This window comes from Modestobacter sp. KNN46-3 (assembly GCF_011039295.1).
This window is the reverse complement of the sequence record NZ_JAAKGN010000011.1, coordinates 1-57,213: the sequence shown is the minus strand read 5'-3', so window position 1 is coordinate 57,213 and position 57,213 is coordinate 1. Positions and strand designations below refer to the sequence as shown.

Annotated in this window: 48 protein-coding genes; 32 read left to right on the top strand and 16 right to left on the bottom strand. The window is 73.2% G+C overall.

Features of this window, described 5'->3' with window-relative positions:
• The coding region (locus tag G5C62_RS27925; RefSeq protein ID WP_241175705.1) for a hypothetical protein at window positions 1-414 on the bottom strand (414 nt) is incomplete at its 3' end.
• A gap of 124 nt (window positions 415-538) precedes the next feature.
• On the opposite strand from G5C62_RS27925, the gene lpdA reads away from it, so the two are divergent.
• The 3 genes from lpdA to G5C62_RS05135 all read left to right on the top strand — a co-directional run bounded on the left by lpdA (window position 539) and on the right by G5C62_RS05135 (window position 4,861).
• Window positions 539-1,921, top strand: a complete 1,383-nt coding sequence (gene lpdA / locus G5C62_RS05145) for a dihydrolipoyl dehydrogenase (RefSeq protein WP_036334837.1) — start codon at window positions 539-541, stop codon at window positions 1,919-1,921.
• A 78-nt stretch (window positions 1,922-1,999) separates the two neighbouring features.
• Entirely contained in the window at window positions 2,000-3,868 is a 1,869-nt protein-coding gene (gene sucB, locus G5C62_RS05140; RefSeq protein ID WP_164700150.1) for a 2-oxoglutarate dehydrogenase, E2 component, dihydrolipoamide succinyltransferase, read from the top strand.
• Window positions 3,869-3,955: 87 nt separating this feature from the next.
• Window positions 3,956-4,861, top strand: a complete 906-nt coding sequence (locus G5C62_RS05135; protein ID WP_164700149.1) for a TIGR01777 family oxidoreductase — start codon at window positions 3,956-3,958, stop codon at window positions 4,859-4,861.
• Window positions 4,862-4,865: 4 nt separating this feature from the next.
• Here the strand turns inward: G5C62_RS05135 and G5C62_RS05130 are convergent, their stop codons facing one another.
• On the bottom strand, window positions 4,866-6,545 hold the full coding sequence (locus G5C62_RS05130; RefSeq protein ID WP_164700148.1) for a serine/threonine-protein kinase: 1,680 nt from the start codon (window positions 6,543-6,545) through the stop codon (window positions 4,866-4,868).
• 118 nt (window positions 6,546-6,663) lie between these two features.
• Between G5C62_RS05130 and G5C62_RS05125 the strand changes: the two genes are divergently transcribed.
• From G5C62_RS05125 to G5C62_RS05115, 3 genes are read left to right on the top strand one after another with little or no spacing between them, the layout of a single operon-like run.
• Window positions 6,664-7,899, top strand: coding sequence for an FAD-dependent oxidoreductase (locus tag G5C62_RS05125; protein ID WP_164700147.1), 1,236 nt, complete (start codon window positions 6,664-6,666; stop codon window positions 7,897-7,899).
• A gap of 48 nt (window positions 7,900-7,947) precedes the next feature.
• Window positions 7,948-8,589 carry a lipoyl(octanoyl) transferase LipB gene (gene lipB / locus G5C62_RS05120; protein WP_036334830.1) on the top strand — a complete coding sequence of 214 codons (642 nt, stop codon included), beginning with the start codon at window positions 7,948-7,950 and terminating at the stop codon, window positions 8,587-8,589.
• Window positions 8,586-9,029, top strand: coding sequence for a PPOX class F420-dependent oxidoreductase (locus G5C62_RS05115; protein WP_164700146.1), 444 nt, complete (start codon window positions 8,586-8,588; stop codon window positions 9,027-9,029). The genes lipB and G5C62_RS05115 overlap by 4 nt, the downstream gene beginning before the upstream one ends.
• A 101-nt stretch (window positions 9,030-9,130) precedes the next feature.
• Here G5C62_RS05115 and leuS read toward each other — a convergent pair whose 3' ends face one another.
• A complete protein-coding gene (gene leuS, locus G5C62_RS05110; RefSeq protein WP_164700145.1) occupies window positions 9,131-12,040 on the bottom strand; it encodes a leucine--tRNA ligase in 2,910 nt (969 codons plus the stop codon).
• A gap of 523 nt (window positions 12,041-12,563) precedes the next feature.
• Between leuS and G5C62_RS05105 the strand changes: the two genes are divergently transcribed.
• The 4 genes from G5C62_RS05105 to G5C62_RS05090 are packed head-to-tail and all read left to right on the top strand — an operon-like array spanning window position 12,564 to window position 16,943.
• A complete protein-coding gene (locus G5C62_RS05105) occupies window positions 12,564-14,144 on the top strand; it encodes a mannitol dehydrogenase family protein (protein WP_164700144.1) in 1,581 nt (526 codons plus the stop codon).
• Window positions 14,141-14,971: an HAD family phosphatase gene (locus G5C62_RS05100; RefSeq protein ID WP_081975261.1), complete on the top strand. Its 831-nt coding sequence runs from the start codon at window positions 14,141-14,143 to the stop codon at window positions 14,969-14,971. The genes G5C62_RS05105 and G5C62_RS05100 overlap by 4 nt, the downstream gene beginning before the upstream one ends.
• Window positions 14,968-16,089: a CDP-glycerol--glycerophosphate glycerophosphotransferase gene (locus G5C62_RS05095; protein ID WP_036334821.1), complete on the top strand. Its 1,122-nt coding sequence runs from the start codon at window positions 14,968-14,970 to the stop codon at window positions 16,087-16,089. Before G5C62_RS05100 ends, G5C62_RS05095 begins: the two co-directional genes overlap by 4 nt.
• A gap of 2 nt (window positions 16,090-16,091) precedes the next feature.
• Window positions 16,092-16,943, top strand: a complete 852-nt coding sequence (locus G5C62_RS05090) for an NTP transferase domain-containing protein (RefSeq protein ID WP_206330465.1) — start codon at window positions 16,092-16,094, stop codon at window positions 16,941-16,943.
• A 74-nt stretch (window positions 16,944-17,017) separates the two neighbouring features.
• Here the strand turns inward: G5C62_RS05090 and G5C62_RS05085 are convergent, their stop codons facing one another.
• Entirely contained in the window at window positions 17,018-17,947 is a 930-nt protein-coding gene (locus tag G5C62_RS05085; protein ID WP_164700143.1) for an LLM class F420-dependent oxidoreductase, read from the bottom strand.
• A 130-nt stretch (window positions 17,948-18,077) separates the two neighbouring features.
• On the opposite strand from G5C62_RS05085, the gene G5C62_RS28630 reads away from it, so the two are divergent.
• The 5 genes from G5C62_RS28630 to G5C62_RS05060 all read left to right on the top strand — a co-directional run bounded on the left by G5C62_RS28630 (window position 18,078) and on the right by G5C62_RS05060 (window position 22,948).
• Window positions 18,078-19,415, top strand: coding sequence for an apolipoprotein A1/A4/E family protein (locus G5C62_RS28630; RefSeq protein ID WP_164700142.1), 1,338 nt, complete (start codon window positions 18,078-18,080; stop codon window positions 19,413-19,415).
• A 104-nt stretch (window positions 19,416-19,519) separates the two neighbouring features.
• Window positions 19,520-20,518 carry a lipoyl synthase gene (lipA, locus tag G5C62_RS05075; RefSeq protein ID WP_241175704.1) on the top strand — a complete coding sequence of 333 codons (999 nt, stop codon included), beginning with the start codon at window positions 19,520-19,522 and terminating at the stop codon, window positions 20,516-20,518.
• An 87-nt stretch (window positions 20,519-20,605) separates the two neighbouring features.
• Window positions 20,606-21,478, top strand: coding sequence for a DUF4191 domain-containing protein (locus G5C62_RS05070; RefSeq protein WP_164700141.1), 873 nt, complete (start codon window positions 20,606-20,608; stop codon window positions 21,476-21,478).
• 203 nt (window positions 21,479-21,681) lie between these two features.
• Window positions 21,682-22,068, top strand: coding sequence for a hypothetical protein (locus tag G5C62_RS05065; protein ID WP_164700140.1), 387 nt, complete (start codon window positions 21,682-21,684; stop codon window positions 22,066-22,068).
• Window positions 22,069-22,150: 82 nt separating this feature from the next.
• The gene (locus G5C62_RS05060) at window positions 22,151-22,948 is read left to right on the top strand and encodes a helix-turn-helix domain-containing protein (RefSeq protein WP_164700139.1); all 798 of its coding nucleotides are present in this window, start codon (window positions 22,151-22,153) and stop codon (window positions 22,946-22,948) included.
• A gap of 5 nt (window positions 22,949-22,953) precedes the next feature.
• Here G5C62_RS05060 and G5C62_RS05055 read toward each other — a convergent pair whose 3' ends face one another.
• Complete coding sequence (locus G5C62_RS05055) at window positions 22,954-23,376, bottom strand: RDD family protein (RefSeq protein WP_036334813.1); 423 nt, start codon at window positions 23,374-23,376, stop codon at window positions 22,954-22,956.
• 188 nt (window positions 23,377-23,564) lie between these two features.
• Here G5C62_RS05055 and glnA point away from each other — a divergent pair, with 188 nt between their 5' ends.
• Window positions 23,565-24,998, top strand: a complete 1,434-nt coding sequence (glnA, locus tag G5C62_RS05050) for a type I glutamate--ammonia ligase (protein ID WP_036334811.1) — start codon at window positions 23,565-23,567, stop codon at window positions 24,996-24,998.
• Between the two features lie 103 nt (window positions 24,999-25,101).
• On the opposite strand, the gene G5C62_RS05045 is transcribed toward glnA, so the two are convergent.
• Window positions 25,102-26,340: an EAL domain-containing protein gene (locus G5C62_RS05045; RefSeq protein ID WP_164700138.1), complete on the bottom strand. Its 1,239-nt coding sequence runs from the start codon at window positions 26,338-26,340 to the stop codon at window positions 25,102-25,104.
• A 118-nt stretch (window positions 26,341-26,458) separates the two neighbouring features.
• Here G5C62_RS05045 and G5C62_RS05040 point away from each other — a divergent pair, with 118 nt between their 5' ends.
• Window positions 26,459-27,292 (top strand): alpha/beta fold hydrolase, encoded by an 834-nt coding sequence (locus G5C62_RS05040; protein WP_164700137.1) that lies wholly within the window; start codon window positions 26,459-26,461, stop codon window positions 27,290-27,292.
• Between the two features lie 75 nt (window positions 27,293-27,367).
• Here G5C62_RS05040 and G5C62_RS05035 read toward each other — a convergent pair whose 3' ends face one another.
• Window positions 27,368-28,912, bottom strand: coding sequence for a hypothetical protein (locus G5C62_RS05035; protein WP_164700136.1), 1,545 nt, complete (start codon window positions 28,910-28,912; stop codon window positions 27,368-27,370).
• 272 nt (window positions 28,913-29,184) lie between these two features.
• On the opposite strand from G5C62_RS05035, the gene G5C62_RS05030 reads away from it, so the two are divergent.
• A complete protein-coding gene (locus G5C62_RS05030; RefSeq protein ID WP_164700135.1) occupies window positions 29,185-30,744 on the top strand; it encodes a methyl-accepting chemotaxis protein in 1,560 nt (519 codons plus the stop codon).
• A gap of 117 nt (window positions 30,745-30,861) precedes the next feature.
• Window positions 30,862-31,875, top strand: coding sequence for an iron-containing redox enzyme family protein (locus tag G5C62_RS05025; RefSeq protein ID WP_052091005.1), 1,014 nt, complete (start codon window positions 30,862-30,864; stop codon window positions 31,873-31,875).
• A 19-nt stretch (window positions 31,876-31,894) separates the two neighbouring features.
• On the opposite strand, the gene G5C62_RS05020 is transcribed toward G5C62_RS05025, so the two are convergent.
• The 9 genes from G5C62_RS05020 to uraD (G5C62_RS04980) all read right to left on the bottom strand — a co-directional run bounded on the left by G5C62_RS05020 (window position 31,895) and on the right by uraD (G5C62_RS04980) (window position 45,664).
• Complete coding sequence (locus tag G5C62_RS05020) at window positions 31,895-33,076, bottom strand: hypothetical protein (protein ID WP_164700134.1); 1,182 nt, start codon at window positions 33,074-33,076, stop codon at window positions 31,895-31,897.
• Window positions 33,077-33,183: 107 nt separating this feature from the next.
• Complete coding sequence (locus G5C62_RS05015; protein WP_241175703.1) at window positions 33,184-33,546, bottom strand: CDGSH iron-sulfur domain-containing protein; 363 nt, start codon at window positions 33,544-33,546, stop codon at window positions 33,184-33,186.
• Window positions 33,547-33,621: 75 nt separating this feature from the next.
• Window positions 33,622-36,723, bottom strand: coding sequence for a bifunctional [glutamine synthetase] adenylyltransferase/[glutamine synthetase]-adenylyl-L-tyrosine phosphorylase (locus G5C62_RS05010; protein ID WP_241175702.1), 3,102 nt, complete (start codon window positions 36,721-36,723; stop codon window positions 33,622-33,624).
• Window positions 36,724-36,725: 2 nt separating this feature from the next.
• On the bottom strand, window positions 36,726-37,457 hold the full coding sequence (locus G5C62_RS05005) for a type 1 glutamine amidotransferase (RefSeq protein ID WP_164700133.1): 732 nt from the start codon (window positions 37,455-37,457) through the stop codon (window positions 36,726-36,728).
• A gap of 13 nt (window positions 37,458-37,470) precedes the next feature.
• On the bottom strand, window positions 37,471-38,829 hold the full coding sequence (locus tag G5C62_RS05000) for a guanine deaminase (RefSeq protein ID WP_164700132.1): 1,359 nt from the start codon (window positions 38,827-38,829) through the stop codon (window positions 37,471-37,473).
• Window positions 38,826-39,662 carry a xanthine dehydrogenase accessory protein XdhC gene (gene xdhC, locus G5C62_RS04995; RefSeq protein ID WP_164700131.1) on the bottom strand — a complete coding sequence of 279 codons (837 nt, stop codon included), beginning with the start codon at window positions 39,660-39,662 and terminating at the stop codon, window positions 38,826-38,828. Before xdhC ends, G5C62_RS05000 begins: the two co-directional genes overlap by 4 nt.
• A 10-nt stretch (window positions 39,663-39,672) precedes the next feature.
• Window positions 39,673-42,117, bottom strand: coding sequence for a xanthine dehydrogenase molybdopterin binding subunit (gene xdhB, locus G5C62_RS04990; RefSeq protein ID WP_164700130.1), 2,445 nt, complete (start codon window positions 42,115-42,117; stop codon window positions 39,673-39,675).
• A complete protein-coding gene (locus G5C62_RS04985) occupies window positions 42,114-43,586 on the bottom strand; it encodes a xanthine dehydrogenase small subunit (protein WP_164700129.1) in 1,473 nt (490 codons plus the stop codon). Before G5C62_RS04985 ends, xdhB begins: the two co-directional genes overlap by 4 nt.
• Before the next feature lie 140 nt (window positions 43,587-43,726).
• Window positions 43,727-45,664 (bottom strand): 2-oxo-4-hydroxy-4-carboxy-5-ureidoimidazoline decarboxylase, encoded by a 1,938-nt coding sequence (gene uraD / locus G5C62_RS04980; RefSeq protein ID WP_164700128.1) that lies wholly within the window; start codon window positions 45,662-45,664, stop codon window positions 43,727-43,729.
• A gap of 228 nt (window positions 45,665-45,892) precedes the next feature.
• Here uraD (G5C62_RS04980) and G5C62_RS04975 point away from each other — a divergent pair, with 228 nt between their 5' ends.
• The 13 genes from G5C62_RS04975 to G5C62_RS27915 form a co-directional block, all read left to right on the top strand.
• Entirely contained in the window at window positions 45,893-46,135 is a 243-nt protein-coding gene (locus tag G5C62_RS04975; protein WP_164700127.1) for a thiamine-binding protein, read from the top strand.
• Window positions 46,125-46,541 carry a helix-turn-helix domain-containing protein gene (locus G5C62_RS04970; protein ID WP_241175701.1) on the top strand — a complete coding sequence of 139 codons (417 nt, stop codon included), beginning with the start codon at window positions 46,125-46,127 and terminating at the stop codon, window positions 46,539-46,541. Before G5C62_RS04975 ends, G5C62_RS04970 begins: the two co-directional genes overlap by 11 nt.
• 134 nt (window positions 46,542-46,675) lie before the next feature.
• Window positions 46,676-47,200, top strand: a complete 525-nt coding sequence (uraD, locus tag G5C62_RS04965; RefSeq protein WP_206330466.1) for a 2-oxo-4-hydroxy-4-carboxy-5-ureidoimidazoline decarboxylase — start codon at window positions 46,676-46,678, stop codon at window positions 47,198-47,200.
• The gene (uraH, locus tag G5C62_RS04960; protein WP_164700125.1) at window positions 47,197-47,532 is read left to right on the top strand and encodes a hydroxyisourate hydrolase; all 336 of its coding nucleotides are present in this window, start codon (window positions 47,197-47,199) and stop codon (window positions 47,530-47,532) included. The genes uraD (G5C62_RS04965) and uraH overlap by 4 nt, the downstream gene beginning before the upstream one ends.
• Before the next feature lie 6 nt (window positions 47,533-47,538).
• Window positions 47,539-48,444, top strand: a complete 906-nt coding sequence (gene pucL / locus G5C62_RS04955) for a factor-independent urate hydroxylase (protein WP_164700124.1) — start codon at window positions 47,539-47,541, stop codon at window positions 48,442-48,444.
• Between the two features lie 117 nt (window positions 48,445-48,561).
• Window positions 48,562-49,386: a hydroxypyruvate isomerase family protein gene (locus tag G5C62_RS04950; protein ID WP_164700123.1), complete on the top strand. Its 825-nt coding sequence runs from the start codon at window positions 48,562-48,564 to the stop codon at window positions 49,384-49,386.
• Window positions 49,387-49,416: 30 nt separating this feature from the next.
• A complete protein-coding gene (locus tag G5C62_RS04945; protein WP_164700122.1) occupies window positions 49,417-50,304 on the top strand; it encodes a 2-hydroxy-3-oxopropionate reductase in 888 nt (295 codons plus the stop codon).
• Between the two features lie 30 nt (window positions 50,305-50,334).
• Window positions 50,335-52,134, top strand: a complete 1,800-nt coding sequence (gene gcl / locus G5C62_RS04940) for a glyoxylate carboligase (RefSeq protein ID WP_164700121.1) — start codon at window positions 50,335-50,337, stop codon at window positions 52,132-52,134.
• Window positions 52,134-53,288 carry a glycerate kinase gene (locus G5C62_RS04935; protein ID WP_164700120.1) on the top strand — a complete coding sequence of 385 codons (1,155 nt, stop codon included), beginning with the start codon at window positions 52,134-52,136 and terminating at the stop codon, window positions 53,286-53,288. Before gcl ends, G5C62_RS04935 begins: the two co-directional genes overlap by 1 nt.
• A complete protein-coding gene (locus tag G5C62_RS04930; protein ID WP_164700119.1) occupies window positions 53,285-53,677 on the top strand; it encodes a gamma-glutamylcyclotransferase in 393 nt (130 codons plus the stop codon). Before G5C62_RS04935 ends, G5C62_RS04930 begins: the two co-directional genes overlap by 4 nt.
• Window positions 53,674-55,026: an allantoinase AllB gene (allB, locus tag G5C62_RS04925; RefSeq protein ID WP_206330464.1), complete on the top strand. Its 1,353-nt coding sequence runs from the start codon at window positions 53,674-53,676 to the stop codon at window positions 55,024-55,026. Before G5C62_RS04930 ends, allB begins: the two co-directional genes overlap by 4 nt.
• 61 nt (window positions 55,027-55,087) lie before the next feature.
• Window positions 55,088-55,921: a bifunctional allantoicase/(S)-ureidoglycine aminohydrolase gene (locus G5C62_RS04920; protein WP_164700118.1), complete on the top strand. Its 834-nt coding sequence runs from the start codon at window positions 55,088-55,090 to the stop codon at window positions 55,919-55,921.
• Window positions 55,922-55,998: 77 nt separating this feature from the next.
• Window positions 55,999-57,213: IclR family transcriptional regulator (locus tag G5C62_RS27915; RefSeq protein ID WP_241175700.1), on the top strand; the 1,215-nt coding region annotated here is incomplete at its 3' end.

Below are 57,213 nucleotides of genomic sequence, written 5' to 3'. Positions count from 1 at the left end.
CGCGCGGCTGGCGGCACCGGCGGCCCGGCGGACCGCCTCCGCCGAGTACGAGCCGTCGGCCTGCGGGGCGCCCAGCCCGGCCACGGCGACGACCGGGAACGGGCCCTGGCCGAAGGTGGGCAGCTTGCGGGCGGTGTCCGGGCCGTCGATCCGTCGCCGCGTCCACTCCCCGTCGGCGGCGACCAGCAGGATCGTCGTCTCGGTCACCGCGGTACGGGGCTCGACGTACCCCTCCACGCCGCGCCGGGTGGCGACGAACTGCTCCAGGTGGCTGAGGTCCGCCGACCCCGACGGGCGGTCGAGCGTGCCGCGCCGGCCCCGACCGTCCCCTGCGGCGCCCCTCGCCCTGCGGCTCCGCAGCCGGTCGATCAGCCCCATCGCACTGGCCCCGTCCTCGCCTGCCGCGGACTGCACCGCGACGCTCTTGCAAAGAGCAACGGAGCATCCGAACGCGCCGTTCCCGGGAGTGGCAGGATGGGCACGCGCAGGATCGCCGTGCCCGGAGCAGCTCCGGGCCACCCAGCACTGAGGAGCAGCCGTGAGCGCACCGACCACCCCCGCTGACCTGGTCATCCTCGGTGGTGGCTCGGGTGGCTACGCCGCCGCACTGCGGGCCGCCGAACTCGGCATGTCCGTCGTCCTGATCGAGCGGGACAAGGTGGGCGGCACCTGCCTGCACCGCGGCTGCATCCCCACCAAGGCCCTGCTGCACACCGCCGAGGTCGCCGACAACGCCCGCGAGGGTGAGCAGTTCGGCGTCAAGTCGACCCTTTCGGGCATCGACATGGACGGGGTGAACGCCTACAAGGACGGCGTCATCTCCAAGAACCACAAGGGCCTGCAGGGCCTGATCAAGAGCCGCGGCATCAAGTACGTGAGCGGCGAGGGCCGACTGGTCTCCCCCACCGCCGTCCAGGTCGGCGACGAGACCTTCGAGGGCAAGCACGTGCTGCTGGCCACCGGGTCCTACGCCCGCTCCCTGCCCGGCATCGAGATCGACGGCACCAAGGTCATCACCAGCGACCACGCGCTGAAGCTCGACCGGGTGCCGACGTCGGCGATCATCCTCGGCGGCGGCGTCATCGGCTGCGAGTTCGCCAGCGCCTGGAAGTCCTTCGGCGTCGACGTGACCATCGTCGAGGGCCTGCCCCACCTCGTGCCGCTGGAGGACGAGTCGTCCTCCAAGCTGCTGGAGCGCGCCTTCCGCCGCCGCAAGATCGACTTCTCCCTGGGCAGCCGGGTGGCCAAGGTGCAGACCACCGCCGACGGCGTGAAGGTCTCCCTGGAGAACGGCAAGGACTACGAGGCCGAGCTCGTGCTCGTCGCGGTGGGCCGTGGCCCGGTCAGCGAGGGCCTGGGTTACGAGGAGGCCGGCGTCGCCATGGACCGTGGCTACGTCCTGGTCGACGAGTACTGCCAGACCAACGTGCCGACCATCTCCGCCGTCGGTGACCTGATCCCGACCCTGCAGCTGGCGCACGTGGGCTTCGGCGAGGGGATCCTGGTGGCCGAGCGCCTCGCCGGCCTGCCGGTCGTGCCGATCGACTACGCGGGTGTCCCGCGGGTCACCTACTCCGAGCCCGAGGTCGCCTCCGTCGGCCTGACCGAGGCCCAGGCCAAGGAGAAGCACGGCGAGGTCGAGGTCGCCACCTACGACCTGGCCGGCAACGGCCGGGCCGCGATCCTGAAGACGGCGGGCGCGGTCAAGCTGATCCGCGTCGCCGGCAACGGGCCGGTCGTCGGCGTGCACATGGTCGGCAGCCGGGTCGGCGACATGATCGCCGAGGCCCAGCTGGTCTACAACTGGGAGGCCCTGCCGGAGGAGGTCGCCCAGCTGATCCACCCGCACCCGACGCTGAGCGAGGCCCTCGGCGAGGCGGCGCTGGTCCTGGCCGGCAAGCCGCTGCACGCGCACAACTGACACCACCTGCTCAGCACGACCGCTCCATCCGCACCACCCGCTCAGCACCACCCCACGACCTGAGGAGACCTGCCTTCGATGCCGACGTCCGTCACCATGCCCGCCCTGGGCGAGAGCGTCACCGAGGGCACGGTCACCCGCTGGCTGAAGCAGGAGGGTGACCAGGTCGAGGTCGACGAGCCCCTCCTGGAGGTGTCCACCGACAAGGTGGACACCGAGATCCCCTCCCCCGCGGCGGGCGTGCTCACCAAGATCGTCGTGTCCGAGGACGAGACCGTGGAGGTCGGCGCCGAGCTGGCCGTCATCGGTGGCGAGGACGGCGGCGATGCCGGCGCCCCGGCGGAGGACGCCCCGGCCCAGGAGTCCTCGGCCGACGAGGAGCCCGCCCAGGAGGAGCCCGCCCAGGAGGAGCCGGCTCAGGAGGAGCCGGCCGAGGAGCCGGCCCCCGCAGCGGCCGAGCAGGGCGGCGACTCCGGCGGTTCCGGTGGCGGCGAGGGCACCTCGGTGACCATGCCGGCGCTGGGCGAGAGCGTCACCGAGGGCACGGTCACCCGCTGGCTGAAGCAGGAGGGTGACCAGGTCGAGGTCGACGAGCCCCTCCTGGAGGTCTCCACCGACAAGGTCGACACCGAGATCCCCTCCCCTGTCGCCGGTGTGCTCACCAAGATCGTCGTGTCCGAGGACGAGACCGTGGAGGTCGGCGCCGAGCTGGCGGTCATCGGTGGCTCCGGTGGCGGTTCGGCGACGGCCGAGTCCGCGCCGAAGGCCGAGCCGAAGGCGGAGCCCGCCGCCGAGGAGAAGCCGGCTCCGAAGGAGGAGCCGAAGCAGAAGGCGGCCCCGAAGGCTGACCAGCCGACCCCGGCGGAGGCCAACACCGACAGCGGCCAGCCGGGTGCCGACTACGGGTCGGGCGGCAGCATGCCGACCCAGTCGCCCACCGACCAGCCGTCTCCCGCCGAGGCGGTCGCACCGGCCTCGAAGCCCGCGCCCGCCCCGGCACCCGACGGCGGCGGCGCCTACGTCACCCCGCTGGTGCGCCGGCTGGCTGCCGAGCAGGGCGTCGACCTGTCCTCGGTCACCGGCACCGGCGTCGGCGGCCGGATCCGCAAGCAGGACGTCCTCGCCGCCGCCGAGGAGTCCAAGAAGCCGGCCGCCGCGCCCGCTGCCGCCTCCTCCGGCGGCGCCCGCACCCCCTCGCCGGCCGCGACCCCGGACTCCTCGCTGCGCGGCAACACGGAGAAGCTCTCCCGGCTGCGCACCGTCATCGCCAAGCGGATGCTCGAGTCGCTGCAGATCAGTGCGCAGCTCACCACCGTGGTCGAGGCGGACGTCACCCGGATCGCGAACCTGCGCAACCAGGTGAAGAACGACTTCGCCGCCCGGGAGGGCGTCAAGCTGTCGTTCCTGCCGTTCTTCGCCAAGGCCGCGGTCGAGGCCCTCAAGGCCCACCCGGTGGTCAACTCCTCGGTCGACCTCGAGGCCGGGACGGTCACCTACCACGACGCCGAGAACCTGGGCATCGCCGTGGACACCGAGCGCGGCCTGCTGGTGCCGGTGATCCGCGGTGCCGGCGACCTGAACGTGCCCGGCATCGCCCGGAAGATCGCCGACCTGGCCGAGCGGACCCGCACCAACAAGGTCACGCCGGACGAGCTGGGCGGCGGGACGTTCACGCTGACCAACACCGGCAGCCGGGGCGCGCTGTTCGACACCCCGATCATCAACCAGCCCCAGGTCGCCATCCTGGGCGTCGGCTCGGTGGTCAAGCGCCCCGTGGTGGTGCAGGACCCGGAGCTCGGCGAGGTGATCGCCGTCCGGTCGATGGTCTACCTGGCGCTGAGCTACGACCACCGGATCGTCGACGGCGCGGACGCCGCCCGGTTCCTCACCACGGTGCGGGAGCGGCTCGAGGGCGGGCAGTTCCAGGGCGACCTGGGCATCTCCTGATCCACCGATGAAGGGCCCCGGCTTCGGCCGGGGCCCTTCGTCGTCTCCGCTGGTGCACGTCCCCGTACCGACCCGAAGGAGCACTCGATGAAGGTGGCCGTCACGGGGTCCTCCGGGTTGATCGGATCTGCGCTCGTCCGGTCGCTGGTGGCCGACGGGCACGAGGTGCTGCGCCTGGTGCGCCGCACCCCGCGCACCGCGGACGAGCACCGCTGGGAGCCGGCACACCACCGCTTCCCCGACGGCCTCCTCCACGACGTGGACGCCGTGGTCAACCTCGCCGGCGTCGGGGTCGGGGACCGGCGCTGGACGGAGAAGCACAAGCAGCAGGTGCTGGCCAGCCGGGTCGACAGCACGACCACGGTGAGCCAGGCCCTCATCGAGGCGGCCGGAGCCGAGCCCGGTCGTGACCGGGTGCTGCTCTCGGCGTCCGCCGTCGGCTGGTACGGCGACACCGGCGAACGGGTGGTCGACGAGACCGTGCCGGCCGGCGACGACTTCCTGGCCCGGGTCTGCGTCGCCTGGGAGGCGGCGACCGCACCCGCCGCCGCCGCCGGGGTTCGGGTGGCGACCCTGCGCACCGGGCTGGTGCTCGGCCACGGCGGGTTGCTGGGTCGGCTGCTCCCCCTGTTCCGCCTCGGCCTGGGCGGCAAGCTCGCCTCGGGCCAGCAGTACATGCCCTGGATCAGCCTGCAGGACGAGGTCGACGCGATCAGGTTCCTGCTCACCGCGCCGGTGTCCGGCCCGGTCAACCTCACAGCCCCCAGTCCGGCCACCAACGCGGAGTTCACCGCCGCGCTCGCCGAGGTCGTGCACCGGCCCGCCCTGTTCACCGTGCCCGGGTTCGCCCTGGGACTGGCCCTCGGCGAGTTCGCCGACGTCGGCGTGCTGGCCGGGCAGCGCGCCGTCCCCGACGTCCTGCGGTCGGCCGGGTTCCGGTTCACGCACGAGGACCTCCGGGCGGCGCTGCGGGCCGCCGTCGCCGCCCGCTGACCCCTCACCCGCCCAGCCGGGCATCGGCGATCCGCCAACCCGACGCCGTGCGCTCCACGACCATCTGCACGGGCGCCGCACCCCGGGCAGGCACCTCGGCGACCACCGCGCCGTCGGGCACGCCGGCGCGCACCACCCGGTAGGCCGGCAGCTCGTCGACCAGCTCCACGTCGAACCGGGTCGGCCCGGAGGCCGTCACCTCGACGAGGCGGACCAGCCGGGGCGCGAAGCCGTCGAGCCGCTGGCCGGCCGCGACCAGCTGCTGCACCTGATCGGTGTCGCGGGACAGCGACGCGCTGCCGGGCGCGTGCACCTCCGCCAGCGCCGCCGGGTCCGCGTCGGTGAAGGCAGCGCTCCGCCGTCCGTAGAGGTCGCTGAGCACCGCAGCCCACTCGTCGTCCGCCACCGGCGTCGCCGACCGGTCGGCCGGCGATGCCTCCCTGGCCTTCCCGGCCTCCACCGGATCGTCCGGGGCCGTCGGTGTCGCCGCCGGCGGGGGGACGCTGCTCGCCGCAGTTCGGCCCGCAGCGGGCACCGGGTCACCCCCCGACCCACCCCAGCTCGCCCCGAGCCAGGTCGCACCGGCCAGTGCCGCAGCGAGGGCGGTGAGCACGAGGGCAGCCGTCGCCGTCCGCCGGAGCGCGCCGCGGACCAGGGGACGCACGCCCACCTCACTGCCTCCTCGGGCGACGGCGACCCGGTCACCGAACCGCACCCGGAGCTGCGCCCATCGCCCCTCGGGAGCCGGCACGGCATGGGCGGCGCGGGGTCGCCGGCCCGGCACCTGGTGGGTCAGCTCGGTCCGTGGGCCCCGCCCGGTGGCCCCGAGCTCGCCGTCGGGCACGCCGGCCACCGGGAGCCGGACCGGCTCCGGCCGGCAGGAGTGCCGGAGGTCGAGGGCGAACGCCGCGGCGGACCCTCGCAGGTGCGGTTCGGCCGACAGCCCGCGGAGGACCACGCGCACCAGCTCGTCGGGCGCATCGGGGGCCAGGAGGGCGAGATCGGGCAGGTGACCGCCAGCTGCGACCGCGAACGTGCCCGCGGGGTCGGCGGCGTTCCAGGGAGCGACCCCCGTCAGCGCGTGGAAGGCCGCGGCAGCGACACCGAAGACGTCCGACGCCGGCCCCGGCGCACCGCCGCGGGCCACCACCGGGTCGACGTACGCCGGGGTCACCTCGGCCCGCGCGACGTCGCCGACCAACCGGGCGGTGCCCAGGTCGGTGAGCACCGGGCGGCCCTCCTCCGTGAACACGACATTGCCCGGCGACAGGTCGCCGTGCACGACGCCCCGTTCGTGGGCGTGGGCCAGTGCAGCCGCCACCGGGGCCACCGTGGTGACCACCTCTCCGGGGCGCAGCCGCCCCCGCCGGGCCAGCAGGGCCGCCAGGCTGCCGCCGGCGAGCAGGTCGAGCACCAGCGCCACCTGGGCCGGGCCGTCGCGCACCTCGCGACGGACGACGTGGTGCAGCCGCACCAGGTGCGGGTGGTCGAGCTCACCGAGCAGCCCTGCCTCGCGCTCCTGCCGTTCCGGATCGCCCCGCACCAGCACCTTGACCGCCACCGGCGGCCCGCCCGACCGTGGCCGCGCCCGCCACACCTGGCCGGAGCCACCCCGGCCCAGGAGCTCCTCGAGCACGTAGCCGGGCACGACCGGGGCCGCCGACGGGGAGGGCTGCGCACGCATGCCGGGACGGTAGGGCCGATGGCCGGTCCCCCGCTGGGGCCGTCCACAGGCCACGGGTCCGTCCACAGCTGCGGCGGTGGGCAGGACGGGTCACCCCGGACCGCTTAGGTTCGGACCCATGCCACCGCCGCCACGTGCCGAGGTCGTCGTGGTCGGTGCAGGGCTGGCGGGGCTCAGCGCCGCCACCCGGCTGGCGGCGGCCGGCCGCGACGTCCACCTGCTCGACGCCGCCCAGCACCCGGGCGGCCGGCTGTCGACCGCCCGGATCGACGGCTTCCTGGTCGACCGCGGCTTCCAGGTGTTCAACACCGGCTACCCCCGGGCCGCCGACCTCGACCTGCCGGCGCTCGACCTGGGCTGGTTCTGGACCGGCGCGGTGGTCCGCGTGGACGGGCGCGCCCACCGGGTCGTCGACCCCCGCCAGCACCCGGGCACCGTCGTGGACACGCTGCGGGCACCGCTGGGTGGGCCGGTTCGGCAGGCCGCGCTCGCCGCCTTCTCCGCGCGGGCCGGCTACGCACCGGTGTCCCGGCTGCTGGAGGCGCGCGAACGCACCGCCGCCGAGGCCCTCCGCGCCGCAGGGCTCGGCGAGCAGGCGCTCGAGGTGTTCCTGCGGCCGTTCCTGGCCGGCGTCCTGCTGGAGGACCGCCTGGAGACCTCCAGCCGTTACCTGGACCTGGTCTGGCGCAGCTTCGTTCGGGGCCGGGTCGGTCTGCCCGCCGGCGGGATGCAGGCGATCGGCGAGCAGCTCGCCGGCCGGCTGCCCGCCGACCGCGTGCACCTCGGCGTCCGTGCGACGGGGGTCGAGGGCGGGGCCGTGCACACCGACGCCGGGACCACGGCCGCCGACGCGGAAGTGGTGGCGACCGACCCCGACACCGCGGCGGTCCTGCTCCCCGGGATCGGGGCGTCGGCACCCCGGCAGGTGACCACGCACCTGCACGTGCTGCCGGAGTCGCCCTGGTCGGCACCGCTGATCGTGCTGGGGCAGCCCGGTGGGCGGCTGGTGAACAGCGCGGTGGTCTCGGACGCACAACCGGCCTACAGCCCCGACGGCCGGGCGCTGGTCGCCAGCTCGACCCTGGCGCCGACCCGGGAGCCCGACGTCCGGGAGGAGGTGGCGCGCCTGCACGGTGTCCCCACCACCGAGCTGACCCACCTCACCACCGTCACCGTCACCGGAGCACAGCCGGCGGCCACTCCCCCGCTGCAACACCGTCGCCCGGTCGACCTGGGCGGTGGGCTCTTCGTCTGCGGAGACCACCGGGACACCCCGTCCATCCAGGGTGCGATGGCCAGCGGGTCCCGGACCGCGCGCGCCGTGCTCCGGTGGCTCGGGGCGCCGCCGTCCTGATCGGCGGTCAGCAGCGGCTCCGCACGTCGGCGGCATAGGCTCGGCGGCATGAGCGAGCTGGTGGTCGTCCGGGCGGGTCTGGTCCCCTACGAGCAGGCCTGGGCGCAGCAGCGCGACCTGCACGAGCAGCGCGTCGCCGGCACCGGTCCGGACACGATGCTGCTGCTCGAGCACCCGCCGGTCTACACCGCCGGCAAGCGCACCGAGCCGCACGAGCGACCGTTCGACGGCACCCCGGTCATCGACGTCGACCGCGGCGGCAAGATCACCTGGCACGGGCCCGGTCAGCTGGTCGGGTACCCGATCATCGCGCTCCCCGACCCGGTCGACGTGGTGGCCCACGTGCGCCGGCTGGAGCGCGCCCTGATGGAGGTCTGCGGCAGCTTCGGCCTGGCCACCGAACAGGTCGAGGGGCGCAGCGGCGTGTGGGTCCGGGCCGACGAGCGCGGCCCCGACCGGAAGATCGCCGCGATCGGCGTCCGGGTCGCCCGGGGCGTGACGATGCACGGGTTCGCGCTCAACTGCGACCCGGACATGGCCGCCTTCACGAACATGGTCCCGTGCGGGATCCCCGACGCCGGGGCCACCTCCCTGAGCGTCGAGCTCGACCGGGACGTGACCGTCGCCGAGGTCATCGACCCGGTCGAGGCCGCGATGCGCCGCGCGCTGACCCGCACCGCGGTGGCATGACCAGTCTCCCCACCAGCCGGTACGTCAGCCTGACCACCTTCCGGCGCACCGGCGAGGCCGTGCCCACCCCGGTCTGGGCGGCGCCGGTCGGGCCTCGTCCAGAGGCTCGCTCCGAGCGGGCGAGGGGGGAGGGGGACGAGGTCCTTTCTCTGGTGGTCTGGACCCGGGCGGACTCCGGCAAGGTGAAGCGGCTGCGGCACACCAGCCGGGTCACCGTCGCCCCCTGCGACATGCGGGGCCGGCTCGAGGGTCCGGCGGTCGACGGTCTCGCCGAGTTCCTCGAGCCGTCCGAGTGGCCCGGTGCGCGGGCTGCCCTCGCCCGGCGCTACGGCTGGCAGTGGCGGATCACCTACGGCACCTCCCGCATCGCGGCGCGGTTCACGCACCGCGGGCGGGAACGCCAGACGATGATCCGCATCACCCCCGCCGCCCGACAGTGATCAGGTCACCTGATCACTGACCGTCCTCCCCCACCAGCGTTGATGCGGTAGGACGGTCCCTGATCAGGTCACCTGATCAGCGCTGACACCCCGCGCGGCGGTCAGCCCAGGACGAAGTTGACCAGCCGGCCCGGCACCGCGACCACCCTGCGCACGGTCGCGCCGTCCAGGTAGCCGGCGATCCGCTCGTCCGCCCGGGCCGCCGCCTCCAGCGCCGCGGCGTCCGCGTCGGCCGGTACGGCCACCTGGGCCCGCACCTTGCCGTTGACCTGGACGGCGACCTGCACCGTCTCGTCGACCAGCCACTGCGGGTCGGCCACCGGGAAGGACGCCCAGGCCACGGAGTCGGAGTGCCCCAGCCGGGCCCACAGCTCCTCGGCCAGGTGCGGGGCCAGCGGCGCGACCAGCAGCACCAGCGACTCGGCGACCGAGCGCGGCACCGGCGTCCCCGGCGGGCAGGCCGAGGTCAGGTGGTTGGTCAGCTCGGTGATCCGGGCGATGGCGATGTTGAACCGCAGGGTCGTCATGCCGTCGCGCACGGCCTCGATCGCCCGGTGGAGGGCGCGCGAGGTCTCGTCGTCCGGCTCGACGTCGCCGGCGCGCACCGCGCCGGACTCCTCGTCGACCACGACCCGCCAGACCCGCTGCAGCAGCCGCTGCGAGCCGACCACGGCCTTCGTCTCCCACGGGCGGGACTGGTCCAGCGGCCCGGTCGACATCTCGTAGACCCGGAACGTGTCGGCCCCGTACTGCCCGATCATCTCGTCCGGCGTGACCATGTTCTTCAGGCTCTTGCCGATCTTCCCGTACTCCCGGCTGACCGGCTCCCCCTGGTAGAGGAACTGGCCGTCCTTCTCCACCACCTCGGCGGCGGGCACGTAGAACCCGCGGGCGTCGGTGTAGGCGAAGGCGGAGATGTAGCCCTGGTTGACCAGCCGGCGGAACGGCTCCTCGCTGGAGACGTGACCCAGGTCGAACAGCACCTTGTGCCAGAACCGGGCGTACAGCAGGTGCAGCACGGCGTGCTCGACCCCACCGACGTACAGGTCGACGCCGCCGACGTCACCGGCCTCCCGCGGGCCCATCCAGTAGGCCTCCAGCTCCGGGTCGACGAACCGCTCGTCGTTGCCCGGGTCCAGGTAGCGCAGGTAGTACCAGCACGAGCCGGCCCAGTTGGGCATGGTGTTGGTCTCGCGGCGGTACCGGCGAGGGCCGTCGCCCAGGTCCAGGGTGACCGTCGTCCACTCGGTGGCCCGGGACAGCGGCGGCTCGGGCTTGGAGTCGGCGTCGTCGTCGGCGAACGTCTTGGGCGAGTAGTCGTCGACCTCGGGCAGCAGCACCGGCAGCATCGACTCCGGGACGGCGACCGGCAGGTCGGCGTCGTCACCGTCGACGGCGTAGACCACCGGGAACGGCTCGCCCCAGTACCGCTGCCGGCTGAACAGCCAGTCGCGCAACTTGTAGGTCGTGGTCGCCTCGCCGGACCCCTTCGCCACCAGCCACTCGGTCACCCGGGCGATGGCGGCGGCCTTGTCCAGACCGTCCAGCGACAGGTGCTCGTTCGAGCTGTTGATCATCGGTCCGGTGCCGGTGTACGCACCGCCGTCGAAGTCGGCCGGCGGCTGCACGGTGCGGACGACGGGCAGCCCGAACTCCTGCGCGAAGTCCCAGTCCCGGGCGTCCTCGCCGGGCACCGCCATGATCGCGCCGGTGCCGTAGCCGGTGAGCACGTAGTCGGCGATGAACACCGGCAGGTCGGCCCCGGTCAGCGGGTTGCGGGCGGTGGCGCCCAGCCAGACCCCGGTCTTCTCCCGGCCCTCGGCCTGCCGGTCCAGCTCCGAGCGGCGGGAGGCCTGCCGCTGGTAGGCGGCGACGGCCTCGGCCGGGGTGGACGCGCCGGCGGTCCACCGGGGGTCGGTGCCCTCGGGCCACTGGCCGGCGGTCAGCGTGCCGACCAGCGGGTGCTCGGGAGCCAGCACCAGGTAGGTGGCGCCGAACAGGGTGTCCGGCCGGGTGGTGAACACCTCGATGGACTCAGCGCCGGTGGCGAACCGCACCCGGGCGCCGGTCGACCGGCCGATCCAGTTGCGCTGCATCTGCTTCAGGGAGTCCGACCAGTCCAGCCGGTCCAGGTCGGTCAGCAGCCGCTCGGCGTAGGAGGTGATCCGCATCATCCACTGGGTCAGCGGACGGCGGAACACCGGGAAGTTGCCCCGCTCGGACCTGCCGTCCGGGGTGACCTCCTCGTTGGACAGCACCGTGCCCAGCCCGGGGCACCAGTTCACCGGCGCCTGGTGCCGGTAGGCCAGCCGGTGCGCGTCGACGACCCGCCGGCGCTCCACGTCGGACAGCTCGGCCCAGCCGCGCCCCTCGGGCAGCGTGCCCGCAGCGGGCTGCCGGGTGCCGGCGTCCAGCTCGGCGACCAGCTCGGGGATCGGCCGGGCCCTGCCCCGACCGCCGTCGGCGGACTCGTCGAACCAGGCCTCGAAGATCTGCCGGAAGATCCACTGGGTCCACTTGTAGTAGCCCGGGTCGATCGTGGCGAAGGTGCGGCGGGTGTCGTGGTCGACACCCAGCCGGCGCAGCTGGGCACTGATCGCGGCGATGTTGGCCTCGGTGGTGACCCGCGGGTGCTGGCCGGTCTGCACGGCGAACTGCTCGGCGGGCAGGCCGAAGGCGTCGTACCCCATCGGGTGCAGGACGTTGTGCCCGTCCATCCGCAGGAAGCGGCTGGTGACGTCGGTGCCCAGGTAGCCCAGCGGGTGCCCGACGTGCAGCCCGGCACCGGAGGGGTACGGGAACATGTCCATCAGGAAGGCCTTGGGCCGGTCTGCCACCCGGTCGAAGCCCTCGCTCAGCCGGCCGACCGGGTTGGGCGTGTGGAACGTGCCCTCGGCCTCCCACCGGTCCTGCCAGGCGAGCTCGATCTGCTGCGCCAGCGCGGGGGTGTACCGGTGTGGCGGCACCCCGTCGGCGGTGGGCTCGGTGTGCTGGCTGGCCGTCTGGCTCATCGTCGGTGCTCCCACGGGAAGGATCTGGCGGCGGACAGAAAAAGACCCCTCACACAGGAGGGGTCGCCGTGCTGGTCTGCTCCAGGTCAGATCAGCACGGCTGGGGAAGCAGGAGTCCGCCGGTCACGGCGCCGATCCTAGCGCGCGACACCTGATGCCCCGGGAGAGCGAGCTGTGCCACACCCGTAGGGAGCACGGTGCGGCGCACGCTGGCCAACGACCGGTCCCGACCCGTATGTTCATGATCACCGCGGGTTTGCCCAACGACCGTTCCGGGCATCACACCTGTCCGGCGTTGAGCAGTAGCGCCGCCTGCGTACGTCCGCGCCGACAGCGCGCTCCCGGCGGGCACGAGGCCGACGACACTCCCCTGTCGTCCGGCCCGAGCCCCCGGTGGAGCTCGTCTCCGGCAGCGGGCGTCACCTGTTCGGCAGGCGGCATCCGACAGGCCACCGCCGCCCGGGTGCAGGGAATGGGCACATCCGTGCACGCGGAGCGTTGAACGGCTGACAGGAGGACGTCGATGGAACAGCTCGCCCAGCACGGCACCGACCCCACCGGCGCCCCCACCGCCTCCGCGGCGGCCTCGCTGTCCGAGCTGACGCTCCCCCACCACGCGGCCAACGTCCGCGTGCCCACCTACGACCGGGCCGCGCTCACCCCCGCAGTCGTCCACTTCAGCGTGGGCGGGTTCCACCGGGCGCACCAGCTGGTCTACCTCGACGACCTGGCCGAGTCCGGCTGTACCGACTGGGGCGTCGTCGGCGTTGGGCTGCGCTCACCGCAGATGCGCGATGCCCTTCAGCCGCAGGACCACCTGTACACCGTGGTGGAGCGCAGCAGCGCCGGCGAGCACGCCCGCGTGATCGGCTCGCTGATCGACTACCTCTTCGCCCCGGACTCCCCGGAGGCAGTGCTGGCCGTCCTCACCGACGAGCGCACCCGGCTGGTCACAATGACCATCACCGGCAACGCCTACAGGATCGACGCCGGCACCGGCCGGTTCGTCCCCGACGCCGCGGTACACGCCGACCTCGCCGACCCGCACCATCCGCGGACCCTGTTCGGCTACATCGTCGAGGCCCTCGACGTCCGGCGGCGGGCAGGGCTGGCCCCGTTCACCGTGCTGTCCTGCGACAACATGCAGTCCAACGGCGAGGCCGCCCGCGCCGCGGTGGTGGGCTTCGCCCAGCTGCGCGACCCGGGACTGGCCGCCTGGATCGACGAGCAGGTCACCTTCCCCGGCAGCATGGTCGACCGGATCACCCCCTCCACCAGCCTCTCCGACCGGGACGAGGTCACCCGCTTGTTCGGCGTCGCCGACCGCTGGCCGGTGATCACCGAGCCGTTCTCCCAATGGGTCCTCGAGGACTCCTTCTGCAACGGCCGCCCGCCGCTGGAGCAGGTGGGCGTGCAGTTCGTCGCCGACGTCGGCCACCACGAGCTGATGAAGACCCGGCTGCTCAACGGCAGCCACTCCGCGATGGGGCACCTGGGCGAGCTGGCCGGCGTCGCGCGGGTCGACGAGTTCCTGGCCGACCCGGTGCTGGGCCGCTACGTGACCCGGCTGATGGCCCGGGAGGTCGCGCCGCTGCTGCCCGCGCCCGACGGCATCGACCTGGGCGAGTACCAGCAGAGCCTGCTGCGCCGTTTCGCCGACCCGGCCATCGGTGACCGGCTGGACCGGCTGTGCCGTCGCGGCTCGTCGAAGATCCCGCTCTACGTGCTGCCCTCCCTGCTCACCGCGCGGGAGCAGGGCCGCCCCTCCCGGCTGCTCACCCTCGCCGTCGCCGGGTGGTGTCGGTACCTGCAGGGCACCGACCTCGCCGGCCGCCCGCTCGCGCTGGCCGACGACCGCGCCGAGGAACTCGGTGTCCTGGCCCGCGCCGGCGGCACCGACCCGCGGCCGCTGCTCGCCGTCGACGCAGTCTTCGGAGACCTCGGCCGGGACGAGTCGTTCGTCACCGCGCTCGCCACCGCGCTGCGGCAGCTGGAGGAGCTCGGCGTCCGGGGCGCGGTGGCCCACGCGCTCGCCGAGGGCGACGCGGCCGCGGTCCCCGCACCGGCCCACTCCCCACTGTCCGGCGCCCTGCTGCCGGCATGACCACCCGTCCGACCGACCCCACGGAGGAGGCGCCCCCCATGCCCCGGCTCATCGACGCGCTCATCGAGCCACTCGAGGCGCTGCTCTGCGACGCGGACGGGAACCTCTTCCCCTCCGAGGAGCCGGCCTTCGTCGCCTCCGCCGACGTCACCAACCGGTTCCTGGCCGCGCACGGCGTCGACCGGCGGTTCACCGCCGAGGAGCTGCGCCTGGCCACCACCGGGAAGAACTTCCGGACGACGGCCGCTGAGCTGGCCGCTGCGGCCGGCGTGCCCGTGACCGACCTGGACAGCTGGGTCGCCGAGGAGAAGCAGGCCGTCACCGCGCACCTCTCCCAGGTGCTGCGCCCGGATGCCGAGGTCACCGCCGCGCTGAGCGCGCTGGGCCGGCACCTCACCCTCGCCGCGGTCAGCTCCAGCGCCCTCACCCGCCTGGCCGGGTGCTTCACCGCCACCAGCCTGGACGAGCTGGTCCCCCCGGCCGGCCGCTACAGCGCCGAGGACTCCCTCCCCATCCCGACCAGCAAGCCCGACCCCGCGGTCTACCTGCACGCGTGCGCCCGGATCGGGATCTCCCCGGCCCAGGGCCTGGCCGTGGAGGACTCCGTGCCCGGTGCACTGTCCGCCGTCCGGGCCGGCTGCCCGACCGTGGGCAACCTGCGTTTCGTGGCCCCGGCCGAGCGCGCCGAGCGTGAGGCGCAGCTGTGGGACGCCGGCGTCCTCGCGGTGGTCTCCACCTGGGCCGAGCTGACCGAGCTGGTCCTCCCGGTGCTGGAGCGCCGCCCGGCGTCCCGGCCCTCCCTACTGCAGACGGGTGGTCAGCGGTGAAGGTCGTCTTCAACAGCTTCCGCGGGATGTACTCCGACAGCCCGCGCGCCCTCTTCGAGGCCCTGGTCGAGCGCGGCGACGACGTCGACGTCACCTGGCTCGCGGCTGCCGACCGGGTCGGAGACTTCCCCGCCGGCACGTCGACGGTCGAGTTCGGCACCCCTGCGGCGGTCGCCGCGCTGGAGGCCGCCGACGTCGTGGTCTCCAACGACCACATCGGCTTCGACTGGGACAAGTCCCCCGGCACGACATACCTGCAGACCTGGCACGGCACGCCGCTGAAGCGGATCCACAACGACGTGCTGTGGGCACCGGAGGGCCGGCTGGCCTACCTGGACACCGAGATCGCCCGCTGGGACGCGCTGCTGTCGCCCAACGCGGTGAGCACTCCGCGCTTCCAGAAGGCCTTCGGGTTCACCGGGCCGGTGCACGAGACCGGCTACCCGCGCAACGACGTGCTCTCCTCCCCCGACGCGGACCGACTGCGGGCACAGGTGCGGGCCGAGCTCGGCATCCCCGAGGGCGCCACGGCGGTCCTCTACACCCCGACGTGGCGCGACGACCAGGTGTTCAACGCCGCCGACGGTGGACCTCAGCACTCGTTCCCGCTCGACCTCGGCGAGTTCGCCGCCGCGCTGGGCGAGGACCACGTCCTGCTGCTGCGGGTGCACCAGATGGTCTCCGACCGGCTGGACCTCGCGTCGGGGGCGCCCATCCGCGACGTGTCCAGCTACCCGGACATCCGCTTCCTCTACCTGGCCGCCGACGTCCTGGTCACCGACTACTCCTCGACGATGTTCGACTTCGCCGTCACCGGGAAGCCGATCATCAACTTCACGTACGACCTGGAGTACTTCCAGAACGAACTGCGGGGCTTCTACTTCGACCTCGCCGAGGCCGCACCGGGCCCGCTGCTCAGCAGCAGCGAGGAGGTGCTGGCCGCCATCGCCGAGCTCGGCCGGGTGCCCTGGGTCCCCACGGAGCGGTACAACCGCTTCCACGAGGCCTTCTGCTCGCTGGAGGACGGCCGCGCCACCGAGCGGGTCCTCCAGCTGTTCTTCCCGGCCGGCCCTCCCGGGCCGACGGCTGCACCCACGCACGACGGAAAGAGGAGTTGAGCATGCGGACTACTGACCCGATCCTGACCGGGGGCCGCGATCAGCGGTCGCGTCGGGCGGCTCCCGGCCGCTCCTCCGCCACCGCGCCCACCAGTCCGACGCCCACCAGTCCGACGCCCACCGCTCCCCAGGTGGTCGTGCTGGCCGCCGGCATGGGAACCCGGCTGGGCCGCAAGCTGCCCAAGCCGCTCACCCCGCTGATGGACGGCCGCAGCATCATGCAGCAGCAGCTGGAGGGCATCCGCACCGTCTTCGGCGATGCCACCCCGATCACCGCGGTGGTGGGCTACCGGGCCAAGGCGGTCATGCGCGCCCAGCCCGACCTGCTGTTCGCGTTCAACCCCGACTTCGCCGTCACGAACACCTCGCAGAGCCTGCTCCGCGCGCTGCGCACCTCGCAGCCCGGCGGCGTGCTGTGGCTGAACGGCGACGTGGTGTTCGACCCGGCGGTGCTCGACCACGCCGCACCGCTGGTGCAGGCCGACGAGAGCTTCGTCTGCGTGGACACCTCCACGGTCGCCGACGAGGAGGTCAAGTACACCCTCGACGCCGACGGGTTCGTCCGGGAGCTGTCCAAGACCGTGGCCGGTGGCCTCGGCGAGGCGGTCGGCATCAACTACGTCTCGGGGGCGGACAAGGCCGCGCTCATCGAGCACCTCAGCGCCTGCGAGGCCTCGGACTACTTCGAGCGCGGCATGGAGCTGGCGATCCAGCGGGCGGGCGTCCGCTTCCGGCCGCTGGACATCTCCCGGTTCTCCGCGGTGGAGATCGACTTCGACGACGACCTGCAGCGGGCGAACACCTGGCTGGGCTCCCGGGCCGCGCTGGAGCCACTCGCCTCCGAACTGCGCTGAGGTCACCGCACTGAGGTCGCTGTGCTGAGGTCCCTGCGCCCCGTCCGCCACCGGCGGGCGGGGCGCAGTGCTGCTCAGCCCAGCTGCGGGGCGACCTCGGCGGCCACCAGGTCCAGGTGGTCCAGGTCGGCCAGGTCCAGGACCTGCAGGTAGACCCGGCTCGCGCCGGCCTCGGCGTACCGGCCCAGGGTGTCCACGGCCTCGGCGGGCGTGCCGGCCACTCCGTTGGCGCGCAGCTCGTCGACGTCCCGGCCGATGGCGACGGCCCGGCGGGCCAGCTCGGACTCGTCCCGGCCGACGCACAGCACCAGCGCGGAGCTGTAGACCAGCTCACCGGGGTCGCGGCCGGCCTCGGTGCACGCGTCCCGGACGCCGGCGAACAGCCGGGCGTTCTCCTCGGCGGAGGCAAAGGGCACGTTGAACTCGGCCGCGTACCGCGCCGCCAGCCGCGGGGTGCGCTTCTTGCCCGTCCCGCCGATCAGGATCGGGACGCCGCCGGGCTGCACCGGCTTGGGCAGCGCCGGGGAGCCGGTGAGCTGGTGGTGGTCACCGGCGAAGTCGAAGGTCTCTCCCAGCGGGGTGGCCCACAGCCCGCTGATGACCGCGAGCTGCTCCTCGTAGCGGTCGAACCGCTCCCCCACCTCGGGGAACGGGATGCCGTAGGCGCGGTGCTCCGCGGCGAACCACCCCGAGCCGATGCCCAGCTCCACCCGCCCGCCGCTCATCTGGTCGACCTGCGCCACCGCGATGGCCAGTGGCCCGGGCAGCCGGAAGGTCGCCGCCGTCATCAGCGTGCCGAGCCGGATCCGGGAGGTCTCCCGGGCGAGGCCGGCCAGGGTCACCCACGCGTCGGTCGGGCCGGGCAGGCCGTCCCCGCCCATGGTCAGGTAGTGGTCAGAGCGGAAGAAGGCGTCGAAGCCGGTCTCCTCGGTGCGCCGGGCCACCGCGAGCAGGTCGTCGTAGGTGGCGCCCATCTGGGGTTCGGTGAAGATCCGTAGCTGCACCCGGTCGAGTCTGCCAGCGGCGCGGCCGCTCGGTTCGGGCCTCTCGCCGACTGCGGTGGGGGTTCGGGGTGTGCCCGGGGACGCCAGCGGGCAGGATGATCGCTGAAGCGATCAACTCGGAGGTGCTGGAGTGTTCCGCAAGAAGAGCTCGACAGAGGTCATCGGGACCGAGTTGCAAGAGGGGTTCGCCCACATCGGCGCGGCGGTCACCGAGGCCCGTCGGGCGACGGCGGAGCAGCTCGCCCCTCAGGTGGCGGCCGCGACGAAGGCGGCCCAGACCGCCTACGCCGCTGACGTGGCCCCCCGGGTCGGGGCGGCCGTGGCCGCACTCGCCCCCCAGCTGGACGCCGCCCGTGAGGTGCTGGTCCCGCGGCTGGAGGCGGCGCAGAAGAACCTCGGACCGCGCATCGACGCGGCACAGAAGGCCTACGAGAAGGACCTGGTCCCACGTCTCGACGCGGCCACCCGGGCCGCGCGGGCCAACCTGGAGCTGGCGGTGGCCACCGCCGTCCCACGGCTCGAGGCCGCCCGTGAGGCCAGCGGCCCGGCGTTCGACGCCGCCGCCAAGTCCGCCCGGGCCAACCTGGAGGCGGCGATCGCCGCCACGGCGCCCCGGATCGAGGCCGCTCGCGGTGCAGCCGGCCCCGCGCTGGCCGACGCCCGCGCCGGCCTGGCCACCAGCGTCGAGGCGGCGCGGGCCCAGCTGGACGCCCGCAGCGCGGAGCTCGCCGCCACCGCGGCGACCCTCGGTGCGGCCACCGCGAAGCAGGGCGACAAGGTCCGCCAGGACGCCGCTGCTGCCGCCGACGCCGCTCGTGCGCAGGCTGCGCTGCGGGTCGCCGCGGTGCGCGCCGCCGCCGAGACCAACCGCAAGGCCGCCGGCAAGAAGGCCGACAAGCTGGGCAAGCGGGCCGACAAGCTGTCCAAGAAGGCGGCCAAGCGGCGCACCGAGCTGGAGAAGGCCGCCGGCCGGGCCCGCAAGGAGGCCGGCAAGCGCACGGCGAAGACCGTCACGACGGTCAAGCGGCGCATCGGCGTCGAGCCCGAGCCCCGGCGCTGGCCGTGGGTGGTCGCCGTCCTCGCCGTCCTCGCCGCGGTCGCCGTGGTGTTGCGCAAGAAGAACGCCAGCGACCCCTGGACCCCGGCGCCGACCGGCGACGGCCCCGTGCCCAGTTACCGAGAGGACCCCGTGCCCACCTCCCCGAGCACCCCCGCAGGCGGAACCGAGAGCCCCGAGGCCCAGGGCAAGACCGTCTCCACGGCCGAGAACGCCGTGGGCGACGCGACCCCGCCCGACAGCGACCTCGGCGCGCAGACCGCCCAGCCTGCGTCCGGTCCCGGCGAGTCCAGCAACCAGAACCGCCCGGACTCCGCCACCGGCACGAAGGACGCCGGCGACACCCCGTCGAAGACGGCCGGGCCGTCCGACACGCCGTCCAGCCTGGGCAAGATGCCCAGCGAGGACTGACCTCCCCGCACCACACAGACCCGAGGGCCCAGCCGATCCGGCTGGGCCCTCGAGCCGTCTCCGGGCCCCGAGCGGGGGCGATCGGCGGGAGTACCGTGCTGGACATGAGCCTGGGCATGGAGGAGGCAGCCACGACTGCAGCGCCGGAGACGTCCACGACGTCCTCGCCGATCGAGCCGGCCGGCCGCAAGCTGCTGCGCCTGGAGGTCCGCAACAGCCAGACGCCGATCGAGCGCAAGCCCGAGTGGATCAAGACCAAGCTCAAGACGGGGCCGGAGTACACCGAGCTCAAGTCGCTGGTCGAGCGCGAGGGCCTGCACACGGTGTGCGAGGAGGCCGGCTGTCCCAACATCTACGAGTGCTGGGAGGACCGCGAGGCCACCTTCCTCATCGGCGGTGACCAGTGCACCCGGCGCTGCGACTTCTGCCAGATCGACACCGGCAAGCCCGCCGACTTCGACGCCGACGAGCCCCGCCGGGTCGCCGAGAGCGTGGCCACGATGGGCCTGCGCTACGCCACCATCACCGGCGTCGCCCGCGACGACCTGCCCGACGGCGGCGCATGGCTGTACGCCGAGACGGTGCGCCAGATCCACGAGCAGATCCCCGGCTGCGGCGTCGAGCTGCTCATCCCCGACTTCAACGCCGAGCCCGACCAGCTGGCCGAGGTGTTCTCCTCCCGGCCGGAGGTGCTGGCGCACAACGTCGAGACGGTGCCGCGCATCTTCAAGCGGATCCGCCCCGGCTTCCGCTTCGCGCGCTCCCTGTCGGTGATCACCGCCGCCCGCGAGGCCGGCCTGGTCACCAAGTCCAACCTGATCCTGGGCATGGGCGAGGAGCCGCACGAGGTCGTCGAGACCATGCAGGCGCTGCACGACGCCGGCTGCGACCTGCTCACCATCACCCAGTACCTGCGGCCCAGCGTCCGGCACCACCCGGTGGTCCGGTGGGTCAAGCCCGACGAGTTCGTCGGCTTCGCCGCCGAGGCCGAGCGGATCGGGTTCCCGGGCGTCCTGGCCGGTCCGCTGGTGCGCAGCTCCTACCGCGCCGGCCGGCTCTACCAGCAGGCCGCCGAGGCCCGCGGGCTCACCGTCACCCGCTGAGCTCCTCCCCCGGCCAGTTGCGGGCGGCCCGCCGCGAGCTCGCGAGTGGCGGGAGGGCGGCCGCTCCTGGCGACTATCGTGGGTGGCATGGCACGCAGCAGGTCCACCGACACCTCCGCCCCCGCCGGCGCCGCGGGCCGCGGCCCGGCCGGCGCCCCGCCCGGGCGCGGCAGCAAGGGCTCGACCGCGGTCGGCGCGCCCGACGCAACGGGCAAGGGCCGGCGCAGCAAGGCAGGGAAGGCGCCCAAGCTGGGCAAGGACGGCCAGCCGAAGGTCTCGCGGCTGACCAAGCTGAAGCGCCAGGCCGGGATGATCCGGCAGGCCTACTCGATGACCTACAAGAACGACCCGAAGCTGCCCTGGGTGATGCTCATCGCCTTCGTGGCGGTGGCCGGCGTGGTCGAGCTGGTCGGCATCCTGCTCAGCTCACCGTTCCTCTTCCTGCCCTTCGCCGTCCTGCTCGGCCTGCTGGCGGCGCTGATCGTCTTCGGCCGCCGGGCGCAGGGCTCGGCGTACCGGCAGGTCGAGGGCCGGCCGGGTGCGGCGTCCTGGGTCCTGGAGGGCATGCGCGGCGACTGGCGGGTCAGCTCCGGCGTCGCCGGCAACCGCGAGCTGGACTCCGTCCACCGGGTGCTCGGGCGGCCGGGCATCGTGCTGGTGGGTGAGGGCGACCCGCAGCGGGTCCGCAACCTGATCGCGGCCGAGAAGCGTCGGATCGCCAAGGTCGTCGGCGAGACCCCGATCTACGACGTCACCGTCGGCGACGGGGAGGGCCAGGTGGCGCTGAAGAAGCTCAGCGCCCACGTGATGAAGCTGCCGCGCAACCTCTCCGGCGGCGAGGTCAACGCACTCGGCAAGCGGATGTCGGCGCTGGGCGGCCCCCGCCCGCCGGTGCCCGGGGGCCCGCTCCCCGGTGGCCGGCAGATGTCGGTCAGCCAGCGCCAGGTCCGCCGCCGCTGACCTCGCGAGCACAGCACCACGACGCCCCGGCCGCTGCCCCAGCGGTCGGGGCGTCGTGCGTCCGGCCGGTCGCCCGCCAGGCGGGTCGGTCGGCCCCTCGGTCCGGCCATGACCTGCGGGGTCATGGACGGCGCGCCGCGGACCGGCGACGGTGGTCCTGGCCGGACGACCGGCCACGTCGGCTCCGTCGAGAGGACCCCACCATGACCGCGCTCACCCTGCCCCCGGCCCGCACGGCACCGGCCCGGTTGCTCCAGCTCGACGGCGTGCTCTGCGCCGCCATGGGACTGGTCATGGGGATCGCCGCCGGTCCGGTCGCCGAGCTCCTGGGCACCGACGCGACCGGTGTCGTCCGCGGAGTCGGGATCGCGCTGGTGGTCTACGCCGTCGGCCTGGTCGTCAGCTCCCGCACCCGCTGGGCCCGCACGGCGCTGCGGGCGGCCGCCATCGGGAACATCGGCTGGGAGGTGGCGAGCCTGGCGGTCGCCGCGTTCGCCGACCTCAGCACCGCGGGTCGGGTCCTCGTCGCCGCTCAGGGACTGGCCGTCGGCGCGCTCGCCCTCGTCCAGCTGCGGGCCGGCCGGCGGTGAGCAGGAGCGTGATCCCGGCACCCGGGCCCACGTCGTCGTCCCCTCCCGGCCGGCAGGTCACGACGGCGCTGGGCGTCGTGCCGTGACGGCGACCCTCCGGCCCCCGGTCGCCGGCGCCCTGCTGAAGGAGTGGCGGGAGCGCCGGCGGCTGAGCCAGCTCGACCTGGCCGACCTGGCGCAAACCTCCACCCGGCACCTGTCCTACGTCGAGACGGGGAGGTCCCGGCCGAGCCGCCAGATGGTGCTCAGGCTCGGCGAGGCACTGCAGATGCCGCTGGCCGACCAGAACCAGGTCCTGCTCGCCGCGGGACACGCGCCGGAGTTCCCGGACGCCCGACGCGATGCCACGGCCACCCGGTACCTGCTGGAGGTGCTCGAGCTGGCCCTCGCCGCACACGACCCGTGGCCGGCGCTGGTCATCGACGCCCACTTCGACGTCGTCGCCACCAACGCCGCCGTCGACCGGCTGATGGCCCTGGTCGACCCGGAGCTGCTCGACCCGCCGGTCAACGTCGTCCGGGTGATGCTGCACCCACGCGGACTGGCCGACCGGATCGTGGACCACGCCGCCTGGCGCGCGCACCTGCTCCGGCAGGTCCGCCGGCACGCTGCCGCCGCACCGTCGGCGGACCTACGGGCCCTGCTGCGCGAGGTCGAGGGGTACCCGTGCCGGCCCTCGGCCGCCCCGGTGCAGCCCGGCCCGACGTTCGCCCTGCCCCTGGAGTTGCAGGTGGACGGCGCCGTGCTGCGGACGTACAGCACCGTCGCCACCTTCGGCACCCCGCTGGACGTCGCCGCGAGCGAGCTCGCCATCGAGACGTTCCTCCCGGCGGACGAGACCACCCGCCGGTGGTTCGCCGAGGCGGCCGCCCGGGCGTGACGGCCTCAGCGGTCGCGGACGACCGCGGTGCTGGTCCATCGGTCGTGCAGGCCCCGGCCGTCGACGTCCACGATCAGCGCCGGCACCAGCAGCACGAGCAGCCCGGTGCGCACGAGCGCACGCCAGAGGGCGAGCCGCCGCTCCGGCTCCGGGTGGGCCAGCCGCAGCCCGAGCAGGCGCATGCCCGGTGTCTGACCGGCCAGCACCAGGAAGGCCACGGTGATCAGCACGAAGGCCAGCAGGCTCCAGTTGCGGGGCAGCTCCGGCGCGGTGACCAGGCCGGCGACCAGCGCCGCGGCCAGCGCGTCGACGAGGAAGGCGACGACCCGCTGCCCGAAGGACGCCAGTGAGCCCGGTCCGGTGCCGGGCAGCCCCAGTGCGTCGCCGCGGGCGCGCTCCTGAGAGGGTTGAGCGTCGTCCCTGGCCACTCCACCAGCGTATGTCCTGCCCGACGCCGTCCCGGTCGGGAGCCGTCCGGTGGGGTGAGCAGCGGCTCGACCGCCACCTCCGCGACACGCCGGAGGACGGTGTTACAGCGACGAAACACGAGAGACACCCCGGAGCAACCCCGCACTCGTAACTTGCGGGTGGCTTTCCGTCCACTCCCGGAGGATCGATGTTCAACAGTCCCGAAGAGGTCACCGCCTACATCCGCGACAACGACGTGAAGTTCGTCGACGTCCGGTTCTGCGACCTCCCTGGCGTCATGCAGCACTTCACCATCCCCGCGGAGACGTTCGGGCCGGACACCTTCGCCGACGGCCTGGGCTTCGACGGTTCGTCCATCCGCGGATTCCAGGCGATCAACGAGTCCGACATGCTGCTGCTGCCCGACGCGAGCAGCGCCTACGTCGACCCGTTCCGCATCCACAAGACGCTGAACATCAACTTCTTCATCCACGACCCGATCACACGCGAGGCCTACAGCCGTGACCCGCGCAACGTGGCGAAGAAGGCCGAGGCCTACCTGGCGGCCAGCGGCATCGCCGACACCGCGTACTTCGGCCCCGAGGCCGAGTTCTACGTGTTCGACTCGGTGCGGCACAACACCTCGATCAACGAGGGCTACTACCACATCGACGCGGTCGAGGGCTCCTGGAACACCGGGGCGCTCACCGGTGAGAACGGCGGCCCCAACCTGGGCTACAAGACCCGGCCCAAGGGCGGGTACTTCCCGGTCGAGCCGTACGACCACCAGAGCGACCTGCGGGCCACGATGATGGTCAACCTCGCCAACGCCGGGCTGGAGCTCGAGCGCGGGCACCACGAGGTGGGCACCGGCGGCCAGGCCGAGATCAACTACAAGTTCGACACGCTGCTGCGCTCGGCCGACAGCCTGATGCTCTTCAAGTACATCGTGAAGAACACCGCCTGGGCGCACGGCAAGAGCGCGACGTTCATGCCCAAGCCGCTGTTCGGCGACAACGGCTCGGGCATGCACTGCCACCAGAGCCTCTGGAAGGACGGCGAGCCGCTCTTCCACGCCGAGACCGGCTACGCAGGCCTGTCCGACATGGCCCGGCACTACATCGGCGGCCTGCTGGCCCACGCCCCGTCGCTGCTGGCCTTCACCAACCCGACGGTGAACAGCTACCACCGACTGGTCCCCGGCTACGAGGCACCGATCAACCTGGTCTACTCCGCGCGCAACCGGTCGGCGTGCACGCGCATCCCGATCTCCGGCGACAGCCCGAAGGCCAAGCGCATCGAGTTCCGGGTGCCCGACCCGTCGGCCAACCCCTACCTCGCCTTCTCGGCGATGCTGATGGCCGGCCTCGACGGCGTCAAGAACAAGATCGAGCCCCCGGCACCGATCGACAAGGACCTCTACGAGCTGCCGCCCGAGGAGGCCCTCGGCATCGAGAAGGTGCCGGCGTCGCTCGACGCGGTGCTCGACCGGCTCGAGGTCGACCACGACTACCTGCTCGACGGTGGCGTGTTCACCTCCGACCTGATCGAGACGTGGATCGAGTACAAGCGGGAGAACGAGATCGACCCGATCCGGCTCCGCCCGCACCCGCACGAGTTCGCGATGTACTACGACATCTGATCGGCGGGGTCCTCACCGGCCCTGACCCGTTCGACAGCGCAGCCCCCGCCGGTCTCCCGGCGGGGGCTGCGCTGTCGTGGGCGACCCGCGCCGCGGGCACCGCTCAGCCGGCGACCGCGGGCACTGGCGGGGTCGCCACCGGGGTCCGGGGGGCCGGCACCTGCACGGCCGGCTGGGTGACCGTCGCCCCGGGCAGCTCCGGTCGACCGAAGTGCCATCCCTGACCGAGGTCCACCCCGAGCCCACGCAGCGCCGAGGCCTCCGCGGCCGTCTCCACGCCCTCGGCCACGACACTCGCGCCGCAGCCGTGTCCGAACTCGACCAGGGACGAGACCAGCCGGGTCAGCACCGGGTCGACGTCGACCCCGGAGACAATGCTGCGGTCCAGCTTGATGACGTCCGGTGCGGTGATCACGATGTGCCGCAACGAGGAGAACCCGGCGCCGACGTCGTCGATGGCCAGCCGCATCCCCCGGGCCCGCAGCGGGCTCAGCACGGCAGCCAGGGCCGCGTAGTCCGCCACCTGGTCGTGTTCGGAGAGCTCGAGCAGCACCCGGTCCAGCGGCAACGTCTCCATCAGTGCTGCGAACTCCGGCTGCACCAGCGATGCCGGGGAGATGTTCATGGCGACGTACCCGTCGACGACCGCCAGGTGGTCGGCCGCGCGACGCAGCGCCAGCAGTTCCAGCTCGTGTCCCAGCCCCACGCTGTGCGCCTCCTCGAAGCACACGTCCGGCGCCTTGCCCCACGCTGCCGGGAACCGGCTGAGCGCCTCGTACCCGACCCGGAGCCCGGTGGCCAGGTCGACGATCGGCTGCAGGACGACGACCGGGCCACCAGCGGTGACCACCGGCACCAGTCGGCTCAGCAGTTCCCCGCGGCGCTCCCGCTCGCGCACCGAGGGTTCGATGAGCACGGCCGCGGCCGAGGCGAGGACGGTCATCAGGGACTGGTCCCGCTTGGTCAGCCCCTTGTCCGTGGTGAGGCCGGCGGCGCAGAAGGTGCCGTAGAGCTCCCCGTCGCTGAGCACCACGGGCACCGAGACGTAGCTGCGGATCCTCGGCAGACGGGCGGCCGGCAACGCCATGGCCGCCGGGTGCCGGCGGAGGTCGGGGATCACCGCGGGCAGCTCGCCGTCGAGGACGGCCTGGCAGAGGGACGTCTCCTGGCGCTGCTGGTTCCCCTCCTGGAAGAGGAACGGCACCGACGACTCGACGACCTCCAGGTGCTGGGTGGTCCCGTCCAGCCGGGAGAGGAACGCCACGGACAGCTGCAGCGACTCCTTCGCGGTCCGCAGCAGCTCAGCGACCTTCTGGTCGGTGTCCGACCGTCTCTTCTCCACGTTCCCTCCTCGGGGCCTCGTTGGTCCCATCGACGGGGCCCGGCCCGAGCTGAAGGACTTCACCCGAATTCGTCACACCGCGCATGCCGACCCGGCCGTCGCGGGCACTGGTGCTGCCATGGACCTACCGATCGGAGAGACCCAGCTCATCCCCGTGGGCGACAGCCCGATGAACGTCTGGACGGCCGGGGACGACGGACCCACCGTCCTGCTCGTCCACGGCATCCCGACCAACCACCGGTTGTGGTGGGACGTCGTCCCGACCGTGGCCCAGCGGGCCCGGGTGCTGGCCGTGGACATGGCCGGCTACGGCGACTCCCCCGCACCCGACGGCCAGCCGGTGGACCTCGCCGCCCAGGCCGCCCGCCTGCTCGGGCTGCTCGACGCGCTCGACCTGGAGCGGGTCGTCGTGGTGGGGCACGACCTCGGTGGCGGGGTGGCGCAGATCCTCGCCACAACGGCGAGCGAACGGGTCGCCGGCCTGGGGGTCGTCGACGGCGTCTGCTACGACGCGTGGCCGGTGCCGCTGGTGCGCGCGATGAAGGCCGGCTGGCCGCTGGTCCGGCAGCTGCCCCCCGCGGCCCTCGGCACGGCGCTGCGGCCGGCACTGCGCACGCTGTTCGCCCACCAGGAGCGTGCGAAGCCCTTCCTGGACCGGTTCGTCGAGCCGTGGGAACGGCCGGACGGCCCCCGCCTGCTGAGCCGGCACCTCCGCTCGCTCGACTCCGTCTACACCCAGACGGTCGCCCCGTTCCTCCCGCGGCTCACCGTCCCTGCCGAGGTGGTCTGGGGTCGGCAGGACCACCAGATGAAGCCCGAGCACGGTCAGCGACTGGCCGACGACCTGCCCGGTGCGCGACTCACCTGGGTCGACGACGCCAGCCACTTCGTCCCCGCCGACCGCCCCGACGTGGTCGCGGAGGCGGTGCTCCGGCTGGTCGAGCGGGTCTGACCTCCGGTCGGTCCCAGGGCGCACGGGCGCACCGCACGGCCCGCCTCCGGCGGAGGCGGGCCGTGCCGCGACCGGTCAGCCGGCCGTGATGTCCAGCGTGTGCACCATGTGGTCGAGGACCCGGACGTTCCGCTCGTAGTCGAACTCCGGCAGCCCCACCGTGTCCACCACGAGCGTGGCCGGGCCGTCCGGCCCGGCCGCACCCGGGTCGATGGCGTAGGTGGTGGTCCGGGTGCCCTCCGGCCACAGTCCCTCGCCGTCCCACGTGCGCTGGATCCGCACGCCCTGCCGCCCGTCGACGACGGTGCCGCTCCGGCTCTCCTCGACGCCCTCCTGGGGAGCGCTCACCCGGGCGTACGGCACCTGCTCCACCGAGGCGGCGATCGGGGCCGTCCGCACGTCGGTCCCCGCGGTCAGCGTGAACGGCTCCGGCGCGAACCGCGAGCAGGGCGGCAGCACGTCACCGGTGTTGGTCGTCCACGACCCGGGGTAGCTGAGCGCGAAGCCGTCGGGGTGCTCGCACCGGCTGCCCAGGTCGACCGGCGGCAGCCCGTCCTGGGCCAGCACGTCGACCACGATCCGCTGCGGCGAGGAGAGCCGGGACACCGCGAACGGCCGTTCGGCGTCGAGCCCGGCGAAGAACGTGTGGTGCCCCTCGACCACGGTGTCCTCCACCAGCGCCTGCAGGGTGGAGGCCCCGGGCACCTGCTGCCGATCGGGACCGTCCCAGGGCTGCACCCCGTCCGGCGCGTCGCCGGGCAGGGCGACGTTGGTCAGCGTCATGCCGAGGACGGCGTCCCCCGGCACCTCGACGGGCGCACCGGAGCCCTGGGCCCGGGGGTCGTCGGTGTACCCGATCCGCCAGCCGGCCTCCCCCTCGCCGGCGACCTCGAAGACGATCCGGTCGAAGCCGGGGTGGGCACCCAGCCGGACGTCGGTGACCACGACCGGGGCCCCGGCGCCGGCGACCACGGAGTCGGCGGTGTCCCCGGCCCCGATCGGCTCGATCGACCGTCCCGGCTCGTGGTGCACGTCCACGACCAACCGGGTCGGCTCCTCGAGCACCGCCACGCCGAAGGGCACGCGCTGCTGCAGCCCGATCGTCCAGGCCAGCTGTCCCTCGAAGTCGCCGGTCCGGACGACCTCGGTGACGACGCCGCCGTCGGTCGGGGCGACCCGGTCGGGCCCGGTGTAGGTCTCCTGCGGCTCGTCGCCGGAGAGGTCCACGCCGCTGGCCGGCGCGGCCCGCACCTCGAGGAACGCCGCACCGGGCACCGGGACCTCGGCGCCGGAGCCGTCCTCGGTGATCGGCGGCTGGACGTAGGACACCCGGTACCCGGGCGCCGCCGTGCCGGCGAACTCCAGGACCACGCGGTCGAAGCCGTCGTGCCGGGCGGTCCGCACGTCGGTCAGGTGGGCCGTCGGCCCGGTCACGGCAGGGAAGTCGCCCGCCTGCACCGGGCCGGTGCCGGGTGTGCCCACGGGCTCGGTCGCCGGAGCCAGTGATCCGGCCAGTGGCACCGGGGCGGGTGGTCCGGCCGACGGCGCGGCGCTGGCGCCGCCCACCAGTCCGCTGGTCGCCAGCAGCAGGGACGAGGAGAGTGCTAGGAAGGTGTTCACGAGGCAGACCCCGATTCGGTCGCGTTGTGTCTTCCTGACCCTGTGGCCCTTGCCACCGGAACAGGCCGCAAACACCTGCGGGCAGGGCCTCCGGGCGGTGTCGAACGACCAGCCGACTCGACCGCACACGATCGAGTCGCCCCCGGTTCAACTTCCGCCCCGACCTGCCGATTCTCTGGGTGGACTGCGCCGACCGCTGCCGGGGGCCGGGCAGCACAGCACGCCGGCTGCGATCCCCGCAAGCCGGCCACGGCCTGCGATGGAGGACATGGATGAGGCGGCGCACCAGCACCCCGGTCACGACCGCGATCGAGGCGGGGCAGATGCCCCGGGACGTCGAGGCCGTGGAGGCCGTGATCGCACGGCTCGAACAGGGCGTCACCGACGAGCCCCACGCCCATCAGCTGATCCTCGAGACGCTCGTCCAGGAGCTCGGCATCGCCTACGGCGCCGTGTGGCTGGCCGGTGACCGCGGCAGCTTCCACCTGACCCACGAGTCCGGCCCCCTCGCACCGACCATCGCCGCGGGCTTCGGGAACCAGGCGCTGCAGATGACCACCTCCGACGGCTACGGCGGTGAGGCGATCCGGAACAAGAAGGCGCTGGTGACCGACTCCGGCAGCGACCCCAGGAAGTGCCTGCGCTGGGCGGCGGCCCTCGCCGCCGGCGCCACCGCCGGGTGCATCGTGCCGCTGGTGGAGCACGGCCGGGTCGCCGCGCTCTACGAGTACTACAACGCCGGCGAGCTCCCCTTCTTCGGTGCCCGCCAGGGCAAGTGGGACTCCCTCGGCCGCCTGCTCACCCATGCCCGCCGGTCCGCCCTGGGCAGGGCCGAGCTGCAGGAGACCCTCGACGACCGGGTCGCGGTCACCACGGTCGTCACCGAGGTCAGCGCTGCCCGCGACCAGCAGGCCGCCCTGCGGATCGCGCTGGACACCGTGCGGGAGGCGTTCGGCTGGGCCTACGGCTCCTACTGGGCACTGGACGAGAGCGCGAACGTGCTGCGCTTCCAGCAGGAGTCGGGTTCGGCCGGTGAGGAGTTCCGCAAGGTGACCCTGGCGGCGAGCTTCGCCGAGGGGGTCGGCCTGTCCGGGCGCACCTGGCGGTCCCGGGACCTGTTCTTCGTCCGCGACATCGGCGAGATGACCGACTGCGTGCGTGCCCCCGCGGCCCAGCGCGCCGGGGTCAAGTCCGGTGTGTGCTTCCCGCTGATGGTCGGTGGCCGGGTCGTCGGCACGATGGACTTCTTCGTCACCGCGACCATCGAGCTGTCGGACTCCCGCCGTTCGGCGCTGCGCAACGTGCAGCAGCTGGTCTCCCAGCGGCTGGACGTGCTGCGCCGCACGGAGGAGTCGGCGGCCAACGCCCGCGAGCTGCTGGACACCGTCTCCCGGCTCCGCGAGGCCGCCGGGGACGCCGGCCGGGTGGCGGAGAGCGCGGTCAGCCAGGCGTCCACGATGACCAGTGAGGTGGAGGCGCTGGACGAGGCGTCGGCCGCGGTCGGCGAGGTCATCCGGATCATCTCCGGCATCGCCGACCAGACCAACCTGCTCGCGCTGAACGCCACGATCGAGGCCGCCCGCGCCGGTGAGCTGGGCAAGGGCTTCGCGGTCGTGGCCAGCGAGGTCAAGGACCTCGCCCGGGAGACCGCCAACGCCACGCAGAAGGTGTCCGACCAGGTCGCCGGGATCCAGGCCAGCAGCAAGGCGGTGGCCGACGGCATCCACACCACCGGGGAGATCATCGGTCAGCTGGACGCCGTCCAGGCCCGGATCGGTGAGGTGCTGGAGGAGCAGGCCCGGATGGCCTCTGCCTTCGACCGGGACGTCTGACCCGACGACGCGCCGGACCCCGCCCCTCCCCCGAGGTGTGAGGTCCGGCAGCAAGTGGCGCACCACCGATCGGCCCGCGGAGGTTCCGACGGCGGCGAGCTGGGCATGACCGGGTCCATGCGCCTTCCCAAGCCACGGGGTCCCGTCAGCGCCGCGCTGTGCGCGGACCTCACCGCCGGGTCGACCCTCAGCCCCCGCACGCTCGCCGCCGCCGAGGGGCTGGCCGCCTCGGTGGCCGACCCGCTGACCGACGACGACCTCCAGCTGACCCTGGCCGTCTGCTACGAGCTGCACTACCGGGGCTTCGACGAGGTGGACGACGCCTGGGAGTGGGACCCGGAGCTGCTGCGGCTGCGCGCCCTGCTCGAGCAGCGGCACCTCGCAGCGCTGCGGGCCCTGGTCACCCCGGTGGAGGTCACCGACGAACCGGTCGACCAGCAGCTCACCGCCGTGATCGCCGCCGATGACGGACCGTCGCTGTCGAGGTACCTGGCCAGGCACGGCACCCGCGAGCAGTGGCAGGAGTACCTCACGCTGCGGTCGGTCTACCACCTCAAGGAGGGCGACCCGCACACCTGGGCCATCCCGCGGATCAGCGGGCGGGCCAAGGCGGCGATGGTGGAGATCCAGGCCGACGAGTACGGCGGCGGGTCGGCCGAGCGCATGCACAGCCAGCTGTTCGCCGGGATGATGGCCGACCTCGACCTGGACACCGGGTACGGCGCGCTCTGGGACGACGCCCCCGCGGTGGCGTTCACGTCGGTCAACACCATGTCGCTGTTCGGGCTGCACCGCCGGTTCCGCGGGGCGTGCCTGGGCCACCTGGCCGCGGTGGAGATGACCTCCTCGGAGCCCAGCCGCCGCTACTCCTCCGGGCTGCGGCGCCTCGGATTCGGGGAGCAGACCAGCGTCTTCTACGACGAGCACGTGGAGGCCGACGCCGTGCACGAGCAGATCGCCTCGGTCGACATGTGCGGCTCGCTGGTGTCCGAGGACCCGTCACTGGCCGCCGACGTCCTGTTCGGCGCCCAGTGCTCGCTGGCCCTCGACGGCCTGACCGCCGAGCACCTGCTGGGCGCCTGGGAGGCCGGGCGTTCCGGTCTGCGTGAGGAGCAGCCGGTCGCCGCCTGAGGCGACCGGCTGCCCGGCCTCAGCGGAGGCCGAAGACGGAGAGGGTGCCGTCGTCCTCGTTGCTGGCGACGAACAGGCCGCGGGACGGGATGGCGAGCAGCCCTTCCGGTGCGTCGCCCACCGGCAGCACCTGGAGCAGCTCCGGTGCGGCGTCGCGGTCGGTGTCGTAGACCAGCACGGCGTCACCGCGCTCGGCGCCGATGAACGTGTGGTCGACCCCGCGCATCCGGGCCACCTCGGCGCCCTCGAACTCCGCGCCCTTGTCGTCGCTGCGCCCGTCCGGGTAGGCACCGGCGGCAGCCAGGTCCCCCTCGTCGGCGGTGACCAGGTTGCCCCGCAGCGTCCACTGCACCGTGTCCGGCTCACGGGGGGCGACCAGCGGGTCGTCGAAGGCGACGACGTCGTCGTCAGCGGTGTCGGCGTCGGTGCGGGTGACCGTGCCGGCCGAGAAGGAGCCGACCACCGTGCGGCGGGCCAGGTCGACCAGCGCGATCGCGTTGTTCTCCTGAAGGGTCACGGCGGCGATGTCCCGGCCGTCGACGTCGACGAACTCCGGCTCCGGGTCCTCGGCGAACACGGCGCCCGGCAGCCCGGTCAGCTCCACCCGGCCGACCGTCCACGCGCTCACCGGGCCGCGCAGGTCGACCACCGAGAGGAAGCCGGCCGGCAGCTGCGGGAGGCCACCCTCCACGTCCCCGACCTCGATCTCCTCGTCGCGCTGGTTCTCGATGGCGATGGCCGCGAAGACACCGCTGGGGCCGATGTCGATCGAGTCCGGCTGGCCGCCCAGGTCGATGGTCCGCACGATCGCGCGCCGGGGCAGGTCGACGACCGCCAGGTGGCCCGAGGGAGAGGCCAGGTCGGTGGTGGTGTCGACGGCGACCAGGGCGTACCGCGCGCTGGAGGTGATCGTCACCGAGGTCGGTGAGCCACCCACGTCGATGGCGCCCCGGTCCCGCGGTGCGCTGGGGTCGCTCAGATCGACCAGTCCGATCCGACCGAGCTCGGAGTCGCTGTAGACGACCGTCCGCCCGTCCGGCGTCGCGGAGATGATCTCGGCCACCTCACCCGCCACCGGGAACGTGGCCAGCGGCGTGAAGGTGCGCGCCGGTGCGGCGGCGGCCGGGCCGGCGGCGGCCAGCAGGGCGAGCGCGCTGAGCGAGAGCACGGCGGTGACGGGACGGAGCGGACGACGGAGCACGGGCCACCTCGGGAGTTCGGGTCAGGGTCGCCGCCGACCCTGGTACGCCCGCACGGCCAGCAGGTGGCCCACCGGCGAACACGCGGTGGACCAGGGCCGACGTCCGCTCAGGCCGGGGGCCGCTGCCCGTCGTCGGCCTCGCGGCCGGCCTCCTGGAACAGCCGGGCCGCCGGGCGCGGACGCGACGGGGCGCTGCCGGAGTGGAACCCGGCGAGCTTGTGGGTGCCGTCGCAGAAGGGCTTGATCCCGGACTTCCCGCAGCGGCACAGCGCCACCGTCTTGCGGCCCGGGTCGATCTCCTGGCCGTCGGTGTCCACCAGCTGGAAGTTGCCGCGCACGATCAGCGGGCCGTCCCGGTAGGGCGTGATGGTCGCCGTCGGCTCGTCGGCCGGGGGCTCGTCGCGCACCCGGGCGTCGGTCACGTCGGCGGGGTCGTCGGACACGGGGACCGGGCTCTCATCGGTGGGCACCGGTCGATGGTGCCCGGCACCGGTCGTGCTCAACCGACCACCCCGTCGGCCGTGCGCGGGCGGCCGTCCACCTGCTCAGCCCTCCTCGGTCCGGCCGTAGAAGACCCGCTCCACGACCGTGCGTGCGTGCCGGGTGACCCGCCGGTACTCGTCCAGGAACTGACCGGCGTCGGTCTCCGGCCCGTACCCGCACGCCCGGGCCACCCCGCTCAGCTCGAGCCCCTGCCGGGGCAGCTGGTCACCAGGCCGGCCGCGGACCAGGAAGACCGCGTTGCGTGCCCGGCTGGCCAGCTCCCAGGCCGCCCGCAGCGCGTCCCGCTCCTCGTCGTCGAGCAGGCCGGCCTCCGCCAGCGCCTCCAGGGCCGCCACCGTGCCGGTGACCCGCAGCGCCGGGTGCGTCGCGGCGTGCTGGAGCTGCAGCAGCTGCGCGGTCCACTCGACGTCGGCCAGCCCACCCCGGCCGAGCTTGGTGTGCGTGGCCGGGTCGGCGCCGCGGGGCAGCCGTTCGCTGTCCACCCGGGCCTTGATCCGACGGATCTCGGCCACCTGCTCGGTCGACAGCCCGGCGGCCGGGTAGCGCAGCGGGTCGATCAGCGCCACGAACTCCCGGCCCAGCGCCTCGTCCCCGGCCACCGGCTCGGCACGCAGCAGTGCCTGCACCTCCCAGGTGGAGACCCAGCGCTCGTAGTACTCGGCGAACGCGCTCAGGCTCCGTGACATCGCGCCCTGCCGGCCCTCGGGGCGCAGGTTGGCGTCCACCTCGAAGGCCGGGTCGGGCGCGGGTTCGCTCAGCAGCCGGCGCAGGGCGTGCGCGATGGCGGTGGCCGCCGACGTGGCCCGGCCCTCGTCCGCGCCCGGGCGGACGCGGTGCACGAAGAGGACGTCGGCGTCCGAGCCGTAGCCCAGCTCCGCACCGCCCAGCCGGCCCATCCCGATGACCGCGACGTCGACCGGGACGTCGGCGACCGCCAGCCCGGTCTCGCCCGCCCAGCTGCGCACCGCGGCGTCCAGGCCGGCGCGCAGCGTGGCCACCGCGACGTCGTACAGGGCCTGGCCGACCCGGAGCACCTCCAGCCGGCCGAGCAGGTCGGCGCAGGCGATCCGCAGCAGCTCCTGGCGGCGCAGCGACCGCAGCACCTGGACGCCGGCGCTCGGGTTGTCGGCCCGGGCCACCGCCTGCCGCCACGCCGAGGTGAGCGCATCCGCGCTGCGGGGCTCCAGCTGGGCGTCGTCGGCGAGGATCCGCATCGCCTCCGGCGTCCGGGTGAGCAGGCCGGCGACGTACTGGCTCGAGCCCAGCAGCACGGCGAGCCGCTCGGCGGCCTGGCCCTCGTCCCGCAGCAGCCGCAGGAACCACTGGTCCTTGCCCAGCGCCTCGCTGACCTTGCGGTAGGCCAGCAGCCCGGCGTCGGGGTCGGCGCAGGAGGCGAAGGTCTGCAGCAGCACCGGCAGGAGGTACCGCTGCATCGACGCCGACCGGCTCAGTCCACCGGTGAGCGCGGTGAGGTGCCGCAGCGCGCCGTCGGGGTCGGCGAAGCCGAGCGCCCGCAGCCACTCCCCCGCTGCCTTCGGGCCCAGCTGCAGCTGCTCGCCCGGCACCCGGGCGACCGAGGACAGCAGCGGCCGGTAGAAGAGCTTCTCGTGCAGCCGTCGCACCACCCGGGTGTGCAGGGCCAGCTCGGCCTGCAGGACGGCGACCGAGTCGCCGCGGTCGTCGGGCTTGTAGCCCAGCGAACGGGCCAGCCAGCGCAGCTGGTCGCCGGCGACCGGGAGCAGGTGGGTGCGCCGCAGTCGCAGCAGCTGCAGCCGGTGCTCGACGGTGCGCAGGAAGCGGTAGGAGGCGATCAGCGTGGCGGCGTCGTCCCGGCCGATGTACCCGCCGGCACCGAGCACGGTCAGCGCCGGGATCGTGCCGCCGGCCCGCAGCGAGACGTCGGCCCGGCCGTGCACCAGCTGCAGGAGCTGGACGCTGAACTCGACGTCGCGGAGCCCACCGCGGCCGAGCTTGAGCTGCCGCTCGGCCTGGGCGGCCGGGATGTTCTGCTCCACCCGGCGGCGCATCGCCTGGATCTCCGCGACGAAGCCGGGGCGGTCCCCGGCCTTCCAGACCAGCGGCCAGATCTCGTCCACGTACTCCCGGCCCAGCCCGGGGTCCCCGGCCACCGGCCGCATCTTGAGCAGGGCCTGGAACTCCCAGGTGCTGGCCCACTGGTCGTAGTACGCGCGGTGCCCGGCGACGCTGCGTACCAGTGCACCGGCCTTGCCGTCCGGGCGCAGCGCCGCGTCCACCTCCCAGGCGGCCTGCCCGCAGATCCGCATCAGCGCACTGGCCACGCGCGCCGCGCCGGCCGTCGCCGCGGCGTCGTCCTCCCCGTCGACGGGCTCGGCCACGAAGACCACGTCGACGTCGCTCACGTAGTTCAGCTCCCGGCCACCGCACTTGCCCAGCGCGATGACGGCCAGCCGGCACGGGGTGGCGTCGGCCGGCTGCTCGGCCAGGGCCACGGCGAGGCCGGCGGTGAGCACGGCCCCGGCGATGTCGGACAGCTCGGCGGCCACCTCGTCGGCGGGCAGCCCGTCGCCGAGGTCACGGCCGGCCAGCGAGAGGACGGCGCGCAGGTGGGCGTGCCGGAGGTCGCGGACCCGGGCGGGGTCGGCGTCGGGTGCGGCGGTGCCCAGCCGGACCCCCCACGGCGGGTCGTGCGGGTCGGCCCCGACGGCGAACAGCAGCTGCTGCTCGAGCTCCTGCGGGCTGGGGCGGGCGGTGCGGTCCTCGGTGTCCAGCACCACCCAGTCGGTCGGGTGGGCGGCCAGGTGGTCGGCGAGACCGGCGGAGGCCCCCAGCACGGCGAGCAGCCGGGAGCGCACCGTCGACGAGCCCCGCAGCCGAGCCAGCAGCGCGGCCGCGAGCTCGCCGTCGGAGTCGGCGGCGTCGAGGGCCTCGACCAGCCGGGCCAGCGAGCGGACGGCGAGGTCCGGGTCGCCGGCGCGGGCCAGCGCGGAGACCACCGGCGCCGCCTCGGGGTCGGCCGGCTCGTTGCGCTCCAGGTCCCACAGGCCCAGCTCCGGGGAGGCCAGCAGCCGGGCCACCCGGGCGCCGTCGTCGAAGCCGAAGCGCACCAGCCGGACGACGGCGCGCCGGGGCACCTCGTCGTCGAGCTGCGGAGCGGCCGCCACCGTCAGCCCCTGGTGGTGGCGCGAGCGCGCACCAGGTCGGCGAACCGGGCCGCGAAGGGCGCCCAGACCTCGGCGAGGTCCGGGTGCACGGCGGTCGCGCGGGCGCAGATCGTCTCGACGTCCAGGCCGCTGCTGGCCACCCCGAGCGCGTCGCCGTCGGCCCACTGCCGCACCAGCGCCGGGTCGGTCTCGATGTGGAACTGCAGGCCGTAGACGTGCTCACCGACCCGGTAGGCCTGGTGCTGGTACCGCGGGTTGCTGGCCAGCAGGGTCGCGCCGGCGGGCAGCCGGTCGATCTCGTCGTGGTGCCACTGGAGCACGTCCGGCGACAGCGGCAGCGGCGCGAACAGCGGGTCGGCATCGGCGGCGTCCCGCTTCGCCACCAGCGTGGCCCCCACCTCCGGGCCGTCGGCGCCCACCCGGGTGCTGCCGCCGCCGACCTGGGCCAGCAGCTGGGCGCCCAGGCAGATCGCCAGGGTCGGCACGTCGGCCGCGACCGCCTGGCCCAGCAGGTGCCGGACCCCGACCAGCTCCGGGGAGACCTCCTCGGCGTCCAGCGAGGACTGCGGCCCGCCGAGCACGAGCAGCCCGTCGACGCCGGTCAGGTCCTCCGGCAGCGGTTCACCGCGGGACAGCCGCCGCTCGTCGAGCTCCAGCCCGGCCTCGCGGAGCCACTCCCCCAGCCGGGTCGGCGGGTCGGTGTCGGAGGGGACGACGACGAGCAGGCGGGCCATGCCGAGAGGTTAGTCAGCGCTGCCGGGCGCCCAGCCGCCGCCACTGACGCAGTGACGGGGCAGCGGACGCGGCATCGTCCTGGCCGAGCTGCGCCTGGAGCGGTTGGCCGTCGATCCACACCGTGTCGATGTCGGCCGGCGAGCCCAGCGCGAAGGCCTTCGCCAGGGCGTCCTCATGGCCCCCGGCGTTGCGCAGCGCCACGTCCAGGGTCGTGCCGGGCCGGGGCCTCAGCCAGACGGCGTCGAATCGCTTGCCGACACTGAGGTCGCCCACATCGTCCCCGAGATCGAGCGCGTCCGCGCCCGCAGCCGTTGCGAGATGCAGCAGGTGGGTCGACGTGAGGTGCAGCCCGTCGCCCCCGAGCAACTGCTGCAGGAAGTAGGCCTGGAGCCCCTCCTTCAGCAGGGAGAACCCGGTGCCGGCGCCCACATCTGAACCCAGCGCCACCCGGACACCGGCCCCCCGGTGCCGCTTGAGCGGAAAGAGCCCGCTGCCCAGCGCGGCGTTGCTGGTCGGACAGTGCGCAACGCTCGCATCCGCCGCGCAGAGGGTCTTCAGTTCCTCGTCCGTGGGGTGCACGTTGTGCGCCAGCACGCTGCGTCGGCCGACCAGGTCGTACCGGCAGTAGGTGTCGAGGTAGGAGCTGCCGTCGAAGAGGTCGGCGACCGTGGCGATCTCGATCTCGTTCTCGTTGACGTGCGAGGTGAACCATCCTCCCGCCACCTCCCGCAGCAGCGACCCGCTGGACTCGAGCAGGGCCTCTCCGCAGGACAGGGAGAACCGTGGGGTCACGGCATAGCGGTTGCGGCCCACCCCGTGCCAACGTCGCGCGAGCGCGAGTCCCTCGTCGTATGCCCGCTGCGGTGACGTCAGGAGCTCCTCGCGCAGCAGCCGGTCGCTGACGACGAGACCACTCGTGACCCGGAGCCCCACCCGGGCAGCCTCGGCGAAGAGTGCGTCGACCGCCGAGGGGAAGTGTGACCCGAAGACGAGCGCCGTCGTCGTGCCCGCCTGCGCCAGGCCGCTGACGAACTCCGACGCGACGGCCCGCGCGTAGTGGACGTCCCGCAGCCGCGCCTCCTCAGGGAGTGCGCAGCGGTCCAGCCAGTCCAGCAACGGCATGCCCAGCCCGCCGATCACCCGGACCTGCGGGAAGTGGACATGGGTGTCGACGAAGCCGGGGAGCAGGAGGCCCCCGGTCAGGTCGACGACGTCCTCCGCAGCATGCCGCGCGCGCACCTCCGCGAACGACCCACGGTCGACGATCGCACCCGCCCGCACGAGCAGTCCGGCGTCGGCCTCGGCCCGCAGGACACCACCGGCGAACGGGTCGTCCGGGGTGTCGAGGACCGTGCCCCGGAAGAGCGTCATGAACGGGCCTCATGCCTCGCCCGGACGGCGGCTCGCTCACCCTCGAACGTCTGCACCAGTGCCGCGGCGACGCTCACCGCGATCGTCGACGGGTCCTTGCCGGTGATCCCTGGGAGGCCGATGGGTGTCGTGATCCGCGCGATCGCCTCGGCCGAGTGCCCTTCGCCGGCGAGCTTGCGCCGGAAGCGCGCCCACTTGCCCGCCGACCCGATGAGGCCGATGGAGCCCAGGTGCGGGGTGCGCAGGGCGGCGTCGCACAGCGCCGCGTCCTCGGCGTGGTCGTGGGTCATGACGAGCACGTGCGCCCCCTGGGGCAGTTCGGCGAGGACGAGCTCGGGCAGCACCGGCACGTGGTGCACGTGGACCTGGGCCTGCGCATCGGCCAGCACCGCCAACCGCTCGGGCGTGACCTGCTCCGGCCGGGAGTCGACGAGGTGCAGCTCGAGGTCCTGCCGAGCGAGGATCCGGGCGAGCTCGAGGCCGACATGGCCGACCCCGAAGATACCCACGGCGGGGACCACCGGCAGCGGTTCGAGCAACACGGTGACCTCTCCCCCGCAGCACTGGACGCCGTGCTGGAACGGCACCTTGTCCGTCAACGACATCGGCAGCAGCTCCGGCTGCACCTGCCCCTCGCCGAGGAGCGTCCGAGCGCGGGCGGTGGCGACGGCCTCGAGGTTCCCACCGCCGATGGTGCCCCAGGTCCGGTCGGCGGAGACCACCATCTTGGCTCCGGCTTCCCGCGGCGCATGTCCCCGGACGGACGCGACGGTGATCAGCACTCCGTGCCGACGCGAGGACCGCAGGCTCTCCACACCTCTCAACCACTCCATGACCGGCTCCTCACGTCTGGGTCAGCTGGTGCTGCACGCGCTCGGAATACGGCTCCATCAACGGCGCGTCGGCGTCCGGCTGCTCGGGCTCGACACCGGGAGCCCCTTCCTCGACGTGCCCGTGCTCCGGACACCGGGCCTGCTCGATGGCCCAGAAGACGGCCTCAGGCGTGGCCGGTGACGCCAGGTCCACGCTGACGCCGACCGGCCCGAAGGCTGCCGCAGCCTGGCGCAGCGCCTCCCGTACGGAGAACGCCAGCATCAGTGGTGGCTCGCCGACCGCCTTCGAGCCGTAGACGGCGCCCTCCTCCGTCGCGTTCGTCAGCAGGGTGACGTTGAAGACCTCGGGCATCTCGGAGAAGCTCGGCAACTTGTAGGTGCTCGCCGCCGACGACGCCAGCCGACCGCGGGTGATCCCGTCGCTCTCGTCCCAGCGCAGTTCCTCGAGCGTGAGCCAACCGGCGCCCTGCACGAAGCCACCCTCGATCTGCCCGAGGTCCAGCAGGGGCGAGAGCGAGTCGCCCACGTCGTGCACGATGTCGACCCGTCGCACCCGGTAGGCCCCGGTGAAGCCGTCGACCTCAACCTCGGATGCGGCCACACCGTAGGAGAAGTACTTGAACGGCTCGCCCCGCATCAGCGTGGAGTCCCAGTGCAGACCCTCGGTGCGGTAGTAACCGGCCGCCCACAGCTGGACCCGCTGGAAGTAGGCGAGCTGGACGATCTCCTCCCACGGGACCGGCTCGCTGGCGAAGCTGATGCCCCGCACCCGACCGTCCCCGAATCGCACGTCGACAGGAGGCACGCCGAGCCGCTCCGCCGCGACCTGTGCCAATCGTTCGCGGATCTGCTCGCAGGCGTTCTTGATGGCCCCACCGTTGAGATCAGCGCCAGAGCTCGCCGCGGTCGCCGAGGTGTTCGGCACCTTGTCGGTCCGGGTGGGGGCGAGCCGGACCCGGTGCAACGGGACGCCGAGGGTGGTCGCCGCGACCTGGAGCATCTTGGTGTGCAGTCCCTGGCCCATCTCGGTGCCGCCGTGGTTGACCAGCACCGATCCGTCCTTGTACACGTGGACCAGCGCGCCGGCCTGGTTGAACGCCGTGAAGTTGAAGGAGACCCCGAACTTCACCGGCGTGATGGCCAGGCCCCGCTTGGTGTCCCCATGGGCGTCGTTGAAGGCGGCGATCTCCTCGGTGCGCGCGGCGAAGTCGCTGGTGTCGAGGACCTGCTGCCACGCCGTCGCCAGTCGTTCCGGATGCCGCACGGGCTGCCCGTAGGGCGTGGTCTGCCCTGCCGAGTACAAGTTGCGGCGGCGCAGGGTGGCTGCGTCCTGGCCGAGCAGCGGCGCGCAACGCCCGAGGATGTCCTCGATCACCAGCATCCCCTGCGGCCCACCGAATCCGCGGAAGGCCGTCTGGGAGGTCTTGTTGGTCTTGGCGATCCGGCCGTTGACTCGGACGTCGGGGATCCAGTACGCGTTGTCGATGTGGCACAGCGCCCGGGCCAGCACCGGCTCGGACAGGTCGAGGCTCCAGCCGCCGTCGGAGGTGAGGGTGGCATCCAGCGCCTGGAGGCGGCCGGCCGCGTCGAAGCCGACCCGCCAGCGGGCGTGGAAACCGTGCCGCTTGCCCGTCATCGTCATGTCCTGCGTCCGGTTGAGCCGGAGTCGGACCGGTCGGCCGGTGAGCTTCGCGCCGAGGGCTGCGATCGCGGCCAGACCGTGCGGCTGCATCTCCTTGCCGCCGAAACCGCCGCCCATCCGCAGGCACTGCACCGTCACCTCCGAGTTGGACAGCCCCAGGACGTGCGCCACGATCTCCTGGGTCTCCGACGGGTGCTGGGTGCTGCTCTGGACGAAGACCTGACCGCCCTCGTCCACGTGTGCGAGGGCGCAGTGGGTCTCCAGGTAGAAGTGCTCCTGCCCGGCGAACTCGAACTCGCCGCTGAAGACGTGCGCCGCCCCGGCGAGGCCGGCCTCGACGTCCCCGCGCTCCACGGTGGGCTGTCCGCCCTGGAAGCTCCCGGCATCGATCGCCTCCCGGACGGACACCAGGGAAGGCAGCGGCTCGACCTCCGCCTGGATCGCCGCCGCGCCGAGCCGGGCAGCCTCGAGGGAGTCACCGAGGACCCAGCACACGGCGTGGCCGTAGAACATGACCTCGTCGGGGAAGAGCGGTTCGTCGTGCTTGACCCCGGCGTCGTTGACCCCGGGGACGTCTGCGGCCGTGAGCACCCGCACCACACCGGGGACCTGCAGTGCGGCCTCCGTGTGCAGTGCGGTGACCCGTGCGTGCGCGTGGAGGACCTGGACGGGATGGGCGTGCAACACGTCCTTGGTACGCAGGACGAGGTCGTCGGTGTAGAGGGCCTCGCCCGTGACGTGCAGAGCCGCGCTCTCGTGGGGGACGGCCCTGCCGACGACGGGATCGGTCGGTCGCTCGGAGAGCGCGCTCACGCTCCCACCTCCTGTGGGGTCCGGTGCTGCGAGTACAGCTTGAGAAGGGCCTGGCCGAGCATGGCCGAGCGGTACCTCGCACTGGCCCGGAGGTCGTCCAGCGGGGTCCCCTCGGCGGCCATCACCCGGGTCGCCGACCGGACCGTCTCCTCGCTCCAGGGCTGACCGGTCAGCGCCGCCTCGGTCGCCCGGGCCCGCAGCGGCGTCGCGGCGACTCCGCCCAGCCCGATGCGGGCACTGCGCACGGTCCCGTCCACGACGTCCAGACCGAAGCCGACCGCGACGCTGGAGATGTCGTCGAACCGGCGTTTGGCCACCTTGTGGAAGGCGACGAGGCCAGGCTGCGGCTGCGGGATCCGCACGGCACGGATGAGCTCGCCGGGTTGCCGCACGCTCTGCCGGTAGCCGGTGAAGTACTCGGCCAGGGCCACCTCGCGCTCCCCCTGAGCGGAGATGAGGACCACCGAGGCATCGAGCGCGAGGAGGGCCGGCGGGGTGTCGCCGATCGGTGACCCGGTGCCGAGGTTGCCACCGAACGTGGCACCGTTGCGGATGAGCCTCGAGGCGAACTGCGGAAAGAGCTGGTCGAGCAGCGGAACGCGCCCGCGCAGCAACTCCTCGACCTCGGACAGGCTCAGAGCCGCACCGATCTCGATGAACTCGGGCTCGACGCTGAACGTACGCAGTTCGGGGAGACGATCGATCGCGACGACGAGCGGTGTACGAGCGGCCCTCAGGTTGACGTCGACGCCCCAGTCGGTCGAACCGGCCACGAGCAGGGCCTCCGGCCGGTCCGCGATCAGGGCCAGCGTGTCGGCCAAGGCGGCCGGCCGGACGAACTCGGCGTCCCCACCGGCCAGCCGGGTGGCGGGGACCGGGGGCGGCGGCTGATCCCGTCGGGCGGCGAGCAGGTCGTCGGTGGACGGTGTGCCCAGCGCGAAGGCCGCGTCCCGGATGGGGCGGTACCCCGTGCACCGGCACAGGTTGCCGCTGAGGGCGTGGAGGTCGAACCCGTTCGCGCCGTGCAGGTGATCGTCGTGCTCTTCGGACCCACCAGGACCCGCGTCGCCCGACTCGACCGGCACCCGCTCCGGTCGGTAGTACTCCGCGGCCATGCTGCACACGAACCCCGGGGTGCAGTAGCCGCACTGCGAGCCGCCACGGACGGCGAGCTCGCGTTGGACGGGGTGGAGGGCATCCGAGCTCCCGAGTCCCTCGGCCGTGACCAGTTCCTGGCCGTCGAGCGCGGCGATCGGCAGCAGGCAGGCGTTGAGGGCCGTCCACCGGGTGGGGGTTGCGAGGCCCGGCCGCGCCACCAGGACGGAGCACGCGCCGCACTCCCCCTCGGCGCAGCCCTCCTTGGCCCCGATCAGACCGCTGCTCCGCAGCCAGTCGAGGGCGGTGGTGTGCGGGGGCACGGCGGAGAGGGACCTCGTCCGCCCGTTCACGGTGACTGCCGGTGACTGCATGCGACCTTGCTCCTGTCCATCGTCTTGTCGATCGGTGACTGCCCCGGGGCCGCGGCGGGCCCTTCGGTGCGGACGGCGGGGGCTTCTCCGGACGCGTCCACCCGGCAGTGCCGCTGCGCCCGGAGACCCCCGCCCGCCGATCAGAGCGTGGTTGCTCCGTACCGCTGCGTGCGCGCGCTGTGGATCGGGTTGGCATCCGCGACGAGGTCGTCGAAACGGTGACCTGCGATCTTGGCGATCTCGATGAGCGCCGCCGCGTGCTCCTGGGTGGGCGAGTTCTCCGTCCGGGCCCAGCCCTGGGCCATGATGTGCTCCCGGTTGGGGCTGTCGCGGACACAGACGATGAGCGGGAAGCCGAACTTCTCCCGATAGGCGGTGGTCACCTCGTGGAGGGCAGCGTGGTCCTCCTCCGTGAGCCGGGTCAGGCCCGCCGATCCCTGGTCCAGGGTCGACTGCTCGCCGGCCGTCCCCTCGGCCACCGCGTCGCAACCGAGCGCCGGGTAGGCGGCCATCAACTCTCGCTGCTGCTCCGGTGTCGCCGCGAACAACGCCTCCTGCAGCGCCGCCCGCAGGGCACTGGTGCTGCTGAACGGCCGCTGGGTGCAGGCGTTCTCCACGACCCACGTCGGCCCCTGGAACAGCCTGCCGAAGGTGGCGACGAACTCGTCCCGGTCCATGGAGTTCACGTCGTCCAGCCGGACCTGACCACGCCCCGGCGTGCCGGTCAGGGCAGCGCCACGGCCGCGCCCCAGGTGGTGGAAGACGGCGTTGAGCACGATCGCGGTGATGCTGCCCAAGGTGATGCCGCTGCCGAAGATGATCTGTGCCCAGGTGGGCACCGCATCGACGACCCCCGGCTGGACGGTGACGAGCAGGGCCAGCCCGAGGCTCGTGGCGACGATGACGACGTTGCGGTGGTCGTTGAAGTCGACCCGCGACAGGGTCTGGATCCCGACGACCGCCACGGTGGCGAACATCGCCAGCGCCGCTCCGCCCAGCACCGGGTGCGGGATGCCGGCCACCACCGCGCCCGCCTTGGGGATGAGGCCGACCAGGATCATGAATCCGCCCGCGGCCGCCACCACCCACCGGCTCTTGACCTGGGTGAGGCGCACCAGGCCGACGTTCTCGGCGAAGCAGGTGTAAGGGAAGGAGTTGAAGACGCCCCCGATGGTGGTTGCCAGACCGTCCGCCCGGATCGCCGCCGCGATGTCCTTCCGTCCGATCCGCTTGCGGACGATCTCCCCCGTGGCGAACACGTCGCCGGTGGTCTCCACCGCGGTGATGAGCATGACGACGATCATCGAGACGATGGCGGCCAGGCTGAACTTCGGCCAACCGAAGTAGAAGGGCGTCGTCACCCCCACCCACGAGGAGTCCGCCACGGCGGCGAAGGTCGCATCGCCGAGGGCCCACGCCGTCACCGTTCCCGCGACCAGCCCGACGAGGACCGCCACGGTCGCCATGAAGCCGCGGAAGAACCGCTGCATCAGCACGATCAGGCCGAGGGTGCCCAGTGCGTACGCGAGGTTCCGCCCGTTGCCGGGGTCCAGGTGAGCGCCGCCGCCGACGACGTCCATGGCGGCGACCGGCAGCAGGGCGATGCCGATGATCGTGATGACCGATCCGGTGACCACCGGCGGGAAGAACCGGATGAGCCGGCTGAAGTACGGGGCGATCAGGAAGGTGAACAGCCCGGCGACGATCACCGCGCCGTAGATGACCAGCAGACCGTCGGTGCCGCCTCCCGCGGCGAGTGCGATCGCGATCATCGGCGAGACCGCCGTGAACGTCACCCCCTGCAGCAGCGGTAGCCGTACCCCGACCTTCCAGAACCCGACGGACTGGATGATCGACGCGATGCCGCACGTGAACAGGTCGGCGTTGATCAGGTGGATGAGCTCGCGGTCGGAGAGCCCGATGGCGCCGGCCAGCAGGATGGGCACGATCACCGCGCCGGCGTAGAAGGCGAGCAAGTGCTGGATGCCGTAGACGGCGAGTTTGCCCGCCGGGGGGACCTCGTCGACGGGGTGCTTGCGGCGAGCGCGGGGCGCCTGCAGGGGTGCTGCCTGGGACATGGCATTCCTCGTTGAGCCAGTCGGGACGGCTTCCGCCATACGGAATCGGTTGTTCCGGTCCGTCACAAGCTAGGGTGATGCAGGTCTCACGTCAACAGTCTGTTGATTTTTGACCCGAGGCGGAGCCGAGCGGCTTGATCACATCGCGAGATCGGTCGAAGCCCGAGCCGTCGACCCAGCCGCGCAACCTGCGCCCACCGACGTCACGGCAGGGCATAACCTGCCGCCATGCGGCTGTTAGCGGAGTTCACCACCGAGCCCTTCGTCGGCGAAGGCGCTTCCCCGGCACACGCCACGGAGACGTTGCGCGTCGTCGAGGCGGCCGGGCTGACCTGCGACTTCGGGCCACTGGGGACGTCGATCGCCGGGGAGGGCGAGGCGCTGCTCCCGGTGCTGGGGCAGGTGCTCGTCACGGCACTGGAACACGGCGCCACCCGAGTCTCCCTGCAGGTCGAGCGCGTTGACGACTGACCCGGCGGCCGAGCCCGCGCTGATCGACCACGCCCATCCACTGCTGGCGGCACTCGCGCCGTTGCTCAGCAGGACCAACGCGGTGCTGATAGCCCCGGATCGCGTCACCGAGTCCGACGTCCCTCTCCTGTGGGAAGGCGAGACCATCGCGGGAGTACGCCTCCCCGGCCTGCCGGCGGAGAGCCCGGTCGAGGCAGTGGGCGACCTGGGCAGGCTCCTCGAGGACCTGGCCACCGAGCTCGGCGCGCCACTGTGCGATCTGCCGCGGCCGCAGAAGCAGCGCGCCGTGCGGCTGCTGGAGGAGCGGGGGGCCTTCACCTATCGCAAGTCGGCGGAGACCGTGGCCGAGGCCCTCAAGGTCAGCCGGTTCACCGTCTACAACTACCTGAACCGCGACCGAGGATGACCGCCGGCCACGTCCGCGACACACCCGACCGAGGATCAACTTCAACAAACTGTTGACGCAGCCCGAGTCGGCCTGACAGCCTCTCGACCAGACGGGACGTTACTTCCGTCACAGGCGAGGAGGCCTTCGTGGACATGCTCGACTTCAACTCAGCCCCGGCCGCGGAACTCACTCCTGCGCTCCTGGCCTGCTGTGACGTCCCGGCGTGGGCCGCCGCGGTCCGGGACGGCCGGCCCTACCCAGATCACGACTCGCTGTTCGCCACCGCCGACGAGGCCGCTCGCCGGTTCACCCGTTCCGACGTCGACCGCGCCCTGGCGGCCCACCCGCGCATCGGGGAGCGGGCGCACCGGGAGGGCGCCGAGGCAGGGTGGTCGCGGCAGGAGCAGTCCGGTGTGCACCGCGACGCCGACACACAACAGGCACTGGCCGAGGGGAACCGGGCCTACGAACAGCGGTTCGGTCGGGTGTTCCTGATCTGCGCGACCGGCCTCTCCGGCGAGGAGATCCTCTCCGCCCTGCGGACCCGGCTGGAGAACGACGAGCACGTCGAGGCCCAGGTGGTGGCTGCGGAACTGCGCAAGATCGCCCTGCTGCGGCTGGGTCGGGTCGTCGAACCCGTTCGCGAGCGGGCGAGCTCGCGCCCGGGCACAGCATGAGCGCGGTCACCACCCACGTGCTGGACACCGCCCAGGGCCGACCGGCGGCCGGCGTCCTGGTCCGGCTGGAGCAGGTCACCGGGGTCGGCAGTGCCGTCATCGCCGCCGGGACCACCGACGACGACGGACGAGTCCGCTCGCTGGGGCCCGACCGGGTCTGTCCCGGCAGCTACCGGCTCGTGTTCGACACCGCCGGCTACTTCACCCGCACGGGCCAACCCTGCTTCTTCCCCGAGGTCAGCGTCTCCTTCGTAGTGGCTGACCCCACGCAGCACCACCACGTTCCGCTGCTGTTGAGCCCGTTCGCCTACTCCACCTACCGAGGGAGCTGAACCACCATGGCCATCACCCTGGGCCCCAACCAGTACGGCAAGGCCGAGAACCGACTCGTCCGCATCATCCGGGACACCGCCCGCCACGAGATCCGGGACCTGAACGTCTCCTCGGCGCTGCGCGGCCGTTTCGAGGACGCGCACGTCTCCGGTGACCAGCGGGACGTGCTGCCCACCGACACCCAGAAGAACACCGTCTTCGCCTTCGCCAAGGAGAAGGGGGTGACCGCGATCGAGGAGTTCGCACTCGCCCTCGGCGACCACTTCATCGGGCAGACCCCGGCGGCCGAGGGCGCGCGTATCGAGATCGAGGAGTACGCCTGGAACCGGATCCCGGTGGACGGCGCGGGCCACGACCACTCCTTCGTCCGCACCGGCGGCGGTGTACGCACCACGGTCGTCAACGTCGACGGCTCGGGCGACGAGCGGAAGGCGCACGTCGTCTCGGGGGTCAAGGACCTGGTGGTGCTGAAGTCCACCGGCTCGGAGTTCCACGGCTTTCGCAAGGACGAGTACACGACGCTCCCGGAGACCACCGACCGGATCTTGGCCACATCGCTCGTCGCCCGCTGGCGCTACGAGCACACCGACGTCGACTGGGACAAGGCCCACGACGCGATCACGGGCCTGCTGCTCCAGCGCTTCGCCGAGATCCACAGTTACGCGCTGCAGCAGACCCTCTACGGCATGGGTACGGCCGTCCTCGAGCAGCACCCCGAGGTCGCCGAGATCAAGTTCTCCGCACCGAACAAGCACCACTTCCTCGTCGACCTCTCGCCCTTCGGGACCGAGAACCCCGGCGAGGTCTTCCACGCCGCCGACCGGCCCTACGGACTGATCGAGGCGAGTGTCGTGCGCGATGACGCGTCCGATCCGGGATCGGCCTGGCAGGGCGTGCCCGGCTTCTGCTGACCGGGAGCCACCTGCACCAGCCCGCTGCCCGCCGGCGTCGTCGGACCCGGCAGGCAGTGAGCGCCCTCCCCCACCACCACGCCCCCTCTCCTCCCAGGTCCCGGAAGAAGGTCGGCCATGAGCCATGCCCTCCGCTACGCGGTCAACTGCTCCCTCCTCTTCACCGAACTCCCCCTGCTCGAGCGCCCCGCCGCTGCCGCGGACGCCGGCTTCGGGGCCGTCGAGTTCTGGTGGCCCTTTCCCGAGTCCGTGCCGGGCGACCACGAGGCCGACGCCTTCGTCTCCGCGGTCCGGGACGCCGAGGTCCAGCTGATCGGGTTGAACTTCGCCGCCGGCGACATGCCGGGCGGCGACCGGGGCCTGATCTCCTGGCCGGCCCGGGCCGCCGAGTTCCGCGACAACGTCGACGTGACCGTCGGGATCGGCGAGCAACTCGGCTGCCGCGCCTTCAACGCGCTGTACGGCAACCGCATCGACGGGGTCGACCCGGCCGCGCAGGACGCCCTCGGTGCCGAGAACCTGACCTTGGCGGCCACGGCCGCCGCCAGGATCGGCGGGACCGTGCTGGTCGAGCCGGTCAGCGGCGCCCCGCGGTACCCGCTGCTCACGGCGGCCGACGTGTTGGCCGTGCTGGACCGGGTCCGCGAGGAGCACGGGGTCACCGATCTCGGGCTGCTCGCCGACCTCTACCACCTCGCGGTCAACGGCGACGACGTCGACGAGGTCATCGCCGACGCCGGCGACCGGATCGCTCACGTCCAGATCGCCGATTCCCCGGGCCGCGGCGAGCCCGGCACCGGCTCCCTGCCGCTGGAGCGTCAGCTCACCGATCTCGAGGCGGCCGGCTACCGCGGCTGGGTGGCGCTCGAGTACAAGCCCTCGGCCTCCACCGCGCAGAGCCTCGAGTGGCTCCCCCGGCCACGCCGGGCCGCATCCGCCTGACCACACCATCCCTTCTGAGAGAGGTCCACCATGACCACCATCGCGTTCATCGGGCTCGGCATCATGGGCAGCCCGATGTCGGTCCATCTGGCCAAGGCGGGGTACGACGTCGTCGGCTACAACCTCACCCCCGACCGGACCGGGCCGCTCGAGGAGGCCGGTGGTCGGGCCGCCGGCTCCTCGGCCGAGGCCGTCGCCGAGGCCGACGTCGTCGCGATCATGGTGCCGGACTCGCCCGACGTGCAGGCCGTGCTCACCGGCGAGGACGGCGTCTTCGCCACCGCCAAGCCCGGCACCCTGGTCATCGACTTCTCCAGCATCCGGCCCGACGTCACCGTCGCGCTGAGCACCGAGGCCACCGAGCGCGGCTTCCGGCTGCTGGACGCGCCGGTGTCCGGCGGTGAGGCCGGCGCGGTCAACGCCGCGCTGTCGATCATGGTCGGTGGCACGGCGGACGACTTCGCGGCCGCCAAACCGATCCTCGACGTGGTCGGCAAGACCGTCGTGCACGTCGGCCCGGCCGGCTCGGGTCAGACCGTCAAGGCCGCCAACCAGCTCATCGTGGCCGCCAACATCCAGGTGCTGGCCGAGGCCGTCGTGTTCCTGGAGGCCTACGGGGTGGACACCACCGCCGCACTCGAGGTGCTCGGCGGCGGGCTGGCCGGCTCCAAGGTGCTGGAGCAGAAGAAGGCCAACATGCTCAGCCGGACGTTCGACCCCGGCTTCCGGATCGACCTGCACCACAAGGACCTGGGCATCCTGACCTCCGCGGCCCGGGAGGCCGGGGTCGTGGTGCCGCTCGGCGCGCTGGTCGCGCAGCTCATGGCCTCCGCCCGGGCCAACGGCGACGGCCAGCTCGACCACTCCGCGCTGCTGCGCGGTGTCGAGCGACTCACCGGCCGCTCCTCCTCGTCCTGACCTCTCCCCCACACCCGTAAGGAGCACGCCATGCCCAAGATGACCGCTGCCCGAGCCGCCGTGGAGATCCTCCGTCGGGAAGGCACCAGCCACCTGTTCGGTCTGCCCGGCGCCGCCATCAACCCCTTCTACGCGGCTCTGCGCGCCTCCGGTGAACTCACCCACGTGCTGGCCCGGCACGTCGAGGGCGCCTCGCACATGGCCGAGGGCTACACCCGTGCGGCGACCGGCAACATCGGCGTCTGCATCGGCACCTCCGGCCCGGCCGGCACCGACATGGTCACCGGGCTCTACTCCGCCTCCGCCGACTCGATCCCGATCCTGTGCATCACCGGCCAGGCACCGGTGGCCCGGCTGCACAAGGAGGACTTCCAGGCCGTCGACATCACCTCGATCGTCGGGCCCGTGACCAAGTGGGCGACCACCGTGCTGGAGCCGGCACAGGTGCCCGGCGCCTTCCAGAAGGCCTTTCAGCTGATGCGCTCGGGCCGACCCGGCCCGGTGCTCATCGACCTGCCGATCGATGTACAGCTGGCCGAGATCGAGTTCGACCCGGACACCTACGAGCCACTGCCGGTGGTGAACCCTGCCGCCACACGGGCACAGGCCGAGAAGGCGCTGGCGATGCTGTGCGCCGCCGAGCGACCGCTGCTGGTGGCCGGCGGCGGGATCGTCAACGCCGACGCTGCCGACCTGCTGGTGGAGTTCGCCGAGCTGACCGGTGTTCCCGTCGTCCCCACCCTGATGGGCTGGGGCACCATCCCCGACGACCACCCGCTGATGGCCGGCATGGTCGGGCTGCAGACCTCGCACCGATACGGCAACGCCACGCTGCTGGAGTCGGACTTCGTGCTCGGGATCGGCAACCGTTGGGCCAACCGGCACACCGGCGGGCTGGACACCTACACCCGTGGCCGCACCTTCGTGCACGTCGACATCGAGCCCACCCAGATCGGCCGGGTCTTCGCCCCCGACTACGGCATCGTCTCCGACGCCGGCGCGGCGCTGCGGGTCTTCGTCGAGGTGGCCCGCGAGCTGGCCGCCGAGGGCCGGCTGCCCGACCGCACCGCCTGGGCGGACTCCTGCCGGCAGCGCCGGCGCACGCTCCAGCGGCGGACCGACTTCGACCAGGTGCCGGTCAAGCCGCAGCGGGTCTACCAGGAGATGAACAAGGCCTTCGGACCCGACACCACCTACGTCAGCACCATCGGGCTGTCCCAGATCCAGGCCGCCCAGCTGCTGCACGTCTACGGCCCGCGGCAGTGGATCAACGCCGGCCAGGCCGGCCCGCTGGGCTGGACGGTGCCGGCCACGCTCGGCGTGGCCACCGCACAGCCCGAGGCCACCGTGGTCGCCCTCTCCGGCGACTACGACTTCCAGTTCATGATCGAGGAGCTGGCCGTCGGCGCGCAGTTCAACATCCCCTACGTGCACGTGCTGGTGAACAACGCCTACCTCGGATTGATCCGGCAGAGCCAGCGCGGCTTCGACATGGACTACTGCGTGCAGCTGTCCTTCGACAACATCAACTCCCCCGAGGTCGGCGGCTACGGGGTCGACCACGTCAAGGTGGTCGAGGGGCTGGGGTGCAAGGCCCTGCGGGTGTTCGAGCCCGACGAGATCCTGCCGGCGCTGGAGCAGGCCAAGAAGATGGTGGTCGAGCACCGGGTGCCCGTCGTCGTCGAGGTCATCCTGGAGCGGGTCACCAACGTCTCGATGGGCACCGAGATCGACAACGTCATCGAGTTCGAGGAGCTGGCCACCCGCGGCGAGCACGCACCCACCGCGGTCGTGCCCCTGGACCTCGCCGAGCTGCAGTTGCTCGACTGATGCACGTCGTCATCGCCCCGGACAAGTTCAAGGGCAGCCTGTCCGCCGCCTCGGTCGCCGCCGCGGTGGCGGCCGGCCTGGTCGAGGCGGTGCCGTCGGCCACCGTGGTGCAGGTCCCGGTGGCCGACGGCGGGGAGGGCACGCTCGCCGCGGCGCTGGCCGCCGGGTTCAGCCGGGTGCCGGTGCGGGTGGCCGGACCGACCGGGGCACCGCTGGCTTCGGCCCTGGCGATCCGCGGACGGACGGCGGTGGTGGAGATGGCCGCGGCGTCCGGGCTCGCCGTCCTGCCCGACGGGGTGCCCGCACCGCTGACGGCAACCAGCCTGGGCACCGGGCAGCTGGTCCGCGCCGCTCTGGACCACGGCTGCACCGAGGTGGTGCTCGGCATCGGCGGCAGCGCCAGCACCGACGGCGGCGCCGGCCTGCTCGTCGGGCTCGGCGCGCAGCTCACCGACGCGGACGGCCGCGACCTGCCGCCGGGCGGCGCGGCCTTGCAGTTCCTGCACCGGGTGAACCTGACCGGGCTGGACCCGCGGCTGCGCTCGACCCGGGTGGTCCTGGCCACCGACGTGGACAACCCGCTGCTCGGCCGCACGGGGGCGGCGGCCGTCTACGGCCCGCAGAAGGGGGCCTCCCCCACCGACGTCCCGGTGCTCGAGGCCGGCCTGGCCCGATGGGCGGCCATGCTCGGTGAGTCCCTCGGTCCGCCCGCGGCCGGGGCCGCCGACCGGGCAGGGGCCGGTGCCGCGGGCGGGGTGGGGTACGCCTGCCTCGCCGGGCTGGGCGCCGACCGGCGGCCCGGCATCGACGTCGTCCTGAACCTGGTCGGCTTCGCCGAGCTGCTGCCCGGGGCCGACCTGGTGATCACCGGTGAGGGCTCGCTGGACGCCCAGACACTGCATGGCAAGGCGCCGGCCGGCGTGGCCGCCCGTGCCCGGGCGGCCGGCGTCCCGGTGGTCGCCGTGGCCGGCCGGTCCCTGCTCGACCCGGGCGAGCTGCGCGCCGCGGGGATCGACGCCGCCTACACCCTCATCGACCTCGAACCCGACGCGCATCTGTGCATGCGCGAGGCCGGACGGCTGCTGCAGCGGCTGGCCCGCCGGGTCGCCCGCGATCATCTCCTGACCCCGACCCACCGAGAGGCCTCCCGATGACCGTCTCCGTTCCCCTGTTCGTCAATGGCGACGGCATGCGCGGTGGTGCCGTCCACCCGACCATCGCCGACCACCCATTCCTCGGCGAGGCGATGACAGCGCCGCGCTACCGCTTCTACTCCGTCGGCGACCGGTTCCCGGCGCTCTGGCCGGTCGACGAAGGTGGGGTCGCGGTGCCCGGCGAGCTCTACGACGTGCCGCTGACCGTGATCCGGGACGCCTTCATCCCCGCCGAGCCGCCCGAGCTGGAGATGAGCGTCATCGAGCTGGCCGACGGGTCCGCCGCGCTCGCCGTGGTGCTGCGCCCGGACGTGCTGGGCTCTCCGCTGCTGATGGACATCTCCGCCGCCGGCGGCTGGCGCGCGTACCGGGCCGGGGCCCCGGCGTGAACGGGTCCGACCGCCGGTTCGACCTGGTGCTGCGCGCGCCGCGCGCGGTGACACCCGACGGCGAGACCGCCGTGTGCGTCGGCGTGACCGGGGGCCGGATCAGGGCCGTGGAACCGCTGGCGGCGGCGCTGCACGGGGCGCGGGTGGTGGAGCTGGCCGCCGACGAGGTGCTGCTGCCCGGGCTCGTCGACACCCACGTGCACGTCAACGAGCCGGGCCGCACCGAGTGGGAGGGCTTCGAGACCGCGACCCGGGCGGCCGCCGCAGGTGGGGTGACGACCGTCCTGGACATGCCGCTGAACAGCATCCCATCGACGGTCGACGTGGCAGCGCTGGAGGTGAAGAAGAAGGCCGCCGACGGCAAGTGCTCCGTCGACGTCGGCTTCTGGGGCGGCGCCGTGCCGGGCAACGTCGCCGACCTGCGCCCGCTGCACGAGGCGGGCGTGTTCGGCTTCAAGTGCTTCCTGCTCGACTCCGGGGTGCCGGAGTTCCCGCCGCTGTCGGCGGGTGAGCTCGAGGAGCACATGCGCGAACTGGCCGGCTTCGGCGGCCTGATGATCGTGCACGCCGAGGACCCGGTCACCATCGCCGGTGCCCCCCAGCCGCACGGCGGGCACTATCAGGACTTTCTCCGCTCCCGGCCGAGCAGCGCGGAGGACCGCGCGATCGCAACGGTCATCGAGACCACCCGGCGGACCGGTGCCCGGACGCACGTCCTACACCTCTCCAGCGCAGATGCCGTTCCGATGCTGCACACAGCCCGGGCCGACGGGCTGCCGATCACCGTCGAGACGTGCCCGCACTACCTGTCCTTCGACGCCGAAGCCGTCGCCGAGGGCGCCACCCAGTTCAAGTGCTGCCCGCCCATCCGGGGGGCGAGCAACCGGGAGCGGCTGTGGCAGGCGCTCGCCGCGGGCGACATCGACTGCGTCGTCTCCGACCACTCCCCCAGCACACCCGAGCTCAAGCGGCTGGACGTCGGCGACTTCGGCCTCGCCTGGGGCGGGGTCAGCTCACTGCAGCTGGGGCTGCCCGCGGTCTGGACCGAGGCCCGCGCTCGCGGCCACGCCCTGTCCGACGTGGTGCGCTGGATGGCCGGGCAGCCCGCGCGCATGGCTGGGTTGCGGACCAAAGGGCGGCTGGCCGTCGGCGCCGACGCCGACTTCTGCGTCTTCGCTCCCGATGAGCCGTTCACCGTCGACGCTGCCCGGCTGCACCACCGCAACCCCGTCACGCCGTACCAGGGTCGCCGGCTCGACGGCGTCGTCCGGAGCACCTGGCTGCGCGGTGGCGCCATCGACACCGCCTCGCAGCCGCGGGGCCGGTTCCTGATCCGCGGCGCGGCGTGAAACACCGGAACGACACCACCATCGAGCCGACGAGACGGCTCCTGCGGAGAGGACGACGAGCGTGACGACCAGCTCCTACTACGCCCCCCGGGGCGGGCTGCCGAGGCAGACCGAGCTCACCACCAACCGGGCGATGTTCACCGAGGCCTACGCCGTCCTGCCGAAGGGGACGATGACCGACATCGTCACCAGCAACCTGCCGTTCTGGGACCGCACCCGGCTGTGGGTGATCGCCCGGCCGCTGTCCGGCTTCGCCGAGACCTTCTCCCAGTACATCGTGGAGGTCGCCGGCGGCGGCGGCAGCGACCGTCCCGAGATCGACCCGGCCGCCGAGGCGGTGCTCTTCGTGATCGAGGGCACCCTCCGGCTGACCATCGGCGAGGCGACGCACCAGCTGGAGCCCGGGGGCTACGTCTTCCTCCCGCCCGGCACGCAGTGGACGCTGTACAACGACCAGGGCGAGCCGGCCCGCTTCCACTGGATCCGCAAGACGTACCAGCGCGTCGACGGGATCGAGGTCCCCGAACCCTTCGTGACCAACGAGCGCGACGTCGAACCGACGCCGATGCCGGACACCGACGGTGCGTGGACCACCACTCGCTTCGTGGACCAGACCGACGTCCGGCACGACATGCACGTCAACATCGTCACCTTCGAACCCGGCGGCGTGATCCCCTTCCCGGAGACGCACGTGATGGAGCACGGGCTCTACGTGCTGGAGGGCAAGGCCGTCTACCTGCTCAACCAGGACTGGGTCGAGGTCGAGGCCGGGGACTTCATGTGGCTGCGCGCGTTCTGCCCGCAGGCCTGCTACGCCGGCGGCCCCGGTCGCTTCCGGTACCTGCTGTACAAGGACGTCAACCGGCACGTCCAGTTGAGCCGGCAGTTCGTCTGACCATGACGACGTCCTCCCAGGTGCGCAGCGGTCGCCGGGCGATCCGTGCACCGCAGACCCCGGCACCGTCGGCGCGCGTGCGGACCGTTCCGTCCGGGGGCGTGCAGTCGGTCTACCGGGCTCTCGACGTCCTCGAGATCGTGGAGCACGCGGGCGGTTGCCTGTCGCTGAGCGAGGTGGCCGCGGTGATGGGCGCTCCGCTCTCCACGGTCCACCGGCTCACGTCCACCCTGGTCGAACGCGGCTATCTGCGCCGGCTGCCCGACCGTCGCTACGCACTCGGCTCCCGCCTGCTCCCACTTGGGGCGGTCGCCGGGGCGATGCTCGGGACGTGGGCCCGGCCCGTCCTCGACGAGCTCGTCACCGGGCTGGGCGAGTCAGCCAGCCTCGCCGTTCTCGACGGGGACCATGCGGTGTACGTCGGCCAGGCGCCCTCCGGCCACTCCCTGCGCATGTCCACCGAGGTGGGCAGGCGGGTCGGACTGCACTGCACGGGAGTCGGCAAGGCCATCTTGTCCCTGCTGCCCGAGGACGAGGCGCGGAGGCTGTTGCTGCGTGCCGGGATGCCGGCTCGGACTGCGCACACGGTCACCGACCCGGATGAACTCATCGCCGCGCTGCGCTCGATCCGGCACCAGGGCCACGCGATCGACGACGAGGAGCAGGAGGTCGGCGGGCGGTGCATCGCCGTCCCCGTTGCCGGGGTGCTCGCCCAGATGGCGATCTCGGTGTCCGGGCCCAGCGGTCGCGTGACCCCGTCCTTCGCCGAACGGGCGATTCCGCTGCTGACCGCCGCGAGTGCCGTCCTCGCCTCCGAGGTGGCCGAGCAGCTGGCGCAGCGCTGTGACGTGCCCTCGGGCGGGGACGTCGTACAGCGCGTGCACGACCCGCCCCTCCTCGTCGAGGACGAACGTCGACCGCACCGTCCCCGCGTCGTCCGCTCCCTCGTCCCACGCGCCGTACCGTCGGTGCGCAGTGCCGGCGGGATCGGCCAGGAGCGGGAAGGTCAGCGACTCCTCGTCGCGGAACTGCGCCAGGTCGGCGGGCTGGTCCGGCGAGACGCCGAAGACGGCGTACCCGGCGGCGGTGAGGGACGCCAGACTGTCCCGGAAGTCGCATGCCTGCGCGGTGCAGCCGGGTGTCCCGGCTGCGGGGTAGAAGTACAGGACGACGCGGGGACGGTGCGGTCGACGTTCGTCCTCGACGAGGAGGGGCGGGTCGTGCACGCGCTGTACGACGTCCCCGCCCGAGGGCACGTCACAGCGCTGCGCCAGCTGCTCGGCCTGGATCTC

What these genes read in the sequence shown, in the direction of transcription:
- uraD (WP_164700128.1), bottom strand. Translation starts at nt 45,664, where the DNA reads ATGTCCCAGGCAGCACCCCTGCAGGCGCCCCGCGCTCGCCGCAAGCAC.
- G5C62_RS05090 (WP_206330465.1), top strand. Translation starts at nt 16,092, where the DNA reads ATGCGGACTACTGACCCGATCCTGACCGGGGGCCGCGATCAGCGGTCG.
- G5C62_RS05000 (WP_164700132.1), bottom strand. Translation starts at nt 38,829, where the DNA reads ATGACGCTCTTCCGGGGCACGGTCCTCGACACCCCGGACGACCCGTTC.
- G5C62_RS05105 (WP_164700144.1), top strand. Translation starts at nt 12,564, where the DNA reads ATGGAACAGCTCGCCCAGCACGGCACCGACCCCACCGGCGCCCCCACC.
- G5C62_RS04950 (WP_164700123.1), top strand. Translation starts at nt 48,562, where the DNA reads ATGAGCCATGCCCTCCGCTACGCGGTCAACTGCTCCCTCCTCTTCACC.
- G5C62_RS04930 (WP_164700119.1), top strand. Translation starts at nt 53,285, where the DNA reads ATGACCGTCTCCGTTCCCCTGTTCGTCAATGGCGACGGCATGCGCGGT.
- G5C62_RS04975 (WP_164700127.1), top strand. Translation starts at nt 45,893, where the DNA reads ATGCGGCTGTTAGCGGAGTTCACCACCGAGCCCTTCGTCGGCGAAGGC.
- G5C62_RS04935 (WP_164700120.1), top strand. Translation starts at nt 52,134, where the DNA reads ATGCACGTCGTCATCGCCCCGGACAAGTTCAAGGGCAGCCTGTCCGCC.
- G5C62_RS05005 (WP_164700133.1), bottom strand. Translation starts at nt 37,457, where the DNA reads ATGGCCCGCCTGCTCGTCGTCGTCCCCTCCGACACCGACCCGCCGACC.
- G5C62_RS05130 (WP_164700148.1), bottom strand. Translation starts at nt 6,545, where the DNA reads ATGCGTGCGCAGCCCTCCCCGTCGGCGGCCCCGGTCGTGCCCGGCTAC.
- G5C62_RS05070 (WP_164700141.1), top strand. Translation starts at nt 20,606, where the DNA reads ATGGCACGCAGCAGGTCCACCGACACCTCCGCCCCCGCCGGCGCCGCG.
- G5C62_RS05115 (WP_164700146.1), top strand. Translation starts at nt 8,586, where the DNA reads ATGACCAGTCTCCCCACCAGCCGGTACGTCAGCCTGACCACCTTCCGG.
- G5C62_RS05125 (WP_164700147.1), top strand. Translation starts at nt 6,664, where the DNA reads ATGCCACCGCCGCCACGTGCCGAGGTCGTCGTGGTCGGTGCAGGGCTG.
- leuS (WP_164700145.1), bottom strand. Translation starts at nt 12,040, where the DNA reads ATGAGCCAGACGGCCAGCCAGCACACCGAGCCCACCGCCGACGGGGTG.
- G5C62_RS05025 (WP_052091005.1), top strand. Translation starts at nt 30,862, where the DNA reads ATGCGCCTTCCCAAGCCACGGGGTCCCGTCAGCGCCGCGCTGTGCGCG.
- sucB (WP_164700150.1), top strand. Translation starts at nt 2,000, where the DNA reads ATGCCGACGTCCGTCACCATGCCCGCCCTGGGCGAGAGCGTCACCGAG.
- G5C62_RS05065 (WP_164700140.1), top strand. Translation starts at nt 21,682, where the DNA reads ATGACCGCGCTCACCCTGCCCCCGGCCCGCACGGCACCGGCCCGGTTG.
- pucL (WP_164700124.1), top strand. Translation starts at nt 47,539, where the DNA reads ATGGCCATCACCCTGGGCCCCAACCAGTACGGCAAGGCCGAGAACCGA.
- G5C62_RS04945 (WP_164700122.1), top strand. Translation starts at nt 49,417, where the DNA reads ATGACCACCATCGCGTTCATCGGGCTCGGCATCATGGGCAGCCCGATG.
- uraD (WP_206330466.1), top strand. Translation starts at nt 46,676, where the DNA reads ATGCTCGACTTCAACTCAGCCCCGGCCGCGGAACTCACTCCTGCGCTC.
- xdhC (WP_164700131.1), bottom strand. Translation starts at nt 39,662, where the DNA reads ATGGAGTGGTTGAGAGGTGTGGAGAGCCTGCGGTCCTCGCGTCGGCAC.
- glnA (WP_036334811.1), top strand. Translation starts at nt 23,565, where the DNA reads ATGTTCAACAGTCCCGAAGAGGTCACCGCCTACATCCGCGACAACGAC.
- G5C62_RS04985 (WP_164700129.1), bottom strand. Translation starts at nt 43,586, where the DNA reads ATGCAGTCACCGGCAGTCACCGTGAACGGGCGGACGAGGTCCCTCTCC.
- gcl (WP_164700121.1), top strand. Translation starts at nt 50,335, where the DNA reads ATGCCCAAGATGACCGCTGCCCGAGCCGCCGTGGAGATCCTCCGTCGG.
- G5C62_RS05135 (WP_164700149.1), top strand. Translation starts at nt 3,956, where the DNA reads ATGAAGGTGGCCGTCACGGGGTCCTCCGGGTTGATCGGATCTGCGCTC.
- G5C62_RS05030 (WP_164700135.1), top strand. Translation starts at nt 29,185, where the DNA reads ATGAGGCGGCGCACCAGCACCCCGGTCACGACCGCGATCGAGGCGGGG.
- G5C62_RS05100 (WP_081975261.1), top strand. Translation starts at nt 14,141, where the DNA reads ATGACCACCCGTCCGACCGACCCCACGGAGGAGGCGCCCCCCATGCCC.
- G5C62_RS05040 (WP_164700137.1), top strand. Translation starts at nt 26,459, where the DNA reads ATGGACCTACCGATCGGAGAGACCCAGCTCATCCCCGTGGGCGACAGC.
- lipA (WP_241175704.1), top strand. Translation starts at nt 19,520, where the DNA reads ATGAGCCTGGGCATGGAGGAGGCAGCCACGACTGCAGCGCCGGAGACG.
- uraH (WP_164700125.1), top strand. Translation starts at nt 47,197, where the DNA reads ATGAGCGCGGTCACCACCCACGTGCTGGACACCGCCCAGGGCCGACCG.
- lipB (WP_036334830.1), top strand. Translation starts at nt 7,948, where the DNA reads ATGAGCGAGCTGGTGGTCGTCCGGGCGGGTCTGGTCCCCTACGAGCAG.